General features: G+C 73.0%; 51 protein-coding genes and 1 pseudogene. 26 read left to right on the top strand and 26 right to left on the bottom strand.

Features of this window, described 5'->3' with window-relative positions:
* Window positions 1-26: 26 nt before the first annotated feature.
* Window positions 27-944: a glutaminase gene (locus tag ABZ693_RS24745; protein ID WP_359881138.1), complete on the bottom strand. Its 918-nt coding sequence runs from the start codon at window positions 942-944 to the stop codon at window positions 27-29.
* 195 nt (window positions 945-1,139) lie between these two features.
* On the opposite strand from ABZ693_RS24745, the gene ABZ693_RS24740 reads away from it, so the two are divergent.
* On the top strand, window positions 1,140-1,943 hold the full coding sequence (locus tag ABZ693_RS24740; RefSeq protein ID WP_435842524.1) for a VOC family protein: 804 nt from the start codon (window positions 1,140-1,142) through the stop codon (window positions 1,941-1,943).
* A 45-nt stretch (window positions 1,944-1,988) separates the two neighbouring features.
* On the opposite strand, the gene ABZ693_RS24735 is transcribed toward ABZ693_RS24740, so the two are convergent.
* Together ABZ693_RS24735 and ABZ693_RS24730 are read right to left on the bottom strand one after the other, a co-directional pair.
* Window positions 1,989-2,372: a hypothetical protein gene (locus ABZ693_RS24735; protein ID WP_359881132.1), complete on the bottom strand. Its 384-nt coding sequence runs from the start codon at window positions 2,370-2,372 to the stop codon at window positions 1,989-1,991.
* Window positions 2,373-2,522: 150 nt separating this feature from the next.
* Window positions 2,523-3,605: an enoyl-CoA hydratase/isomerase family protein gene (locus ABZ693_RS24730; RefSeq protein WP_359881129.1), complete on the bottom strand. Its 1,083-nt coding sequence runs from the start codon at window positions 3,603-3,605 to the stop codon at window positions 2,523-2,525.
* Between the two features lie 156 nt (window positions 3,606-3,761).
* On the opposite strand from ABZ693_RS24730, the gene ABZ693_RS24725 reads away from it, so the two are divergent.
* The 6 genes from ABZ693_RS24725 (at window position 3,762) to ABZ693_RS24700 (ending at window position 11,331) form a co-directional block, all read left to right on the top strand.
* Window positions 3,762-4,382: an SRPBCC family protein gene (locus tag ABZ693_RS24725; protein ID WP_359881126.1), complete on the top strand. Its 621-nt coding sequence runs from the start codon at window positions 3,762-3,764 to the stop codon at window positions 4,380-4,382.
* A gap of 131 nt (window positions 4,383-4,513) precedes the next feature.
* Window positions 4,514-7,420: a SpoIIE family protein phosphatase gene (locus ABZ693_RS24720; protein WP_435842523.1), complete on the top strand. Its 2,907-nt coding sequence runs from the start codon at window positions 4,514-4,516 to the stop codon at window positions 7,418-7,420.
* A 108-nt stretch (window positions 7,421-7,528) separates the two neighbouring features.
* Complete coding sequence (locus ABZ693_RS24715) at window positions 7,529-7,816, top strand: metal-sensitive transcriptional regulator (RefSeq protein ID WP_359881121.1); 288 nt, start codon at window positions 7,529-7,531, stop codon at window positions 7,814-7,816.
* Window positions 7,817-7,953: 137 nt separating this feature from the next.
* Window positions 7,954-9,312 (top strand): rhodanese-like domain-containing protein, encoded by a 1,359-nt coding sequence (locus tag ABZ693_RS24710; RefSeq protein WP_359881119.1) that lies wholly within the window; start codon window positions 7,954-7,956, stop codon window positions 9,310-9,312.
* 143 nt (window positions 9,313-9,455) lie between these two features.
* Window positions 9,456-9,818 carry a hypothetical protein gene (locus ABZ693_RS24705; RefSeq protein ID WP_359881117.1) on the top strand — a complete coding sequence of 121 codons (363 nt, stop codon included), beginning with the start codon at window positions 9,456-9,458 and terminating at the stop codon, window positions 9,816-9,818.
* A gap of 1,102 nt (window positions 9,819-10,920) precedes the next feature.
* A complete protein-coding gene (locus ABZ693_RS24700; protein ID WP_359881114.1) occupies window positions 10,921-11,331 on the top strand; it encodes a VOC family protein in 411 nt (136 codons plus the stop codon).
* Window positions 11,332-11,355: 24 nt separating this feature from the next.
* Here ABZ693_RS24700 and ABZ693_RS24695 read toward each other — a convergent pair whose 3' ends face one another.
* Entirely contained in the window at window positions 11,356-13,773 is a 2,418-nt protein-coding gene (locus ABZ693_RS24695; RefSeq protein WP_359881111.1) for a glycosyl hydrolase family 18 protein, read from the bottom strand.
* 422 nt (window positions 13,774-14,195) lie between these two features.
* Between ABZ693_RS24695 and ABZ693_RS24690 the strand changes: the two genes are divergently transcribed.
* On the top strand, window positions 14,196-14,798 hold the full coding sequence (locus ABZ693_RS24690) for a TetR/AcrR family transcriptional regulator (RefSeq protein ID WP_359881109.1): 603 nt from the start codon (window positions 14,196-14,198) through the stop codon (window positions 14,796-14,798).
* A gap of 91 nt (window positions 14,799-14,889) precedes the next feature.
* Here the strand turns inward: ABZ693_RS24690 and ABZ693_RS24685 are convergent, their stop codons facing one another.
* Together ABZ693_RS24685 and ABZ693_RS24680 are read right to left on the bottom strand one after the other, a co-directional pair.
* Window positions 14,890-16,173 (bottom strand): phosphoribosyltransferase family protein, encoded by a 1,284-nt coding sequence (locus ABZ693_RS24685; protein WP_359881107.1) that lies wholly within the window; start codon window positions 16,171-16,173, stop codon window positions 14,890-14,892.
* A gap of 136 nt (window positions 16,174-16,309) precedes the next feature.
* Complete coding sequence (locus ABZ693_RS24680) at window positions 16,310-17,443, bottom strand: CapA family protein (RefSeq protein WP_359881104.1); 1,134 nt, start codon at window positions 17,441-17,443, stop codon at window positions 16,310-16,312.
* Window positions 17,444-18,011: 568 nt separating this feature from the next.
* On the opposite strand from ABZ693_RS24680, the gene ABZ693_RS24675 reads away from it, so the two are divergent.
* From ABZ693_RS24675 to ABZ693_RS24655, 5 genes are all read left to right on the top strand, one after another.
* Window positions 18,012-19,658 carry a carbohydrate binding domain-containing protein gene (locus ABZ693_RS24675; protein ID WP_359881101.1) on the top strand — a complete coding sequence of 549 codons (1,647 nt, stop codon included), beginning with the start codon at window positions 18,012-18,014 and terminating at the stop codon, window positions 19,656-19,658.
* A gap of 621 nt (window positions 19,659-20,279) precedes the next feature.
* Window positions 20,280-21,521: an IS110 family RNA-guided transposase gene (locus ABZ693_RS24670; RefSeq protein ID WP_359881099.1), complete on the top strand. Its 1,242-nt coding sequence runs from the start codon at window positions 20,280-20,282 to the stop codon at window positions 21,519-21,521.
* Window positions 21,522-22,073: 552 nt separating this feature from the next.
* A complete protein-coding gene (locus ABZ693_RS24665) occupies window positions 22,074-23,084 on the top strand; it encodes a DUF6192 family protein (RefSeq protein ID WP_359881096.1) in 1,011 nt (336 codons plus the stop codon).
* A 3-nt stretch (window positions 23,085-23,087) separates the two neighbouring features.
* Window positions 23,088-23,501: a hypothetical protein gene (locus tag ABZ693_RS24660; protein WP_359881093.1), complete on the top strand. Its 414-nt coding sequence runs from the start codon at window positions 23,088-23,090 to the stop codon at window positions 23,499-23,501.
* A 37-nt stretch (window positions 23,502-23,538) separates the two neighbouring features.
* Window positions 23,539-24,399: an IS5 family transposase gene (locus tag ABZ693_RS24655; protein WP_359881090.1), complete on the top strand. Its 861-nt coding sequence runs from the start codon at window positions 23,539-23,541 to the stop codon at window positions 24,397-24,399.
* Window positions 24,400-24,406: 7 nt separating this feature from the next.
* Here the strand turns inward: ABZ693_RS24655 and ABZ693_RS24650 are convergent, their stop codons facing one another.
* Window positions 24,407-25,228, bottom strand: coding sequence for an AAC(3) family N-acetyltransferase (locus tag ABZ693_RS24650; RefSeq protein WP_359881087.1), 822 nt, complete (start codon window positions 25,226-25,228; stop codon window positions 24,407-24,409).
* Between the two features lie 398 nt (window positions 25,229-25,626).
* Between ABZ693_RS24650 and ABZ693_RS24645 the strand changes: the two are divergent.
* Window positions 25,627-25,764, top strand: a pseudogene (locus ABZ693_RS24645) (IS110 family transposase); the annotation flags it as partial.
* 5 nt (window positions 25,765-25,769) lie between these two features.
* Here ABZ693_RS24645 and ABZ693_RS24640 read toward each other — a convergent pair.
* The 4 genes from ABZ693_RS24640 to ABZ693_RS24625 all read right to left on the bottom strand — a co-directional run bounded on the left by ABZ693_RS24640 (window position 25,770) and on the right by ABZ693_RS24625 (window position 28,539).
* Complete coding sequence (locus ABZ693_RS24640; RefSeq protein ID WP_359881084.1) at window positions 25,770-26,003, bottom strand: hypothetical protein; 234 nt, start codon at window positions 26,001-26,003, stop codon at window positions 25,770-25,772.
* A gap of 104 nt (window positions 26,004-26,107) precedes the next feature.
* On the bottom strand, window positions 26,108-26,533 hold the full coding sequence (locus ABZ693_RS24635) for a nuclear transport factor 2 family protein (RefSeq protein WP_359881081.1): 426 nt from the start codon (window positions 26,531-26,533) through the stop codon (window positions 26,108-26,110).
* A gap of 135 nt (window positions 26,534-26,668) precedes the next feature.
* Window positions 26,669-27,346, bottom strand: coding sequence for a DUF6197 family protein (locus ABZ693_RS24630; RefSeq protein WP_359881079.1), 678 nt, complete (start codon window positions 27,344-27,346; stop codon window positions 26,669-26,671).
* 143 nt (window positions 27,347-27,489) lie between these two features.
* Window positions 27,490-28,539, bottom strand: a complete 1,050-nt coding sequence (locus tag ABZ693_RS24625) for an asparaginase (RefSeq protein WP_359881076.1) — start codon at window positions 28,537-28,539, stop codon at window positions 27,490-27,492.
* A 109-nt stretch (window positions 28,540-28,648) separates the two neighbouring features.
* Between ABZ693_RS24625 and ABZ693_RS24620 the strand changes: the two genes are divergently transcribed.
* The 3 genes from ABZ693_RS24620 (at window position 28,649) to ABZ693_RS24610 (ending at window position 31,881) form a co-directional block, all read left to right on the top strand.
* On the top strand, window positions 28,649-29,104 hold the full coding sequence (locus ABZ693_RS24620) for an Lrp/AsnC family transcriptional regulator (RefSeq protein WP_359881074.1): 456 nt from the start codon (window positions 28,649-28,651) through the stop codon (window positions 29,102-29,104).
* A gap of 306 nt (window positions 29,105-29,410) precedes the next feature.
* The gene (locus tag ABZ693_RS24615; RefSeq protein ID WP_359881071.1) at window positions 29,411-30,919 is read left to right on the top strand and encodes a hydrolase; all 1,509 of its coding nucleotides are present in this window, start codon (window positions 29,411-29,413) and stop codon (window positions 30,917-30,919) included.
* 245 nt (window positions 30,920-31,164) lie between these two features.
* Window positions 31,165-31,881: a flavodoxin family protein gene (locus ABZ693_RS24610; RefSeq protein WP_359881068.1), complete on the top strand. Its 717-nt coding sequence runs from the start codon at window positions 31,165-31,167 to the stop codon at window positions 31,879-31,881.
* Between the two features lie 37 nt (window positions 31,882-31,918).
* Here the strand turns inward: ABZ693_RS24610 and ABZ693_RS24605 are convergent, their stop codons facing one another.
* Window positions 31,919-32,653 (bottom strand): GntR family transcriptional regulator, encoded by a 735-nt coding sequence (locus ABZ693_RS24605; RefSeq protein WP_359881065.1) that lies wholly within the window; start codon window positions 32,651-32,653, stop codon window positions 31,919-31,921.
* A gap of 181 nt (window positions 32,654-32,834) precedes the next feature.
* Between ABZ693_RS24605 and ABZ693_RS24600 the strand changes: the two genes are divergently transcribed.
* Both ABZ693_RS24600 and ABZ693_RS24595 read left to right on the top strand, forming a co-directional pair.
* The gene (locus ABZ693_RS24600) at window positions 32,835-34,133 is read left to right on the top strand and encodes a VWA domain-containing protein (protein WP_359881062.1); all 1,299 of its coding nucleotides are present in this window, start codon (window positions 32,835-32,837) and stop codon (window positions 34,131-34,133) included.
* Window positions 34,133-35,011 carry a hypothetical protein gene (locus tag ABZ693_RS24595; protein ID WP_359881059.1) on the top strand — a complete coding sequence of 293 codons (879 nt, stop codon included), beginning with the start codon at window positions 34,133-34,135 and terminating at the stop codon, window positions 35,009-35,011. The genes ABZ693_RS24600 and ABZ693_RS24595 overlap by 1 nt, the downstream gene beginning before the upstream one ends.
* A 179-nt stretch (window positions 35,012-35,190) precedes the next feature.
* On the opposite strand, the gene ABZ693_RS24590 is transcribed toward ABZ693_RS24595, so the two are convergent.
* From ABZ693_RS24590 to ABZ693_RS24550, 9 genes are all read right to left on the bottom strand, one after another.
* Entirely contained in the window at window positions 35,191-35,868 is a 678-nt protein-coding gene (locus tag ABZ693_RS24590) for a response regulator (RefSeq protein WP_359881057.1), read from the bottom strand.
* Window positions 35,865-37,181, bottom strand: a complete 1,317-nt coding sequence (locus tag ABZ693_RS24585) for a sensor histidine kinase (RefSeq protein ID WP_359881054.1) — start codon at window positions 37,179-37,181, stop codon at window positions 35,865-35,867. The genes ABZ693_RS24590 and ABZ693_RS24585 overlap by 4 nt, the downstream gene beginning before the upstream one ends.
* A 57-nt stretch (window positions 37,182-37,238) precedes the next feature.
* Window positions 37,239-38,474 carry an acyltransferase family protein gene (locus ABZ693_RS24580; RefSeq protein WP_359881052.1) on the bottom strand — a complete coding sequence of 412 codons (1,236 nt, stop codon included), beginning with the start codon at window positions 38,472-38,474 and terminating at the stop codon, window positions 37,239-37,241.
* The gene (locus ABZ693_RS24575; RefSeq protein ID WP_359881050.1) at window positions 38,467-39,477 is read right to left on the bottom strand and encodes an alpha/beta hydrolase; all 1,011 of its coding nucleotides are present in this window, start codon (window positions 39,475-39,477) and stop codon (window positions 38,467-38,469) included. Before ABZ693_RS24575 ends, ABZ693_RS24580 begins: the two co-directional genes overlap by 8 nt.
* 221 nt (window positions 39,478-39,698) lie before the next feature.
* Window positions 39,699-40,289, bottom strand: coding sequence for a dihydrofolate reductase family protein (locus ABZ693_RS24570; RefSeq protein ID WP_359881048.1), 591 nt, complete (start codon window positions 40,287-40,289; stop codon window positions 39,699-39,701).
* Between the two features lie 70 nt (window positions 40,290-40,359).
* A complete protein-coding gene (locus tag ABZ693_RS24565) occupies window positions 40,360-40,839 on the bottom strand; it encodes a (2Fe-2S)-binding protein (RefSeq protein ID WP_359881045.1) in 480 nt (159 codons plus the stop codon).
* 43 nt (window positions 40,840-40,882) lie between these two features.
* On the bottom strand, window positions 40,883-43,297 hold the full coding sequence (locus ABZ693_RS24560) for a molybdopterin cofactor-binding domain-containing protein (RefSeq protein ID WP_359881043.1): 2,415 nt from the start codon (window positions 43,295-43,297) through the stop codon (window positions 40,883-40,885).
* Between the two features lie 245 nt (window positions 43,298-43,542).
* The gene (locus ABZ693_RS24555; RefSeq protein ID WP_359881040.1) at window positions 43,543-43,911 is read right to left on the bottom strand and encodes a hypothetical protein; all 369 of its coding nucleotides are present in this window, start codon (window positions 43,909-43,911) and stop codon (window positions 43,543-43,545) included.
* Window positions 43,912-44,055: 144 nt separating this feature from the next.
* The gene (locus tag ABZ693_RS24550; RefSeq protein WP_359881039.1) at window positions 44,056-44,826 is read right to left on the bottom strand and encodes a methyltransferase domain-containing protein; all 771 of its coding nucleotides are present in this window, start codon (window positions 44,824-44,826) and stop codon (window positions 44,056-44,058) included.
* A gap of 139 nt (window positions 44,827-44,965) precedes the next feature.
* Here ABZ693_RS24550 and ABZ693_RS24545 point away from each other — a divergent pair, with 139 nt between their 5' ends.
* From ABZ693_RS24545 to ABZ693_RS24535, 3 genes are all read left to right on the top strand, one after another.
* Window positions 44,966-45,412, top strand: coding sequence for an OsmC family protein (locus tag ABZ693_RS24545; protein ID WP_359881037.1), 447 nt, complete (start codon window positions 44,966-44,968; stop codon window positions 45,410-45,412).
* Window positions 45,413-45,511: 99 nt separating this feature from the next.
* On the top strand, window positions 45,512-45,883 hold the full coding sequence (locus ABZ693_RS24540) for a hypothetical protein (protein WP_359881035.1): 372 nt from the start codon (window positions 45,512-45,514) through the stop codon (window positions 45,881-45,883).
* Window positions 45,884-45,915: 32 nt separating this feature from the next.
* Window positions 45,916-46,467 carry a GNAT family N-acetyltransferase gene (locus tag ABZ693_RS24535; protein WP_359881032.1) on the top strand — a complete coding sequence of 184 codons (552 nt, stop codon included), beginning with the start codon at window positions 45,916-45,918 and terminating at the stop codon, window positions 46,465-46,467.
* Between the two features lie 24 nt (window positions 46,468-46,491).
* Here ABZ693_RS24535 and ABZ693_RS24530 read toward each other — a convergent pair whose 3' ends face one another.
* A complete protein-coding gene (locus tag ABZ693_RS24530; protein WP_359881030.1) occupies window positions 46,492-46,899 on the bottom strand; it encodes a hypothetical protein in 408 nt (135 codons plus the stop codon).
* A gap of 116 nt (window positions 46,900-47,015) precedes the next feature.
* Entirely contained in the window at window positions 47,016-47,549 is a 534-nt protein-coding gene (locus ABZ693_RS24525) for a GNAT family N-acetyltransferase (RefSeq protein ID WP_359881027.1), read from the bottom strand.
* A gap of 336 nt (window positions 47,550-47,885) precedes the next feature.
* Between ABZ693_RS24525 and ABZ693_RS24520 the strand changes: the two genes are divergently transcribed.
* Window positions 47,886-48,263 carry a VOC family protein gene (locus ABZ693_RS24520; protein ID WP_359881024.1) on the top strand — a complete coding sequence of 126 codons (378 nt, stop codon included), beginning with the start codon at window positions 47,886-47,888 and terminating at the stop codon, window positions 48,261-48,263.
* A 306-nt stretch (window positions 48,264-48,569) separates the two neighbouring features.
* On the top strand, window positions 48,570-48,929 hold the full coding sequence (locus ABZ693_RS24515) for an SPW repeat protein (protein WP_359881021.1): 360 nt from the start codon (window positions 48,570-48,572) through the stop codon (window positions 48,927-48,929).
* A gap of 76 nt (window positions 48,930-49,005) precedes the next feature.
* Here ABZ693_RS24515 and ABZ693_RS24510 read toward each other — a convergent pair whose 3' ends face one another.
* The gene (locus tag ABZ693_RS24510; RefSeq protein WP_359881019.1) at window positions 49,006-49,524 is read right to left on the bottom strand and encodes a GNAT family N-acetyltransferase; all 519 of its coding nucleotides are present in this window, start codon (window positions 49,522-49,524) and stop codon (window positions 49,006-49,008) included.
* Window positions 49,525-49,585: 61 nt separating this feature from the next.
* Window positions 49,586-51,295, bottom strand: coding sequence for a hypothetical protein (locus tag ABZ693_RS24505; protein ID WP_359881016.1), 1,710 nt, complete (start codon window positions 51,293-51,295; stop codon window positions 49,586-49,588).
* Between the two features lie 219 nt (window positions 51,296-51,514).
* Here ABZ693_RS24505 and ABZ693_RS24500 point away from each other — a divergent pair, with 219 nt between their 5' ends.
* Window positions 51,515-52,960, top strand: coding sequence for a PP2C family protein-serine/threonine phosphatase (locus tag ABZ693_RS24500; protein ID WP_359881014.1), 1,446 nt, complete (start codon window positions 51,515-51,517; stop codon window positions 52,958-52,960).
* A 121-nt stretch (window positions 52,961-53,081) separates the two neighbouring features.
* Here the strand turns inward: ABZ693_RS24500 and ABZ693_RS24495 are convergent, their stop codons facing one another.
* Window positions 53,082-54,572, bottom strand: coding sequence for a DNA-binding protein NsdB (locus tag ABZ693_RS24495; RefSeq protein WP_359881163.1), 1,491 nt, complete (start codon window positions 54,570-54,572; stop codon window positions 53,082-53,084).
* A 235-nt stretch (window positions 54,573-54,807) separates the two neighbouring features.
* Between ABZ693_RS24495 and ABZ693_RS24490 the strand changes: the two genes are divergently transcribed.
* On the top strand, window positions 54,808-55,938 hold the full coding sequence (locus ABZ693_RS24490; RefSeq protein ID WP_359881012.1) for an aminoglycoside phosphotransferase family protein: 1,131 nt from the start codon (window positions 54,808-54,810) through the stop codon (window positions 55,936-55,938).
* Window positions 55,939-56,061 lie beyond the last annotated feature (123 nt).

The raw sequence follows: 56,061 nt of genomic DNA, 5'->3' as shown, positions 1-56,061 counted from the left end.
GGGGTCCGGGGAGGTCCCGGGGGTGCTCAGAAGACGGACAGGCCGGTGAGGGTGGTGAAGCGGTCGAGGGCGGTGACGCCCGCGACCGAGTTGCCGCGGGCGTCGAGGCCGGGCCCCCAGACGCACAGGGTGCAGCGCCCGGGCACGACGGCGATGATGCCGCCGCCGACACCGCTCTTGCCGGGCAGCCCGACCCGGTGGGCGAAGTCGCCGGCCGCGTCGTACGCGCCGCAGGTGAGCATGACGGCGTTGATCTGCTTGGCCTGGCTGCTCGTGAGCAGGCGGGAGCCGTCGGCGCGCAGACCGTGCCGGGCGAGGAAGGCGGTGCCGAGGGCGAGGTCGGCGCAGGACGCCCGGATCGCGCACTGGCGGAAGTACTCGCGCAGCAGGGTGGGCACCGGGTTGGCGATGTTGTCGCAGGAGGCCATGAAGTAGGCGAGGGCCGCGTTGCGGTCGCCGTGCGCGGTCTCGGACTCCGCGACCTCCCGGTCGATGACGAGGTCCCGGTTGCCGCTCTCGGCGCGCAGGAAGTCGAGCGTCACGCCGGAGGCGTCGCCGGTGATCCGGTGGAGCTGGTCGGTGACGACGAGGGCGCCCGCGTTGATGAAGGGATTGCGCGGGATGCCGTTCTCGTACTCCAGTTGGACGAGCGAGTTGAACGGGTTGCCGGACGGCTCGCGGCCGACGTGGTCCCACAGCGCGTCGCCCTTGCGGGCCAGCGCGAGGGCGAGCGAGAAGACCTTGGTGACGGACTGGGTGGAGAACGGCTGCCGCCACTCCCCCACCCCGTACACCGTGCCGTCGAGTTCGGCGACCGCCATGCCGAAGCGGGCGGGGTCGGCGCCGGCGAGGGCCGGGATGTAGTCGGCGGGCAGGCCGCGGTCCGTGAGCCCCTCGATCTCCTCGGCGATCCGGGCGAGGACGGGTTCGAACGTGAGCAGCACGGTCCCATGATGCCGTCGCCGGGGCCGGGCGGCAGGCGCGGCACCGCCCGCCGTCCGTCGTGGGGCCGGGCGGCGGGACGGGAACGGGGACGAGTGGCGGAGGCGGACGGTCCGGGTGAGGGTGACCTTCGGGGGGTCCGTACGGGTGCCGCGGCGTGAGTCGTGTGTCGTGAGTGTGAGGAGAGCCGGGTGCCGTTGAGCGCGGATGAGCCGGGTGCGCCCTGCTGGCTGAGTCTGGCGACGCACGATCTCGGCGCGGCGGAGGACTTCTACGGGGCCGTGCTCGGCTGGACCTTCCGGCACGGACCGCTGGGCGCGGGTTTCTCGGTCGGCGAGCGGGACGGGGTCCCGGTGGCCGGGATCGGCGACGTGGCCCGGCGCATGGGGGTGCCGGTGGCGTGGATGGCGTACTGGGCGGTCGGCGACGCCGACGCGGCGGTGGCCCGGATCCGGGAACGCGGTGGCACCGTCGGGGTCGGCCCGGTGGCCTTCCCGCCGCGCGGCCGGGCGGCGCTGGCCACGGATCTGGAGGGCGCGGCCTTCGGGGTGTGGGAGGGCCGGGTGAGTTCGCGCTGGCAGCTCGGCGAGCGCCACGCGCCGGTGTGGCTGGAGCTGCACGCGCGCAACGCGTTCGACGCCGCCGTCTTCTACGGGGGTGTCTTCCAGTGGGTCGACGGGGACGCGGTCGAGCGCTTCGAGTTGTCGTACGAGGACGAGCAGGTGGTGCTGCGCCGGCACGGCGAGGCGGTGGCACGGCTGAACAGCGGGCCGGTGGAGGCGTCCTCGGCCAAACCGCAGCTGCGGCCGCGCTGGCTGGTGCACTTCCGGGTGCCGGACCTGGACCGGGCGACGGCGGCCGTCCTCGACCACGGCGGCTCGCTGGTGCCGGAGGCGGACGACGGCTGGCAGGCCCTGGCGGGGCGGTGGGCGACGGTACGCGATCCGCAGGGCGGGCTGTTCACGCTGGACGAGTGGCGGGGCGAGGGCGACGGAGGCTGAGCGGCCGGGACCGGCACGCCCCCGTGGCGCCGCCGGGGCGGCGGATCAGGGGTCGACGAGCTGTCCGACGACCTTGGCCAGGACGAAGCCCGCGGTGTTGGCGTCGACGCTGACGGTGATCACGGCGCCGCCCGCCACGTACAGGCGCACCGGCGAGCCGAACTGGTGGTTGCGCGCGACCCCGAGTCCGCCGCCGTAGTTCAGCGGCCGCGACGCGAAATGGACCGGGAGCTGCACCTGCTGCGTACCGCCGTCGGAGGCCCAGATCTCGTCCACGACGTCGTCCTGCCCGATGGCCGCGTACCCGGACAGGTGCTCGACGATCAGCAGCCTCCCGGCCGGTACGGGATCCATCACCACGGACACCCGGGTGCTGGGAGCCTCTCTGTTGTCCTGGTACTTCACCGACGACCACGGCTGGATGCCCATGCGGAGCGCCTTCCCGTCTCGGCGCGGAGCCGCCTCCGGGCCCGCTGCGCGCATGCTCGCATCCGCGGTCGCCGCGCAGCGCCGCGCCTGGTGCGCGGGGCCCGGAAACCACCCGAACGACTCCGGCGCGGCCTGATACGCGGGCCGTGCTCAGCCCTTCCCGTCGCCGTCCGGCGGGGACAGGCGCAGTTCGCGCGCGCCGAGCGGCGCGAACCAGCGGGCGACGTCCTCGTCCGTGACCCCGGCGAGGGTCTGCGGGGACCAGTGCGGGTCGCGGTCCTTGTCGACGACCTGGGCGCGGATGCCCTCGACGAGGTCGGGTGCGGCGAAGGCGGCGCAGGAGAGGCGGAACTCGATGGTGAGCGCCGCTTCGAGGGAGTCGAGGCGCCGGGCCCCTCGGACGGCCGCGAGGGTGGCCTTGAGCGCCATGGGCGAGCGGCCGAGCAGGACGGTCGCGGTCTCCTTGGCCTCGGGGATCCCGGAGTCGGTGAGCCGCTGGACGATCTCCTCGACGGTGTCACCGGAGTAGCAGGCGTCGATCCAGTCGCGCCGGGCGGCGAGCTCTCCGGGCGGGGCCGGGCGGGCGAAGCGGGCGACGGCCTCGGCGGCGGGCCGGCGGGTCAGCTCGGCGGTCAGGGCGGGCAGCTCGGCGCTGGGTACGTAGTGGTCGGCCAGGCCGGCCAGGATCGCGTCGGCGGCCCCGGCCTGGGCGCCGGTGAGGGCGAGGTGGGTGCCGAGTTCGCCGGGCGCGCGGCCGAGCAGCCAGGTGCCGCCGACATCGGGGACGAGGCCGATGCCGGTCTCGGGCATGGCGACCCGGGAGCGTTCGGTGACGACGCGGACGGAGCCGTGGCCGGAGAGGCCGACGCCGCCGCCCATGACGATGCCGTCCATCAGGGCGACGTACGGCTTGGGGTAGCGGGCGATCCGGGCGTTGAGCCGGTATTCGTCCCGCCAGAAGGCGAACGAAGCGGTGCCGCCGGCGCGCGCGTCGGCGTGGATGGCGCGGATGTCGCCGCCCGCGCACAGTCCCCGCTCCCCCGCGCCCCGTATGACGACGGTCGTCACGGCCGGGTCGTCCTCCCATGCGGTGAGCGCGTCGTCGATGCGGCGGGCCATGGCATGGGTGAGGGCGTTGATGGCCCGGGGGCGGTTGAGGGTGAGGATGCCGGCGCGTCCTTCGGTGTGGACGAGGACGTCGGGCTCGGCGGGAAGGTCGGTGGTGACCGACATGCGGGGTCCTTCCGGCGTACGGGGCGTGCGGGGGTGTGCGGGGCGGCCTGCGAAAAACGATCTTCTGTCCACCGTAGCCAACGGAAGGCCGCGCGCACAGGCCCTCCGGTCGGCTACCGTACCCGCGGGTAACCCAGTGGACCGAGGGGAGCGGACGTGGCGGGCACGGTACGGCAGCGGAGTCTGACGGAGTCGATACGGGTGCCGGGGGCCGATCCCGGCGCGCTGTACGGCCTGGTGGCCGAGGTGCGGAACATGGGCCGGTGGAGCCCCGAGTGCCGCGGGGTCTGGGCGCCGGGAGGCGCGCCGCGCGCGGGCAGCCGGTTCGTCGGCTTCAACCGGCGCGGGCCGTTCGTCTGGTTCACCACCTGCCGGGTCGTCGAGGCGGTGCCGGGTGAGGCGTTCGTCTTCGACGTCGGGGTGTTCGGGCTGCCGGTCGCACGCTGGGGGTACCGCTTCGACGCGTACGAAGAGTCCGATGGGACCGATGGGACCGATGGGACCGATGGCCGGAAGGCGGACGGCACCGGGACGGGCAGCGGCGAGCCGGGCGGCGACAAGGCGGGCGGGGCCGGAACGAGCGGCGCGGGGGCCCGGTCCGGGACTCGGGTCACGGAGACCTGGCGGGATCTGCGGACGGGCCGCGGCTCGGGCTTCGCCGTCCTGCTGGGCCGGGTCTTCACCGGCGCGTCCCCCGAGCGGCGCATCGCGCTCAACCGGGCCGGGATGCGCACCACGCTCGCCCGTCTCGCGCGCGAGGCCGCCCTCCGCGCCTGACCCGCCCGGCCCGGACCTCGTTCCGCCCCTGCTCAGGCCCCGCTCCGGTCTCCTGCGGCCGTGTCCCGCCAGGCCCGGTGCCCGCCCGCGGGCCCTCGCTGCGTTTCCCGTGCGTGCGGCGACGGGGCAGCATGGAAGGAGCCCCGGCGGGACCCGGTACGGGTCGGCAGGGCGGGAAGGAGCGCACCGTGACGCGACGCGTGGACCGGTCCGCCGGCGGAACGCGGCGGCCCACCGGGCTGCGGAGCGTGGCGGGCCAGGTCTTCCTGTTCCAGGTGCTCATCGCCCTGCTGATCGTCGTTGCGGCCGCGCTGGCGCTGGTGATCCAGGGCCAGCGCGACGCCGAGCGCGACGCCCGCAACCGCACCCTCGCCGTCGCCACGTCCCTCGCGCACGCGCCCGGGATGGCCGCCGCCCTGCGCTCGCCCGATCCGACGACGGCGCTCCAGCCGCTCGCCAAGGGGGCCCGGCACGGCTCCGGCGTCGACTTCATCGCCATTCTCGCCCCGGACGGCGTCCGCGTCGCGGACACCGATCCGACCCTGATCGGCCTGCGCGCCCCTGGCGACATCACGCGGGCCCGGGCCGGCGAGTCGTTCACCGAGAACTTCCACGGCGCGCCGCGTGACTCCGTGCGCGCGCTGGCCCCGGTGCGGGACGCGCACGGAGCGGTCATCGGGGTGGTGACCAGCGGCATCGAGGTCCAGACGGTCGGGAAGTCGGTCGAGGGCCGGATGCCGCTGCTGCTGACGGCGGCGGCGGGCGGCGTGGTCCTGGCGGTGGGCGGCGCCGGTCTGGTGAGCACCCGGCTGCGACGGCAGACCCACGGCCTCGGCCCGGCGGAGATGACCCGGCTCAAGGAGCACCACGAGGCGGTGCTGCACGCCGTGAAGGAGGGGGTGCTCATCGTCGCGGCCGACGGGCGGCTGCTGCTCGCCAACGACGAGGCGCGCCGGCTGCTGAAGCTGCCGGCGGACGCGGAGCGGCGGCACGTCCGCGAGCTGGGCCTGGAGCCCCGTACGGCCGCGCTGCTGCTGTCCGGGCGGACGGCGACGGACGAGGTGCATCCGGCCGGCGACCGGCTGATCGCCGTGAACGTCCGGCCGACCGGGGACGACGCGCCCGACGGCGGCTGTGTGATGACGATGCGCGACACCACCGAGCTGACGGCGCTGACCGGGCGGGCCGAGGTGGCGCGGGGCCGGCTGCGGCTGCTGTACGAGGCGGGCACCCGGATCGGGACCACGCTGGACGTCGTACGGACGGCGGAGGAGCTGGCGGACGTGGTGGTGCCGCGGTTCAGCGACCATGTGACGGTCGAGCTGCTGGATCCCGTGGTGCGGGGCGAGGAGCCGTCGGGCGCGTACACGCGGATGCGGCGGGTGGCGGTGAGCGGGCGGGGGCAGGGGTCGCCGTTCCAGCCGGTGGGCGACGTCATCCGGTTCGTCGTGCCCGGTACGCCGATGGCGGCGGCGCTCGACGCGGGCCGTGCGGTGCTTCGCGCGGACCTCTCCGAGACGCGCGACTGGCGGGCCCAGGACCCGGACGGCGGGGAGCTGGTGCTCTCGCAGGGCATGCACTCGCTGCTCACGGCGCCGCTGCTGGCCCGCGGGGTGGTGCTGGGGCTGGTGAACTTCTGGCGCGGGCCGGATTCCCCGGAGCCGTTCGGGGAGGAGGACCTGTCGTTCGCGGAGGAGCTGGCGGCCCGGGCGGCGCTGGCGATCGACAACGCGCGGCGGTTCACCCGGGAACACTCGATGGCGGTGTCGCTCCAGCGCAGTCTGCTGCCGCAGGTGCTGCCGGAGCAGAACGCGGTGAGCGTCTCGTACCGCTATCTGCCGGCGCAGGCGGGGGTCGGCGGCGACTGGTTCGACGTGATCCCGCTGCCCGGCGCGCGGGTGGCGCTGGTGGTCGGGGACGTGGTGGGGCACGGCGTGCACGCGGCGGCGACGATGGGGCGGCTGCGGACAGCGGTCGGGAACTTCTCCGCGCTCGATCTGCCGCCGGACGAGCTGCTGGGACATCTGGACGAGTTGCTCGACCGGCTCGGCGAGGAGAACGAGCCGGCGCCGGCCGCGCCGGAGGGCGGACCGGCGGCCGGGGGTACGGGTGAGGGGGGCGCGGGTGACGGGGGCTCGGCCGGGGCGGGGGCCGGGGGCACGCAGCGGGTGACCGGCGCGACCTGCCTCTACGTGATCTACGACCCGGCCTCCGGTGTCTGCACGATGTCGAGCGCCGGCCATCCGGGGCCCGCGCTGGTGCGGCCCGACGGGAGCGTGGAGTTCCCGTCCGTGCCGCCGGGGCTGCCCCTCGGGTACGGGCTGGGCACCCGGCCGTTCGCCTCGGTGCGGATGAAGCTGGAGCCGGGCAGCAAGCTGGTGCTGTTCACGGACGGGCTGGTGGAGGACCGGACGCGGGACTTCGACACCGGCCTCGCGCTGCTGCGCACGGCGCTGGCCCGGCCGGACCGCACGCCGGAGCAGACCTGCACGGACGTGCTGGCCGAGCTGCTGTTCCCGGTGCCGTCCGACGACATCGCGCTGCTGGTGGCCCGTACCCGCCGGATCGATCCGGAGCGGATCGCGGAGTGGGAGGTGCCCGACGATCCCGCCGAGGTGTCCCGGGTCCGCAACGCGGCAGCGGAGCGGCTGGCGGACTGGGGCTTGGAGGAGATCGGGTTCACGGCGGAACTGGTCCTCAGCGAGCTGATCACGAACGCGATCCGGTACGGGCGGCCGCCGGTGCGGGTCCGGCTGATCCACGACCGCGTGCTGATCTGCGAGGTGTCCGACGGCAGCAGCACCTCCCCGCACCTGCGGCACGCGGCGGACACCGACGAGGGTGGCCGCGGCCTGTTCCTGGTGGCCCAGTTCGCCGAGCGCTGGGGCACCCGCTACGCGCGCCGCGGGAAGACCATCTGGGCCGAGCTTCCCGTCTCCCCGGGCGGGCCCGGCGGGCCTGGGGAGACCGGCGGGATCGAGGCCTCGGGCGTCACCCCCGGCCTCGATCCCGACACCCTGGACGACCTCGCGGGGTGACTCCGTGTGACTCCCCGGAGGGCGCCACGCCGCCACTCGGTCGAATCGGGACGTACTCTAGTACCCCAGGGGGTATTTTCGAGAGACTCAGAGACTCAAGGAGTGATCGTGGAACTGGAGCTCGAGGGCACGGACCTGAAGGCCGTGCTGAACCGTCTGCGCCGGGCGCAGGGCCAGATCTCCGGCGTGATCAAGATGATCGAGGAGGGCCGCGACTGCGAGGACGTGGTCACCCAGCTGTCCGCCGCGTCGCGCGCCCTGGACCGGGCCGGCTTCGCCATCATCGCCACCGGACTGCAGCAGTGCGTGACCGACCTCGACGGCGCCCGGGCGAACGGCGAGACCGGCGAGCAGATGCGCACCCGCCTGGAACGGCTCTTCCTGTCGCTGGCCTGAGTACACGGGCACGACGCGGAAGCGACGCGAGAACGGCGCGAGAACGGCGTCGCAGGCGGGACAGGAATACCCCGGGGGGTATTAAAGTTGACCGGGGTACACACACCCGGGGGCAGCTTGCGAAAGGGAACATCACCGTGTTCTTCATCGACACCATCGAGCTCCAGGGCCTCGGCAACCGTCACTACCTGGCCGGCGGCCGGAACACGGCCGTGGCCGTCGACCCGCCGCGCGACGTGGACCAGGTCCTGGCGGCGGCCGCCCGGCGGGGCGTGCGGATCACGCATGTCGTGGAGACACACGTCCACAACGACTACATCACCGGCGGTCTGGAGCTGGCCCGGCTGACGGGCGCCGCCTACCTGGTGCCGGCCAGCGCGCACGTGTCGTTCACGCGGGTCCCGGTGGCCGACGGCGACACGGTCACCGTCGACGACGGACTGACGCTGCGGGCGGTCGCCACCCCCGGGCACACCCCGCACCACACCGCGTACGTGCTCCAGGAGAACGACGTCCCGGTGGCCGCCTTCACCGGCGGATCGCTGCTGATCGGCACGGTGGGCCGCCCCGACCTGGTGGAACCGCGGCTGACCGAGCGGCTCGCCCGCGCCCAGCACGCCTCCGCGCACCGGCTGGCGGCGGAGCTGCCCGACGAGACCTCCGTCCTGCCCACCCACGGCTTCGGCAGCTTCTGCTCCTCCGCGCAGGCCGAGGGCGACGCCACCACCATCGGCCGGGAGAAGACCGTCAACGTGGCACTGACGACGGACGTCGACTCCTTCGTGGCCGACCTGCTGGCCGGGCTCGACGACATCCCCGCCTACTACGCGCACATGGGACCGGCCAACGCGGGCGGCCCCGCCCCGGTGGACCTGACGCCCCCGGCCGTCGCCGACTCCGCCGCGATCGCCGCGCGGCTCGCGGCCGGCGAGTGGGTGGTGGACCTGCGCAACCGGGTCGCGTTCGCCGAGGGCCACGTCGCCGGCACGTTCAACTTCGAGGTGGACGGCCAGCTCGCCACGTACCTCGCCTGGATGATCCCGTGGGGCAAGCCGGTGACGCTGCTCGCCGAATCCCCCGAACAGCTGGCCGCCGCCCAGCGCGAACTGGTCCGGGTCGGCATCGACCGGCCGGCGGCCGCCGCGACCGGCACCCCCCGCGCGTGGGCGGCGGACGGCGGCGCCCTCGCCTCCTTCCCCCGGTCCACGTTCGAAGGCCTGGCCGAGAACGGTACGGACGGGGTCGTCGTGCTCGACGTGCGCCGCGCTTCCGAGCGCGCCGCCGGGTACATCGACGGCTCCGCGCACATTCCGATCCACGAGCTGCACAAGCGGATCGGCGAGGTCCCGGCGGGCCGGGTCTGGGTGCACTGCGGCGGCGGGATGCGGGCCGGCATCGGCGCGTCGCTGCTGGACGCGGCGGGCCGGGACGTGGTGGCCGTGGACGACGGCTTCGACTCCGCCGTCGCCGCCGGCCTGCCCGTCGTCACCGCCTGAGTCGGGGAGCGCTCGGGGGCGCTCAGGAGGCGCTCCCGTCGCCGGGCGGTGGCGCCTTCTCGCCATCCCGTATCGGCCGCACCGCACCGGCCGCCACACTCGTGTCCCGGGCAGAGACGCCCGTCACCAGGACAGGAGTGCGCATGAACAGGCTCAAGAAGGCGGCGATTCTGACCTCCACCGTCACGGCTCTGGCCCTCCCGCTGGGCCTGGCGTCCGCGACGGCGGCCCCCGCGACGGTCCGCGCCTGCGAACAGAACTGGGACCTGTCCGGCAGCGAGGGCTACGCCAACGGCTGCTACGAGAACGGTCTCACCAAGGTCAGCGGTACGGTCCACGACACCAAGGCCGACGGCCGCTGCCCCTTCGTCCGCGCCCACTTCACCAACGGCGGTGTCGGCGACAGCAACTGGGCCACCGGCAAGGGCACCAAGGCCAACGTCAGCATCGTCGCCCCCTCCGGGTCCTCCGTGAAGTCCTTGTCCTGGGAGTACATCAGCTGCTGACCGGACCTCGGCCCGCCGCCGCGGGCCTTGCAGGTCCCCGCACGAAGTCACAGAGGGTGACGACACTCCCCTTCCGAGGCAACCGTCATGCCAGGAAGGCGGATCACGACCGTCACAGCCAGGCCGAGCCGTCATAGTAGGCCCGCAAGGAGCTGCAGTTGAAGTCCGCACCGTCTGCGCCGTCGCGCAGACAAACCTTGATCGTGTAGTACCCCTCCAAGGGCTGGGGCAGGATACTGCTGGTGCTGTCTTCAGAGCCACCGACACAGGTGTCGGTCCCGTTTGCGGCGTGTCGCGTCACGCTCCAGGAAGTTCCGTCTTTGGACAAGCGGCCGACGGTGCGGTACCCGTCCGCCGTCCCCCTGTCACATATCTTGAACCAGTAGTCCCCACCGGTCAGAGACGCGTTTGCGGTGCCATACCCGTCTTTCGCCGACGGAACCGTGGAGACGGTCCGGCTCGCGTACGCACTCGCCGGGCCCGCGGCGAGGAGAGTCAGGGCCACTCCGGTTGCCGCAGCACCAGCAGAGACGGCCACACGTGAAGCGCGCATGATCACTCCTGGCTGATGAGGGAAATGGGCACAAAGAGCGTGGCCGATCGATACACGCCGAGGAAGGCGAGTTTCGGTCTCCATTCTGTCGGCCCTCGGCACTGAAGGCGGGGGTGTCGGGCGCCGCGGGGGCTACGTGAAGACGGTGGCCGCGGCCTCGTAGTCGTCGGCCTGGTTCGGGGTGAGGTAGTGGCTGACGCGGACGAGGACAGTACCGCTGACGTAGTCGTACTCGGCGAGCATCGGCATGCTCTTCGTGACGTTCTTGAGGTTGTGGCGACGACGGCACTATTGCACCGCCAGGTCACGGGTGGTGCGGTGATCGGCATATCCGACGGCGGGCCGTTCTTCGCGGCGGAGGGCACCTCCGGCTCCTTCACCCTCACCCCCGTCAGCCCGGCGGCGGACCACATCCGCGGCCGGCGCGGGAGCCCTCTCCGTCCGCGATCCCACTCGGCGGGGTCCGAAAGTGAAGGGCCAGGCCGGGAGGGCGGGAGAGCACGGTTAGTCTCAGGGCCGAATCGTCCCGAGCCCGTCCCGAGGAGAAGTGTGACCAACCCCGCCGGTACCGGTGTCCTGCACCATGTGGAGATCTGGGTGCCCGACATCGGGCGCGCCGCCGCGTCGTTCGGGCCGCTGCTCGACGCGCTCGGCTACACGCCGTTCCAGCGCTGGGACCAGGGGCGCAGCTGGCGGCTCGGGGCCACGTATCTGGTGTTCGAGGAGTCGCCGGCGCTCAGCACGGACAGCCATGACCGGCTGCGGCCGGGGCTCAATCATCTGGCGTTCCATGTGGCGACGCGGGCGGAGTTCGACCGGCTGGTCGAGGAAGCCGTACGGATCGGGTGGCGGCTGCTGTTCCCCGACCGGCATCCGCACGCCGGCGGGGAACAGAGCTGTGCCGCCTATCTGGAGGACGCCGACGGGTTCGAGGTCGAGCTCGTCGTGTCCGGGGAGTGAGCCGGGCCGGTCGACCGGGAACGGTCAGCCGAGGCCGGTGCGCAGGGCGTTCATCAGGGTGCCGCCGGCGGTGTCGCCTGACATCTCCCAGATGAAGACGCCGAGCAGGCCCTTGGATTTCAGGTAGTCGGTCTTGCGGCCGATGGACCAGGCGTCGTCGAAGCTCCACCACTGGCCGCCCGGTCCGGTGTAGCCGTAGGTGGCGCCGGACTGTTCGTCGTGGTGGACGGTGAGACCCGGCACCGAGGCGAGCAGGTTGGAGTAGCCGCGTACGCCCGCCTCCTCGGCGAACTGGCCGGGCGCGGCGCCGGTCGCGCTCTGCCATTCGCCGGCCGCGCCGCCGTCGGTGACGCCCTGCCAGCCCCGTCCGTAGAACGGGATGCCGATGGTGATCTTGCGCGGGCTGACCCCGGCGTCCAGGTACGGCTTGACGGCGTCGTCGACGCTGAAGTGGAAGTTGTACGGGTCCTGGGCGTCGGTGGTGAGGTTGGCCTGGTGCCCGGTGCGGTTGGGCTCCCAGGAGTTGTCACTGCCCGCGCCGTGGAAGTCGTAGCCCTGGACCATGGCGTAGTCGAGGTCGGCGCGGACGGTGCCGAGGTCCCAGCCCTGCCCGATCTTGACCGGGTCGGCGGGGGTGAAGGCGGTCAGCAGCCGGTGCTCGCCGCCGAGTTCGTCGAGCTGCTTGCGGAACTCGGCGACCAGGGCGGCGTTGTTCGCCTTGTCCTGGGCGCTGTAGTGGTTGCCGGGGTGGCCGTCGGGCGAGCCGGGCCATTCCCAGTCGAGGTCGATGCCGTCGAAGATGCCGGCGGCGACGCCCTCGCCGCCCGCGCCGTTGTAGACGGGCAGGTTGCCCTTGATCCACAGGTCGACGCAGGAGCGGACGAGCCTCTGCCGGGACGCCGGGGTGGCGGCGGCGTCGGAGAAGTACTTGGAGTAGGTCCAGCCGCCGAGGGAGACGACGACCTTCAGCTTGGGGTACTTGGCCTTGAGCTTCTTCAGCTGGTTGAGGTTGCCGCGCAGCTTGCCCCAGCCGTCGTCGGCGACCCCGTCGACGGACTGGGCGGCGCTGAACGGGCGGGCGTAGTCGGCGTCGGCGTCGCCCGCGCCGGTGCCCTGGTCGGGATCCTGCGGGTCGGTGCCGACGCCCTTGGTGACCCCGCTGAGGCAGGTGAGGTTGACCGGGTCGATGTTCTCGAAGGCGTAGTTGACGACATCGAGGGAGGCGGCGGCGCCGGAGGTGTCGAGGTTCTTGACGAAGTACTGGCGGCCGTAGATGCCCCACTGGGCGAAGTAGCCGACCTTCAGATGGCGTCCCTGGGCCAGGTCGGCGGTGGTGACGGTGAGCGCGTTCGAGGGCGGCGAGGCGTTGTCGGCGGCGTCGCGGGCACGCACGGTGAAGGTGTAGGGGTTGGCCGGGCCGAGGCCGCTGACGGTGACGCTCGTGGTGTCGCCCGGCACGGTGCGGGTCAGCGCGCCGGCCTTGTAGACGTCGTAGGCGACCACGCCCTTGTCGTCGGTGGCGGCGTTCCAGGCCAGGCTCACGCTGGAGGAGGTGACGCCGGTGGAGCGCAGATTCCCGGGCGCGGTGGGCGGGTTGGGGTCGCTGGCCGGGTCGACCGTGGTGACGGTGACGGGCGGGCTCTCGGGTCCGGTGTTGCCGCGGGTGTCCTTGGCGCGGACGGTGAAGGTGTACGCGGTGGCCGGGGCGAGTCCGGTGACGGTGCCCGAGGTCGAGGACGCGGTGCCGACGACGGCGCCCCGGGAGAGGATCTCGTACCCGGTCACGGGGTGGTCGCCGGCCGTGGCGGGCGTCCAGTCGAGAGTGGCGGTGCGCACGGTGACGGCGGTGGCGCGCGGGGTGCCGGGCGCGGTGGGCGGGACGTCGGGGCTGCCGTCGCACTTGCCGCCCTCGATGGTGCAGCCGGTGGGAGCGCCGACCGGGCCGGTGGCGAGGAACCAGTAACTGTACGGATCGGTGGAGCCGCCGGCCGCGACGGTGCCGTTGTAGTGGGCGTTGCGGACGGTGACGTGCCGGCCGGTGACGGTGGCGTCGCCGTTGTAGTGGGAGGTGACGCTGACGCCGGCGGGCAGGTCGAACTCCAGGGTCCAGCCGTTCAGCGCGGTGGCGGTGCCGTTGCGGACCACGAGGACGCCGCGCCACCAGCTGCCGTTGTCCTCGGCGTGGAACTCCGCGGTGAGTACGCCGGCGGCGCGGGCGGGGGCGGCGGCCGGGCCGGTGAGCGCGGCGAGCGGAAGGAGCAGGGCGGCGAGCAGGACGAGCAGGGCCCTGCCGCCGGGGTGCCGTCGGGGGCGGGATCCGGGGCGTGCGCGGAACCGGCTTCCGGAGAGCGGAGTTCCGGAGAGCGAGGTTCTGAGTAACGGGGATCTGTGGAGCAGGGGTCTGCGGAACGGGGATCTGCGGACGGTTCTGCCGGTGTCCATGGGGCTCCCTGGGACGCGTGTGAGGGGTACTGGACGCGTCGCGGGACCGTGTGGGGGCGGCCCGGGTCCGGAACCGCGGCTGTGGGACCGCCGAACGAGGGCCATCCGCAAGGTAGTTGGTCCAGACCTTTCCGTCAACGCCGTGCACGGCGCTTGACGCTTCCGAGTGGTCTACTCCACCGTGAGGGACGGGTCCGGACGGGGCCGGTGTGGGCCGGTACCGCGTCGGACTGAACCACCGTTCATGCAGGACCGTGTGTGCACGCCCGGCCGCCCCGTTCACCGGGGCGGCCGGTTCCGGCGCGCCCCCTTCGTCCCCCGTAATCGCCCCTCTCGCACCCCTCTCGCCCCGATCGTCCACTCCGCCCGTAGTACTCTGGGCGGGACAACGCCCGCACGTCCGGCCGACGGGAGCGATGACGATGGCGCGCAGGAATCCGGAGCGCCGGGCGGCGCTCGTCGACGCGGCGATCGAGGTGCTCGCCCGGGAGGGCGCGCGCGGCCTCACCTTCCGCGCCGTGGACACCGAGGCGGCCGTACCGCCCGGAACCGCCTCGAACTACTTCGCCAACCGCGACGACCTGCTCACCCAGGCGGGCGGGCGCGTCTACGAACGGCTGCAGCCGGACGAGGAGACCATCGCGCGGCAGCGGGCGGCGACCCCGGACCGGGAGACGTACACGGAGCTGATGCGCGAACTCGTCGACCGGGTCAGCGCTTTCCGTACCGGCTATCTGGCCCTGCTCGAACTGCGCCTGGAGGCCACCCGGCGCCCCGCGCTGCGCGCGGTCCTGACCGAGCGGGTCCGCGCGGACGTCGACGCCAACGTCGCGTACCACGAGGGCTCCGGGCTGCCCGGCGACGCGACCGCCGTCAAACTGCTGATCCTCGCCTTCAACTGGCTGATCGTCGAGCAGCTCACGCTGCCGGAGGTCTTCACGGAGGAGGAGCGGGACGCCCTGATCGCGGCGGCGGTGGACCGGATCGTCGGCGGCAGCCCCGTGCCCGATCCCGACCCGGCCTGACCCCGGCCCGCGCCCGCGCCCGCGCCCGGATGAGGGTTCGCCGGCTCCCGGCCGGGACGGTCACTTCCGGGCTGGTTCACAGCCGGGCTGTTCACAACCGGGCCGCGAACCAGTCGGCCGCCAGCTCGCCCACCCTCTCCAGGGTGCCGGGCTCCTCGAAGAGGTGTCCGGCGCCCGGCACGGTGACCAGCCGGTGCTCGCAGCGCAGCATCGCCTCGGCCCGCCGGTTGAGGTCGAGGACCTGCGGGTCGGCGCCGCCGACGATGAGCAGGGTCGGGGCGGCGACCTCGGGCAGCCGCTCCCCGGCGAGGTCGGGCCGGCCGCCCCGGGAGACCACCGCGGCCACCCGGTCCCCGGACTCGGCGGCCGCCCACAGCGCGGCGGCGGCGCCCGTACTGGCCCCGAAGTAGCCGGTGTTCAGCCCGTCGGTGCCGGGCCGGCCGGCGAGCCAGTCGGTCGCCCGGCGCAACCGCAGGGCGAGCAGCGGGGTGTCGAAGACGTTGTTCCGGTCGGCGGCCTCGTCCTCGGTCAGCAGGTCGAACAGGAGCGTGCCGAGTCCGGCCCGGTTGAGGGTGGCGGCGACGGCCCGGTTGCGCGGGCTGTGCCGGCTGCTGCCGCTGCCGTGCGCGAACAGGACGACGCCGGTGGCCCCGGCGGGCACGGTGAGGTGCCCGCCGACCTCGGGTTCGCCGGCGCCGCCGGCGCCGAGCGGGATCCGTACCTCGGTGTCCGTGTCCGGGACCCCGCGGCGCGGCCGCAACGCCGCGACGACCTCCTCGTCCGTGGTCTGCCCGAAGTCGCGGTAGAACTGGCCGATGGCGTAGAAGAGTTCCGGTTCGTGGACGCAGTACGTGTCGTCCGCCACGCCGGAGACCCGGGCGGTCCAGCCGGCCGGCGCGACGGGTACGGCCAGCACGATCCGGTCCGCGCCCCGGGCCCGTACCACCTGGCAGGCGGCGAGCGCGGTCGCGCCGGTGGCGAAGCCGTCGTCGACGACGACCGCGGTACGGCCGGTCAGGTCGGCGGGGGCCTGGTCGCCGCGGTAGCGGCGGGCCCGCTCGGCGAGGACGGTCCGCTCGCGGTCCTCGACGAGGGCGAGGTCGCGTGCGGTGATGCCGGCCTGGGCGATCACCTGGTCGTTGAGGACACGCACTCCGTTCTCGCCGATCGCGCCCATGGCCAGCTCGGGCTGGTAGGGCACACCCAGTTTCCGGACGAGACAGATGTCGAGAGGCGCGCCGAGCGCGTCGGCGACCTCGGCGGCGACGGGCACTCCCCCGCGCGGCAGTCCGAGGACCACCGCGTCCGGGGCCCGGAGGCCGGTGAGCCGTGCGGCGAGCTGCCTGCCGGCGTCGATGCGGTCGGTGAAGTACATGGTCCGCTCGCCTTCCTGTCCGTGGTCGGTGGTCTGTCGTTCGTCCTTCGCCTCCGTGATCTCTCGTCCGTGGCCCGTGGTCCGCGGCCCGCGGCCCGTGGTCCGTGGTCCGCGCGGTCAGCCCGGTTGATGCCGGTCAGCCGGCGGGCCGGGCCGTCAGGGCCGGGGGGCCGCCGTCCTCCGCGGGCGCGGGGGTGATCCGTATCCCGTAGGGGCGGCTGATCCGGCCGAGTGTGTCGTGGAGCCATCGCGTGTCGCGTTCCCCGGCCGGTTCGAGGCGCAGCCGGTGGCTGCGCAGCGGGACGAGCCGTACCTCCGCCAGGGTGCCGTCCTCGTCGTGCACGGTGACGAAGTAGAGGAGCCGCAGGTCGTCACGGTAGCCCTCCTGTCCGGTGATGCCCTCGTAGTCGTTGACGAAGTCGCCGCAGCCGTGCAAGACGAGCCGGCCGCGGTACGTCTCCAGGGGCCGCGGGTGGTGCGAGGAGTGGCCGTGGACGAGGTCGGCGCCGGCGTCGACGAGGGCGTGCCCGAAGGCGACTTCGTCGTGGGCGAGGGCGTACCCCCAGTTGGAGCCCCAGTGGACCGACACGACGACGAGATCGCCGGGGCGGCGGTCGGCCCGCAGCCGGGCCAGGAGCCGGGTCGCGGCGCCACCGTGCGGCCCCGCGCCGTAGTGGACTCCGCCGAGCCGGGCCGTGGCGGCCCAGTCGCGGGGCACTCCGCTGGACGCGAGACCGAGCGCGTGGACGACCAGGCGGCGTCCGCCGGGCAGCGGAACGGTCGCGGGCCGGCGGGCCGCCCCGGCGTCCGCGCCCGCGCCCGCGGTGCGCAGCCCGGCGGCGCCGAGCGCTGCGAGGGTGTCGTCGAGTCCGCGCCGGCCGTAGTCGAGGACGTGGTTGTTGGCGAGGCCGACCACGTCGGGGCGTACGGCGGTCAGCGCGGGCAGGTTGGCCGGATCCATGCGGTAGTGGACGGCCTTGCCGGGGAACGGCACGGCGTGGCGGGTCACCGAGGTCTCCAGGTTGACCACGCGGGCGGCGGGCCGGGCGGCGTCGATCAGGGCCAGGGCATCGCCCCAGGGGTAGCCGGGGGCGACCGGCCGGGGCACGGGGCCGGAGACCGCCTCGGCGAGGGCCACGTAGTCGCGGGCGTCGTGCACGTACCGCTCGGTGAGGACGGGGTCGAGGGGGTGGGGAAGGATCTGGTCGATCCCCCGGCCGAGCATCACGTCTCCGCACAGGAACACCCCGGTCAGACCACCGCTGCCCATACCCTCAGGCTAGTCCGGTGGCCGAAAAGGTTCTCCCCGGAATCCGCCGGACGTCGGCCGCACCCAGGCCGTGGTGATCTCGGCGTCGGGCAGGCCGGTGCGGGGCCGGCGGGGCCACTGGAGGGAATCCGATGGCGGACACGGCGGTGCCGATCACGCGATTCGACAAACCCGCGGGCCGCTTCGAGTCCACTGTCCTCATCGCCACCGTCGGCGAACGGCGGTGACCTGCCGAGACCGCCGTTTCCTCACACCGGGGCCCGCACATGGAGTCATCTCACCTCCCACCCGGACGGCATAACACGCTGCCGGACAGGCCGCGCCCTCACGCTGGGCCGGGCTCGCGTGCATGCGATTCGCCGGTCTGTGCCCGGTCTGTCACGTTCCGACAAGTGGAACACCGGGCAGTCGTTCACCTTTGGTCCAGACCTATTGACCGGTCCGGCCACCCCTTCTACGATCCCGTCGATCGCCGCACTGCATCTCTCCCGTTGCATCCGGGGCCGTGCGTCCACGCCCCCCTCACGCACGCTCACACCCACGGCACGTGGCGAGAATGGAGCACAGCATGTTCCGTCGGAGGATTCGCACTCTGCCCGAGGTGGATGACGGGCATTCGGCCGCCGTCCGGACTCGGCGCGGCTCGACCGTCCTGACCCGTACGCTCGCCGGGGTGAGCGCCGCCGGCGTCATCGGCGCCTGCGTCACCCTGGTCGGTTCCGCCCCGGCCGGCGCCGCCGGCACCAACCTGATAGCCAACTCCGGCTTCGAGAGCGGTCTTTCCGGCTGGTCCTGCGCCAATGACTCCGGCGCGGTCGTCAGCAGCCCGGCACACTCCGGCTCGTCCGCGCTGGAGGCCACACCGTCCGGCCTGGGCAACGCTCAGTGCACCCAGACGGTCAGCGTGCAGCCCAACTCGAAGTACACGCTGAGCGCCTTCGTCCAGGGCAGCTACGTCTACCTCGGCGCCAGCGGTACCGGTGCCACCAGCGAGCCGCAGACCTGGACGCCCGACTCCTCGTCGTACAGCGAGCTCAGCGTCGACTTCACCACCGGTGCGAACACCACATCGGTGACGGTCTACCTGCACGGCTGGTACGGGACGCCCGCGTACTTCGCGGACGACGTGTCGCTCACCGGCCCCGGTGGCACGACGCTCCCGCCGACCACGCCGCCACCCACGACTCCACCGCCCACCACACCCCCGCCGACCACGCCACCGCCCACCACACCTCCGCCCACCGACCCTCCGGGCGACGCCACCTGTGCCACGAAGCCCAAGCCGGCCGGCAAGGTGCTGCAGGGGTACTGGGAGAACTGGGACGGCGCCGCGAACGGCGTCCACCCCGGTATGGGCTGGGTTCCCATCACCGACAGCCGGATCGCCCAGCACGGCTACAACGTCGTCAACGCCGCCTTCCCGGTGATTCTCTCGGACGGAACCGTCCTGTGGGAGAACGGCATGGACGCGGGTGTGAAGGTGTCGACGCCGACGGAGATGTGCGAGGCCAAGGCGAAGGGCGCCACGATCCTGATGTCCATCGGCGGCGCGGCCGCGGGCATCGACCTGTCGTCGAGCAAAGTCGCCGACCGCTTCGTGGAGACGGTCGTCCCGATCCTCAAGAAGTACAACTTCGACGGGATCGACATCGACATCGAGACCGGTCTGTCCGGCAGTGGGAACATCAACACCCTGTCCGCCTCCCAGTCCAACCTGATCCGCATCATCGACGGCGTGCTCGCCAAGATGCCGGCGGGCTTCGGTCTGACGATGGCGCCCGAGACCGCGTACGTCACCGGCGGCAGCGTCACCTACGGGTCCATCTGGGGCTCGTACCTGCCGATCGTGAAGAAGTACGTGGACAACGGCCGGCTGTGGTGGCTCAACATGCAGTACTACAACGGCAGCATGTACGGCTGCTCGGGCGACTCGTACCAGGCCGGCACTGTGGAGGGCTTCGCCGCTCAGACGACCTGCCTCGACAAAGGCCTGACCATCCAGGGCACCACGATCAAGGTGCCGTACGACAAGCAGGTGCCCGGCCTGCCGGCGCAGCCCGGCGCGGGCGGCGGCTACATGGCGCCCAGCCAGGTCGGCCAGGCGTGGAACACGTTCAACGGCTCGCTCAAGGGCCTCATGACGTGGTCCATCAACTGGGACGGCTCGAAGGGCTGGTCCTTCGGCGACAACGTCAAGGCCCTGCAGAACCGTTGATCCCGACGCGTCCGGCCCGCCGGGGCCGGGCGCGTCCACCTGACGCACCCTGTCCGGAGTCGTCCGTCGCCGCGAGGCGGCCGGGCGACTCCGGACGCACGTCCGGGCCACCGCGGTCGCAGCCCTCCCCGTTACCTAATGGGGGATGAAGCCGGTGGACTGCTACCCGTTACCCGGTCCAGGAGACCTCGAAAAAGATCGCGGCCACCGGCTTCACCTCGGTGGCGATCAGCCAGCATCCGGTGAGCCATACACACCCCCGGAGCCCTTGAGCACTCGGTCAAGACTTGGCCCTGGGTGCTGGCCGATTGCCACCGAGGGCCCGCGGTAGTGAGGGCGGCGTCAAGGCCAACCCGCTCTGCTGCGCGCTTCTCTCGGCCGGAACCAATCGGATGATCAGGCCGTTGACGTTCGTGGTCCGAGCCCTCTGCCGGGTGAACCTCTCACTTCGCCGGGACGCCTTCGAGCTCCTGCACAGACCGAGGCCCCTGCGGTCAGCTGGGGTCACGAACGACCAATCGGATGACGGGCCCAGAGCCCTTCCATTGGGGAGTCGCGTGCCTCCGCACTGGCCTTGACCAGCGGATATACACATCGGACAGAAGGACGTGAGAGACACGCATGAAGGCGTTCTGCGGGATCGACTGGGCCAGCGACCACCACGACGTCGCCCTCGTCGACGGCGACGGCAAGCTCCTCGGACGGGCCCGGATCGGCGATGACGCAGCCGGCCTGCAACAGCTGCTCGACCTCCTGGCCGAACACGGCGACAACCCCGGTGATCAGATACCAGTGGCGATCGAGACCTCCCGCGGCCTGCTGGTCGCCTGTCTCAGGTCCACCGGCCGCCCCGTCTACGCCGTCAACCCGATGGCGGCCGCCCGCTATCGCGAGCGCCACACAGTTTCGCGCAAGAAGTCCGACCACCTCGACGCGATGGTGCTGGCAAACATCTTGCGCACTGACGCAGACGCGCACCGCCAGCTCCCGGCCGACAGCGAGCTCGCCCAGGCCGTCGCAGTCCTGGCCCGCGCCCAGCAGGATGCCGTCTGGGACCGCACGCGGGCCGGTAACAAGCTCCGCTCTCACCTGCGTGAGTACTTCCCCGGCTACCTCGCCGCCGTCCAGCCGATCACAGGGGGCCTCAACGTGCCGCTGGCCCGCACTCTGCTGGCCGCTGCACCGACTCCCCGGCAAGCCGCCCGGCTCAGCCGAATCCAGCTGAAGGCGGTACTCAAGCGTGCCGGCCGCCAGCGCGGCATCGAGGCCGAGGTCGAGCGCCTGCACGCCATGCTGCGTGTTCCGCAGATGCGCCAGCTCCCGCTCGTCGAGACCGCGATGGGCCGCCAGGCCCTGGCCCTGCTGGGGAAGTTCGAGGCCGCCTGCGCCGCTGCGGACAGCCTCGCCGAAGCCTCGGTCGAGCTGTTCGAGCAGCACCCGGACGCGGCGGTCATCACCAGCTTCCCGGGCCTCGGCGCGCTCAGCGGAGCCCGGGTCCTGGCCGAGATCGGCGACGAGCGCAGCCGCTTCGCCGATGCCAAGGCGCTCAAGGCCTATGCCGGATCAGCACCCGTCACTCGCGCCTCAGGCAAGAGCCACACGGTGATGGTCCGCCGGGTCAAGAACCAGCGCCTGGCCGCGGTCGGCTACGTCTGGGCCTTCGCCTCCCTCACCGCCTCACCTGGCGCCAGAGCTCACTACGATCGCCGACGCAAGACCGGCGACCGCCACACCTCGGCCCAGCGCAACCTCTACAACCGGCTCCTGGGCTGCCTCCACCACTGCCTCGCCAACGGCACGCCCTACAGCGAGACCACCGCCTTCCCCACGGCACCGAAGCTCGAACTAAGTAGGTGTTTTTGATCCCTGGCGGTAAGGTGCGTGCGCCTGGATGATCTGAGTTGTGGGGGCTGGCGGGACGGCTCGGCGGTACTGCCGGGAGTGCGGTGATCCGCTGCCGCAGACGATGGTGGCGGAGGCGGTGTTCTGCTCGGGTCGGTGCAGGTCACGGCGGTGGCGGAGGCTTCAGCAGACACGGCAGCGGGTGGCTGCGATGCAGCGGGGAGAGCAAGTTGAGTGCCCGGTCTGCGGGCGGTCGTGGACGGTGGGAGTGGAGCGGTCGAAGGCGGCGGTGTACTGCTCGGACCGTTGCCGGGTGCGGGCCTGCCGTCAGCGGCGGGCGTCACGGAACGGCGTTACGGACACGCCGTAGCCGAACGCCTCGCGAACACCTTGAACAACCCTTGTTTTACAGGGTAGTTGGGAGCGACTACCGAGCGCTTCGAGCGCCCCTGGTTCACGCCCTGCCCCGGCGTGTCGCGCGCGCGTCACGGTGGACGGTGACCGGGGCCGGCGCCCCTTTGACCGGTCCCGTCGTGGTGACCGGGCCTGACCCGGGCGAGGACGGTGGTCATCATGACCGACGTGACCGACCGGATCGGGAACGTCACCCGGCAGCGTTATGAACAGCTCGTCAGCCAGGCGAAGGAACTGATCGCGCAGGTCGCCCGCGCGCAGTTCGCCCTGGGTGACATGGCGTTGGAGATCGAGCCGATGAGGGCGGTGGGCGGGTCGATGCCGAACGGCACGGACGACCTGTTCACCGTGACGGAGTCGTTGCAGATGTTCGCGGACGACATCGGGGTGGAGCGCCGGACGGTGGAGGACTGGCGTTACACCGCCAACCGCTGGCCGGAAAAGCGCCGCAAGGAGGGCGTGTCGTTCACGGTTCACCGCATCCTCGCGTCGGTCGTGGACGATGACGAGCGGTGGGCGGCGATCGAGGACGCGCCGTTCAATCCGCGCACTGGCGCTCGGCAGTGGACACCGGACGGCGCGAAGCGGGTCGTCGGCCAGCGGGTCGACCGGCCGGTCACGGTCGATGAGAAGGTCCAGGCCGTGGCCGACCTGACCCGGGACGACGAGGTTGCCGCCCAGGTCGCCACCGGCCTGCTGAAGCGGCCGACGGTGACCGAGCACGTCACCCCGGCCGAACGGGTGCGGGTCGTCACGGAGCTGACCAGGGACGACACCGTCGCCCAGCAGGTGACCACGGACCTGCTGCGCCGCCCGGCCGTCGCCCGGAAGGCGATGCGCGACGACACCACCCGGATGCTCGTCAACCGTGCCCAGTTCGACAACTCCAACGAGACGCGGGACCGGATCCGGGAGCGCACCCCGGCCGTTCGCGCGATCGAGCACACCATCGAGTACCTCGACCTGGTCGGCTCCTGCCACAGCTTCGTGGCCACCCTGGGACGGCTGGTCCCGCAGCTGCGCGGGCAGGAGTTCACCGAGGACGAGCGCGAGACCGTGAGGCGTCAGAGCGGCCGGGTCCGCGCGGCGGCGGACTGGCTCGAAGGGGCGCTCGACAACGGCGAGTTCACCCTGGACGAGCAGCTGGTCCAGCTCCTCAAGGGCGAGTAGGCCATGCCACGTCGCAGGGAGGCGCTGCCGCTGGCCGAGCACTACGGCGACCTAGTCCGCGTCGCCCTGATGGAAGCACGCCCTGCGGGTCTGCACACCTACCAGCTCATGTCCGCCACCCGTCTGACCCGCTCGCAGGTCGGCCGCGGCATCCGGCACGTCCGCGACGTCGTCGCCGCGGAGAACCCGACACCGATCACATGGACCCGCCGGGACGGGTTCATGTTCTCCGACGACCCCGCGGACTGGATCGAGTACGACAAGCGGCAGTTCCGGCAGATCCTCGGCCGCCTCACCCGGGTGATCACGGGCACGCTCGACCCCCACCTGGCCCGCTACCCAGACGACGAATGGGCCCAGCTCGCCACCGCCCAGCTCACCGGCGTCCGCGCCACCCTCGCCCAGCTCTCCAAATAGCCCCCGTCCACAGCCGATCGCCTCTGCCGAGCCCGCCATGCCCGCTGCTTCCCGTCGCCGCCGCTACCCGTCCGACACCTCCGTTGCCGAATGGGCTCTTCTGGAACCCCTGCTGCCCATCCCTGCCTGCCAGACCATGACCGGCGGGCATCCGGAGAAGTGGCCGCGGCGGGAGATCGTCGACGGCATCCGCTACATCGTCGACAACGGTGCGAAGTGGCGGGCTCTGCCTGCGGATTTCCCCCCGTGGGAGACGGTTTACGGGTTTTTCTGGAGGTGGAACCGGGCCGGGGTTGTCACCTACATCCGTGATCAGCTCCGCCGGAGGATCCGTACCGGCAAGAACCGCTGCCCGCACCCGGTGACGCTGATCGTGGACTCCCAGTCGGTCAAGGGCGCCTCCACCGTGGGCCGCAACAGCCGGGGCTATGACGCCGCGAAGAAGATCAACGGTCGCAAGCGACATATCACGGTGGACACGCTCGGCCTGCCGGTGATGATCACGGTGACGCCCGCCGACATCCAGGACCGTGACGCCGCCCGCGACGTGTTCTGGCGGCTCCGTCTCACCCAACCGCAGATCACCCAGGTCTGGGCAGATCGCGGCTATGCCGGCGAACTCGTGGACTGGGCCCGCGAACGCCTCTGGCTCACCTTGCGCATCGTCTCCAGGCCCAAGGGCACCAAGGGCTTCGTCGTCCTTCCTCGCCGTTGGAAAGTCGAGCGGACGATCGGCTGGTGCATGAACGCCCGCCGCAACGCACGCGACTACGAACGCCTGCCCCAGCACTCCGAAGCACACCTGAACTGGGCACTCATCACCATGATGACCCGACGCCTGACCCGCAAGAGCCCCCGCACCGACAACTGGACGAGGAAAGCCAAGCGCACCAGCTGATCTACTCTCAGGACAGCATTGGGATCGATGCCGCGCTTGGGCGGTGCTCGGCCAACCAGACCTGGGCATATGCGACGGCGTCAGTCAGGGAGAACAGCCGAGCTTCGGCTGCGGCCACCGTACCTCGTGTTATGGGGCGTTCCTGCTCGAAGGCCGCGCCCAGGTCATCGAAGCCGTCATCGGTGATCGCCGTATCTCGCACGGTGCTCCAGCGGCGGCCCTGTGGGGTCATGATGGCGAAGGAGTTGTCGACCTGCGGTGCGGGAATCCGGTACTCGGCCAGGTGAAACGCCGTGCAGGATTCGAAGCCCGCGCCCAGCAGGAGGATCCGCGCCCGGACGTCTTCCAAACGGGCAAGCGGACTGCGTTCGCCAAGCCGGCAGTCCAGAGCGTGGCCGTCCAGGATCGTGGAGGCGCGCGGGCCTATGGCCGCGAATGAGGTCTGCGGATGCGCACTGCGGGCAGCCCCTGGCCAGTTACGGACGGTCTCGGGGATCGCGCCCACACCGCGCGTGGGCGTGGTGCGCGGGTCGTAAGGCAGCATCGATGCCCTGATGTCCGCCCACCATGCCTCAGGCACGGACGGACTGTTCCAGTTCGCCGGATCCGAGTTGTCCCCGGAATGCGTCGGCACCACCAACGTCCCGTCGTCGCCGAGGACGTCGAGCAGTGCCAACACAACAGCGCCGGGGCCGCCGCAGACCCAGCCGAGCGAGCTGAGGGAGGAGTGCACGAGGAGGGTCTCACCAGGGCGTAGGCCGATGTCACGCAGCTCCGAGGCGAGTGAATCACGCGTACACAGCGGGCCGGGCGGTGGCGTCGTCGACATAGCTGGTGAGTGTCTCCCGTCCGAGGACCGCGTACCACCGGTTTTTCGGCACCTACCTCCAGCCTCGATAGCCCCACGGTCGTGGCAATCCCTGCCAGGGCCTGCTGCAGGATCAAAAACACCTACTAAGCATCGCGGCTTGACCTACTAACCCCATCGGATGTCTTTTTCGTGGCTCCGCATGGGGCCTCCGGCCTTCGGGTCCGGCATGACTTCCCCCCTTGTTGCGGTTGATGATCCGGGGGGTGGTGTCACCGGGCCCGAAGGCATCGACGGACCGCTGATGAGGGGCTTGAGCACCGGCTTCACCCAAGGCCGGAAGAGCTCTCCGTAACGTGGATGTGGCAGCTCGGTGCCGAGGCAAGGCCGGACGAAGGCATAACCGGAGGGGCCTGCACGTGATCGACACCGGCGACATCGACGTCTTCCTCGGCCTGGACGTCGGCAAGGGCGAACACCACGCCACCGCCGTCACCCCGGTCGGGAAGACTTCTACGAGCCCCAACCCGCTGCGGCCGGGTGAGGAGTCCAGACTGCTCGATCAGCCCTCCGGCCGAAGCCGCTGACGAGCCGCCTCAAGCCGCTGGTCATAGTCAGGCGCGAACAGCTCAGGAAGCGCCTTGTCGAGCGTTCCGGCGATCCGATGGATCGGCGCCCAGACCGCCGGATCGTCGACAACGCGGCTGAGGTCCGTCATCTGGAGCTTCTCCAGCCAGTGCGACAGCACCAGTGCCTCGTCACTCGTGAGCTTGATCGTCACCTGTCTATCACTCATGCACACCCCTACAGCCCGGCCCGCCCTTGACCGCACGAACCTACTGGCCTTCGGCCTTGACCAAACACATAGGGGGCCCCGGCGCCTGATCCGGACGAAAGGCCCTAGTCGAAGGCCTGGGCGACGGCGAGGCTGTCCTCGTAGACGTGGTGCCGGGTGACGAGGCCGTCCTCGACCGTGACGTGCAGAGCGAATCGCGCACGGTAGGCGCGCCCGGTGGAACGGGCGGTCTGGCGGATCTCGCCCATCACGACCGCGTCGGGGCCGTCGACCAGGACGCGCTCGATCGCGGTGGCGGCCTGTCCGGGCACATGGTGCGCGGCGAGTTCGCGGTAGTGGGCGACGACATCGGCGCGGGTGGAACGGTGCCGGATCCAGGGGGTCGCGGCGCGGCCGTGCTCGGCCTCGGGCCAGTTCAGCTTCCAGTCGCTCCGCTCGGCGTACAGCGCGGCGATCTCCTCCGGGTCGCCCGCACCGATCCGGCGCAGCAACTCCTCCACGACAGCGCGGGTGGTCGCGGTGGCGGCCATGGACACGACGCATCACTCCGATCCGGCATCCGCGTCGTCCGTTCGACGCGGCGGGATCGACATTCTCACCGACACCGGCCGGTGCGATTACCTCCCGGGTAATCGCACCACAGCACGCACCCTGTCGCCGCGGGTTCAGCGCCCGGCGCGGGCCGCCCGCCGGATGGTGGCGTCGACGAGGGCGAGGGCGTCGGCGGCGGTGCGGCCAGGGGCGCGGTTCCAGGGGCCGACCAGTCCGTTCCAGCCACGGGAGCGCAGTTCTTCGAGCATCCAGGACCCGGCCTCGTCGAGGGTGGCGGCGCTGCCGTAGCCGAGCCGGTGGGCGGTGACCATGGCGCCGCAGACGCAGCGCGCGCCGCGGGCGTCGCGGAGTCTGTACGGGGTGTTCTGCCAGCCCCACTCGGTCAGGACGCACCGGGCGTGCGCCAGGTGGACCGAGGGGAGCACGTCGGGGCTGCCGATGCGGCGCCAGAGGTGGAGCCGGTCGGGGAGGATCGCGCCGAGGCGGCCCGGGAGGGGCCGTGCGGCGGGCTGGGGCGCGGGCCGGGCCACGGACGGTTCGTCGACGGCGGCGAGGGCGTCGGCCACCAGGCGGTCGACGGGGACGGACAGCAGCCGGCGCCAGTCGGGGGCCGGGGGCTCGTCCCGTACGGGGGCGGGCGGCGCGGGCGGTTCGGCCCAGCGGGTCACCGTCTCCTGCCAGGCCGCCGCGTCGAACAGGGCGGCCGCCTCCCGGTCCAGCGTGTCGGGCGCGTCAGGGGTGACGGGGGTGGCGGGTGCGGGGGCCGTGGGGGCGAGGGCGGTCGGCGTCATGAGGGTGGCTCCGTAATCGATTCATCCCACTTTCGGAATGAATATCGGATTAACCCACCGCAGCCTTGAGCCCGAACGGCCCCGCACCCCCGACACGCCCCTGAGGGACGGGCAAGGGGTGCGGGACCGCCCGGACTCGGCGCCTACGCGGCGGCGGCTGCCACCGCGACCGCCGGATCAGGGTTCTCAGGGCCCCCGAGGAGGGTCCGGAGCAGAGCCGTCCGGTGTTCCGTCGACGGCATGTCGGCGAGCAGGGCCGCCAGCAGGGCGATCCGGGCCTGGCCGGGCCGCAGCGTGCCGGCCAGGACCGCTCCGGCGGCGGCCAGGTCGACGGCGCCGCCGCCCGTGTAGACCTCGGCGACGGGACCGGCGGAGACCCGGGTGGACAGGACGACATGGACGCCCTGATCGACGGCACGGGCGACGGCCGCGGCGATCTCCGGGGTGGCGTTGCCCGCGCCGGTGCCGACGAGGACGACGCCGCGCGCGCCGGCGGCGACGGCCGCGTCGAAGAGGACCGGATCGCCGTCGGAGTGGTGCATGACGATGTCGACGCGCGGAGCGGGGCGGCCGTCGGCGGGCAGCGGGATCGACGCGGGCCGCACGGGCTCGCGGTCGATGTCGACCCGCCCGAAGCCGAGGCGGCCGACGCGCTCGCCGGACGGGTCGGCGAAGGGGTCGGAGGCGAGCGTCTTGGTCTTGACGGTGCCGCGCGCCGCGTGCACGAGTCCGTCGAAGACGACGAGGACGCCGAGGCCGCGCACGGTGGCGGCGACCTGGAGGGCGTCGTAGAGGTTGGCCGGACCGTCGCCGTCCCCCGCGCCGAAGGGGCGCTGGGCGCCGGTGAAGACCACCGGGCGGGGGTCCGTGTGGTGCAGGTCCACGAAGAAGGCCGACTCCTCCAGGGTGTCGGTGCCGTGGGTGACGACGACGCCGTCGACGCCCGGGTCGGCCAGCGTCTCGTGGACGGCGCGCAGCAGGGCCAGCTGGCGGTCGGTGGTCATCCGCGAGCTGTTGACGTTGAAGAGGTCGACGACCTCGACGGTCACGTGGTCGGGGACGGCGGCGGTGGCCACGACGTCGTCGCCGGAGGCGTCGGCGGCGTACCCGCTGCCGGTCCAGCGGCTGGCGATGGTGCCGCCGGTGCTGATGACCACGACGCGGCGCGGCCGGTCGTCGCGCGACCACTTCATGGGGATACGTCCTTCCGTGGGGGGTGCGCGGCAACGATAGGTCAAGAGGCGCACAATGCGATTGCGATCTCACCCCGGATGCCTGCCGTCCGTGGTGGACAATTGCGTCATGGACCGGATTGATCTCCACATCTTGCGCGAACTCCAGCAGGACGGCCGGCTGAGCAACCAGGAGCTGGCCCAGCGCGTGGGCCTCAGCGCCTCCCCCTGTCTGCGCCGGGTGCGCCAGCTGGAACAGGACGGCGTGATCCAGGGCTATCGCGCGGTCATCGACCCGGAGGCGGTGGGCCGGGGCTTCGAGGTGCTGGTGTCCGTCGAGGTGCGGCGGGACCGGGAGACGGTGGAGGCGTTCGAGGAGGCGCTCCAGGACATCCCGGACGTGATCGAGGCGTACCGCCTCTTCGGCAGCCCCGGGTGTCTGCTGCGGATCGCGGTCGCCGATCTCGCGGCGTACGAGCGGCTGTGGATCGAGCGGCTGACCACGCTGGCGGGAGTCACCGAGGTCAACTCGCAGATCATCATGAAGCGCGTCAAGGAGCCGCGGGGCCTGCCGGTCGACCGCTGAGCCCCGGCGCGCCGGCTCCGCACCGCCGGCGCGCCTCCGTACGCCCGCCCGGCGTCGCGTGCGCCGTGCGCGCCGGGGCCGTACGAGAGGGCGGGGCTCACCGCCGTACGCCACCCCCGCCCGCCATGCCAGCAGCACACAAGAATCCCCCAACCTCCCCACGGAGTATGGCGTTCCACCAAACCCTTCTGGTCATGTACCGTTCAATCGCGCGAGTGCGGGGCGTCCTGGAATCGATGTTCTACGCGCGAAGAATGGCCGTCCGCACCGCTGTTGCCCCTCACCCCCCTCACGGAGGTCTGACGGATGCCCGGACTCGGAAGGTCCACCCGCCGCTTCGCCACCCTGACCGCCTGCGGCGCCCTGCTCGCCGCCGCCGCGGCGCCCGCGCTCGGCTCGTCCGCCGTCGCCGCGCCGCGCGCCACCACACCCGGCGCCTCGGCCGGTGCCTCGGCCGGTGCCGCGGTCGCCGCCGCGGCGCCGCGGCGCGTCCTCTTCGACAACTCCAAGGCGGAAACCGCCGGAAACGCCGACTGGATCATCGGCACCGGCCAGCCCGATCCGCTCACCCAGAACCCCTCGCCGCAGACCGAGAAGGACTGGACCGGAGCCCTGTCCGCCTGGGGCGTGGCGCTCCAGAAGACCGGGCGCTACGCGCTCAAGACCCTGCCGTCGGGCGGCACCATCACCTACGGCACCTCCGCCGCGACCGACCTCGCGAACTTCGACACCTTCGTGCTGCCCGAGCCCAACATCCGGCTCAGCGCGAGCGAGAAGACCGCGGTCATGAAGTTCGTGCAGAACGGCGGCGGACTCTTCCTCGTCTCCGACCACACCAACGCCGACCGCAACAACGACGGCTGGGACGCGCTGGCGATCATCAACGACCTGATGACGGACAACGGGGTCGACAACACCGACCCGTTCGGCTTCAGCGTCGATGTCGCCAACATCCAGACCGACAACCCGCGCGCCATCGCCGACACCACCGACCCGGTACTGAACGGCGCGTTCGGCAAGGTCACCGGCAGCATCATCCGCAGCGGCACCACGGCCACCCTCAAGCCGGCCGACAACCCGTCCGTCAAGGGCCTCGTCTACCGCACCGGCTCCTCCGGAAACACCGGGGCCTTCTTCGCCACCAGCTCCTTCGGCGGCGGCCGGGTCGCGTTCTGGGGCGACAGCTCGCCGATCGACGACGGCACCGGCCAGAGCGGCAACACGCTGTACGACGGCTGGAACGACCCCGCCGGCACCAACGCGGCGCTCGCCCTGAACGCCACCGAGTGGCTCTCCCAGGGCACCACGGGTGGCGGCGGTGGCGGAGGCGGCGGCACGACCTGCACCGCCGGCCAGCTGCTCGCCAACCCGGGCTTCGAGTCCGGCGCCACCGGCTGGACCGGCTCGACCGACGTCGTCACCAACGACGCCACGCGCCCGGCGCGCACCGGCTCGTACAAGGCATGGCTGAGCGGCTACGGCGCCGCCCACACCGACACGCTCTCCCAGAACGTGACGATCCCGGCCGGCTGCACCAAGGCCACCTTCGGCTTCTACACCCGGATCGACACCGCCGAGACCACCACGACCACCGCGTACGACACCCTCAAGGTCGAGGTCGTGAACAGCGCCGGCACGGTCCTGTCCACCCTTGCCACGTACTCCAACCTCAACGCGTCGAGCGGCTACGTGCAGCGCGGCTTCAGCCTCGCCGCCTACGCGGGGCAGACGGTGACGGTGCGGTTCACCGGCACGGAGGGGTCCAAGCTCCAGACCTCCTTCGTCGTCGACGACACCTCGCTGACCGTCGGCTGACCGTCGGCTGGCCCTCGCCGCACCGGCTCGGACCGGTCCGCGCCACCGCACCACCGCGCCGGCCCGCCGGGACCCTCGGGTCCGGGCGGGCCGGCGTCCGTGTGCGGCCCGCCTCCCCGTCTCGCCCATCCCGGGCCGGCCCTCTCCCCCGCGGTCTCACGCGTTCGGGCGCGCCGCGCTGGCCCGCCCGGCGCGCGCCTCGCAGGCTGGGAGGGTCCCCCTGCCAGCCCGCGAGGAGTCGGCCGATGCCCACCAGCCCGTACCGCTACGACGACCTCAGCGCGCTGTACGTCAACTGCACCCTCAAACGCTCCCCCGAGGTGAGCAACACCGACGGCCTGATCGAACGCAGCCGGGCGGTGATGACCGAGCAGGGCGTCGTGACCTCGCTCGTCCGGGCGGCGGACCACGGCATCGCGACCGGGGTCTGGCCCGACATGACCGAGCACGGCTGGGCGTCGGACGCCTGGCCGGGACTGTACGAGCGGGTGATGGCCGCCGACATCCTGGTGCTGTGCGGGCCGATCTGGCTCGGTGACAACAGCTCGGTGATGAAGCGGGTGATCGAGCGACTGTACGCCTGCTCCGGAATCCTCAACGAGGAGGGGCAGTACGCGTATTACGGCCGGGTCGCGGGCTGTCTGATCACCGGCAACGAGGACGGCGTCAAGCACTGCGCGATGAACGTGCTCTACAGCCTCCAGCACCTCGGGTTCGCGATCCCGCCGCAGGCCGACGCGGGCTGGATCGGCGAGGCCGGCCCCGGGCCCTCCTACCTCGACCCGGGCTCCGGCGGCCCGGAGAACGACTTCACCAACCGCAACACCTCCTTCATGGCATGGAACCTGATGCATCTGGGCGCCCTGATCAAGCGGGCCGGCGGAATCCCCGCGCACGGCAACCAGCGCGCCCAGTGGGACGCGGGCTGCCGGCCGGACTTCGCCAACCCCGAGCACCGCTGAGCCCCGGTCCCTGTCCGTCGCATGAATCGGGGAGCCCTCAGGCGTCGAACAGCACCCGGAGGGCCACCCGCCGACTGGCCCGCACCCGCGCCAGAGTGATCCGGGCGGCACCCTCCGCGTCACCCGCGCCGATCGCCTCGTAGAGCAGGCGCTGTCCCTCTCCTCGCGGCCCCGGCTCCTCGACCTGCCGGAACAACCAGCGCAGCCGTCCCTCCAGCGTGTCCAGGGTGTCCACCAGCAGCTCGTTGCGCGACATGCGCACGATCCGGGCGTGGAAGGCGGCGTCGGCGCGGGCGAGGCGTTCGGGGTCGCCCGCCGCCGCGGCGGTGCGGGAGGCGACGAGCAGCCGGGAGAGGGTACGCAGTTCGATGTCCGTGCGGTGTTCGGCGGCGCGGCGGACGGCCAGCACCTCCAGGGCCTCGCGCATGTCGAAGAGGTTCTCGACGTCCCGCCGGGTCAGCTCGCGGACGACGATCCGGCGCGGGGAGACCGCTTGGAGGAGGCCCTCGCCGAGGAGCATGCGGATGGCCTCACGGACCGGGACGCGGGAGACGCCGAATTCCGCGGCGAGTTCGCGTTCGACCAGCCGGTCCCCCGGCCGGAGCCGGCCCGTGACGATCCGTTCGCGCAGTCCGTCGCACACCAGGTCGCACAGCCGGCCACCCCCGGGTTCACCGGCCGCCGCGCCGGCCGGCACCGGCGGCCGGGTTCCCGTACGCCCGCTCCCCGCCGCGCCCGGAGCCGTCTCCGCACCGGGTCCCGCCCCCGCCATGCGTCCTCCCCCTGTCGCTCACCGCACGGTATCCATCCGGGCGGGCGGACCGGCCGGCGGGGCAGGGCGCGAGGACAGGGGTGACGAGCCCGCTTCCGGGCGAGCGGGGTCTGACCGGCATTCAAGAGACGGAGATCACCCCCGTTTTGGATTGTCGGACGATCCTCCCTACGATCCTCCGATGATCACGAGAAAACGGCTGGCGACCGGGGCCTGCGCGCTGCTCGCCGCCCTGACCGTCGGACTCCTCCCGACCGGAGCGGCCGCCGACGACGGCCCGGCGGGCTCGGACGCCGACTCCCCCAAGGAATCACCCAAGGTCGAGCTGGTGCTCGATGTCAGCGGCTCGATGCGTACGCGCGACATCGACGGACAGTCCCGGATGAGCGCGGCCAAGCAGGCGTTCAACGACGTCCTGGACGCGGTCCCGCAGGAGGTGCGGCTCGGCATCCGCACCCTCGGGGCCGACTACCCCGGCCAGGACCGCCAGCGCGGCTGCAAGGACACCCGGCAGCTCTACCCGGTCGGCCCGCTCGACCGGACCGAGGCCAAGACCGCCGTCGCCACCCTCGCCCCCACCGGCTGGACCCCCATCGGCCCGGCGCTCCTCGGCGCGGCCGAGGACCTCAAGGGCGGCGAGGCGACCAAGCGAATCGTGCTCATCACGGACGGCGAGGACACCTGCGCCCCGCTCGACCCGTGCGAGGTGGCGCGCGACATCGCCGCCCAGGGCATCCACCTGGTCATCGACACCCTCGGCCTGGTCCCGGACGCCAAGACCCGCCGTCAGCTGACCTGCATCGCCGAGGCCACCGGCGGCACGTACACCTCCGTGCACCGCACCGAGGAACTGTCCGGCCGTGTGCAGCAGTTGGTGGACCGTGCGGCCGACCCGGTCGTCACGCCGGTCGCCACCGAGGGCTCCGGGCGCTGCATGGACGCGCCCCAGCTCAAGCCGGGCCTGTACACCGACCGCCAGGAGTTCGGGAAGCACCGCTGGTACCGGGTGGACGTGCTGCCGGGCCAGGAGCTGCGCGCCTCGGTGAGCATCTCCGCCGACCGCGCGGTGAACAACGACTACGGCGTGCTGCTGCGGGCCGTCACCGCGCACGGCCGGGAGATCGTCCGCGGCGCCGAGGCGGGCGACGGGCGCACGGACGTGATCTCGACGGGCCTGCGCTACCCGAAGAAGGACGACCAGGACGCGCTCGACGACGACAGCAAGCCGGCCGCCGAGACGGTCTGCCTCCAGGTCAGCAACTCGTTCTCCGCTCCCGCGTCGGTCAAGACCACCCCGGGCATGCCGGTGGAGCTGGCCATCGACGTCGTCGACGGTCCCGACGCGGCCTCCGACGTCGCCTCCTTCGGCCTGGGCCGCGGCTGGTGGCTGCTCGGCACGCTCGTGCTCGCCGGCTTCCTCGGCGGCCTGATCTGGGGCTGGCTGTCCCGCTGGCGCTTCGCCGTCTGGAGGACGAACTGATGCGCACCACGTACGGCAGGAATCCCCGCGCGCGGATCCGCGAGGACCGTCGCACCCATGCCTCCACCGCACTGCGCCGGCTGACGGCCGGTCTGGTGCTCGCGGGCGCCGCCCTGCTCGGCCCGGCCGCCCCGGCGGGCCTCGCCGACAGCGCGACCCCGACCCCCGTCCCGAGCGGCAGCGCGAGCGGCGCGGCGGCGGAGGGCGGGCCGACCGAGGCCGGCACCTCGTTCCGTACCGCGGCCTTCTTCCGGCAGGGACAGCAGGCCACGGCGCAGGGGTCCACGGGTGACTACCTGTACTGGTCGTTCCCCGCCGACACCGGCGAGCGGCCCACCGTCGCCGCCACCGTCACGCTGCCCGGCGCCGCGCTGCGGCACGGCGCGTCCACCTGGCGCATCGACGTGTACGACGGACTGCGCCGGCGCCAGCCGTGCATGTACGGCACCCAGGCCCGGTCCGCGGCCAAGGACGCCGGGACGGTGGAGCTGGCCTGCACCCTGCGCCCGGTACGGGCCGCGGCCGACACCTGGTCCAACGACCCGCTGCCCGGCAGCTACTTCGTCCGGCTGACCGTGACCGGCCTGCCCGAGGACGACCTCGGCCAGCCGTTCTCGGCGCGGGTCGGCGCGGCCTCGCACTCCACGGGCGGGGCGTACGCCACGGACGGCGCGCTCGCCGTACCGCTGGTGCCCGGTGCCGCCACGCCGGAGGCGGCCGAGGCCCGGGGGCCGGAGGGCGGCTGGGCCTCCACCTGGTGGTCCGACCGCTGGATCTGGACCGCGGTGGGCGGTGTGCTCGCGGCCCTCGCGGGCGTCGGCGGCTACGTCCTGACGCGCGGCTCGGGCCGCCCGTCCCGGGTCCCGCCGGGCGTCTGACGCCCGCGCCCCGCGCTCTCCCTCTCGCGACGGTCCCCGTCGCCGTGCCCGGTCCGCCGGGTCACGGTGACGGGGACCGTCCCGTTTTCCGGAGCGTGGGTCCGGATTCGGCGGGCCGAATTCCGGTGGTCCGGGTTCCGGCGGTCCGGGTTCTTCGAAGCGGTTCTTCGCGATCCGGGTCAGATTCCGCCCGGTCGGACGAGGCCGGTCTCGTACGCGTGGACGGCGGCCTGGGTGCGGTCGCGCAGCGACAGCTTGGCGAGGATCCGGCTCACGAAGGTCTTCACGGTCTGCTCGGCGAGGACGAGCCGGACGGCGATCTCGGCGTTGGACAGGCCCTGCGCGATCAGGGTCAGGACCTCGGTCTCCCGCTCGGTGAGCGCGCCGAGGCGGTCCTTCAGCGGGGCGCGCGGAACGGGGCTGAGCCGGGAGAACTCGGCGATGAGCCGCTTGGTGACGTTGGGGGCGAGCAGCGCGTCGCCGCGCGCCACGACCCGTACGGCCTGGGCGAGTTCCTCGGCCGACGCGTCCTTGAGGAGGAAGCCGGAGGCGCCGGCGCGCAGCGCCTCGTACACGTACTCGTCCAGGTCGAAGGTGGTGAGGATCAGCACCTTCACCGTGGCGTCGGCGGGCTCGGTGAGCAGCCGGGTGGCCTCGATGCCGCCGGTGCCGGGCATCCGGACGTCCATGAGGACGACGTCGGGGGTGAGCGCGCCGGCCTGGGCGACGGCGTCGGCGCCGTCGACGGCCTGGCCGACGACCTCGATGCCGGGCTCGGCGTTCAACAGGACGGTGAAGCCCTGCCGGACCATGCTCTGGTCGTCGGCGATCAGGACCCTGATGTCGTCGCTGCTCATGAACCGTCCTTCAGGCGGGGTGGGGCGGCCGGGTGCGGCCCGGCGAGCGGGGCGGGGAGGACGGCGGTGACCTCCCAGCCGCCGTCGGGGGTGGGGCCGGCGGCGAGTTCGCCACCCAGCATGGCCGTGCGCTCGCGCATGCCGAGCAGCCCGTGCCCGGGTTCCCGCCCCCGGTCCGCCGAGGGCGGGCCGGCCGGGGCGGTGTTGGCGACCCGTACGGTCAGGCCCTCGCGGTGGTAGTGGGTCTCCACGGTGGCGCGCGCTCCGGGGGCGTGCCGCATCACGTTGCTGAGAGCTTCCTGCACGATGCGGTACGCGGAGAGTTCGGTGCCCGGGGACAGCGGCCTCGGCTCGCCGTGTGACCGTACGGTCGCGTCGAGGCCGGCGGCGCGGACGCCCGCGAGGAGTTCGCCGAGCCGGTCGAGGGTGGGCTGCGGGGCGTGCCGTACGCCCGCTGCGGCGTCGCCCGGGTCGCCGTCGCCCCGCAACACCCCGAGGACGCGCCGGAGTTCGGTGAGGGCGTCGACGGCGTTCTGCCGGATGCCGGCCAGGTTCTCGCGCAGCTCCGGGGACGGGTCGATGACCAGATGCGGGGCGACCTGGGCCTGGATGGAGATGACGGACATGTGGTGGGCGACCACGTCGTGCAGCTCGCGGGCGATCCGGCCGCGCTCCTCCAGGAGGGCGCGCCGGGCGCGTTCCTCGGCGGTGAGCACCTCCTGTTCGACGAGGCGGGTGCGGGAGAGGCGGACGGCGCGCAGGGAGGAGCCGATGACGGTCGCCGCGGTGGTGACGAGGACACCGGCGGACAGGAGCGACTGATGCCCCATGGCAGGCGCGTGGCCGGCGGCCCCGCCCATGGTGACGAGGACCGTGAGGACGAGGGCCGTGGCGGCGGTGAACGGCCGTACGCGCAGGGCGAGCAGCAGCTGGACGAGCGTGTGGAGGACGACGGCGGGAGCGCTCCAGGGCCAGGGGGTGCCCCAGAAGGGTGCCGCGGCGAAGCCGGTGAGCACGAGCGAGGCGGTGGAGAGCCACCAGGCGGCGGCGGGCCGGGTGAGGGCGAGGACGGGGGCGACGGCCTGGAGCCCGATGAGCAGGGTGAGGATGCTGGACATCGGGAACGGGTCACGCTCGTACAGGTTGAGCTGCCACACGCCCATGATGGCGCTGAGCAGGATCAGATGGCCGTGCGGCAGGCGGCCGAGATGGGCGTGCCGGGGCAACGGGTCGCGGCGGCCGAAGGCGAGGTCGGCTCTCAGCACGCCGGGTGCGGCACGGAGCGCGGCCCGCCACCGTGTCGAGTCCTCCATCATGCCTTCCTCGCTTGCGTGTTCGGTATTCGGGGACAGCCTAGTGCGGCCGCGGTACTAAGCATTCCGGGCCGCCGCAGGGGTGTCGGAGTGCCGCCTGGGAGCGGGCACGGTGGGGGCGGATCCGGTGGGGGCGGACACGGCGGGGGCGGGCTTGCGGCCGGCGCCGCGGGTGGCGCGTTCGTACGTGTGGAAGGCGGCGAGACAGAGCAGCAGCGCGCCCGCGAAGAGGGGCAGCCAGCCGAGCCGGGCGAGGATCCAGGTGGGGTCGTCGGGCACGGTGTGCAGCCCGGTGAGCGGGCCGTGGCCGAGGAGACCGGCGACGAACAGGCCGCCGGTGGTGACGGCGATCATGGCCGTCTGGTGCCAGAGGAAGACGGTCAGGGCGCAGAGGTTGAGCAGGGCGACGGCCGCCCAGGCGGCCGGCCGGCGCAGGACGCGGCGCAGCGGCCCGAGGAGCAGCAGGGCGCCTCCGCACTGGGCGAGGCCGAAGGTGACGGCGGCGAGGGTGGGCGGGTTGAGGTTGGAGACCGGGGCGCCAGGCACGCCGACCATGGAGCCGGGGTAGCCGGCGAAGGCGACGAGGAGGCCGGTCGCGGTGGCGCCGCCGAGGAGCAGGGTCCAGGAGGCGGCCGGGGCGAGCGGGCCGCGGCGGGCGACGAGGGCGCCCAGGCAGTACGGGACGAGCCAGCCGGCGGGCAGGTTGAGCCAGCCGAGCGTGTCGGAGCCGTCGAATCCGAAGCGTATGAGGTCGACGTGGACGACGACGGCGAGCGGCCACAGCGGATGGATGCGGGCGACGAGCGGGGTGGCGGCGGTGAGGGCGGCGAGCATCAGCAGGAACCACAGCGGGGACAGGACGAGCTTGCCGAGGGTGTGCACGGTCTGCCAGGGCACTCCGGCGGCGAGCATGCCGGCCGTGGCGACCAGCCAGACCGCGAGCAGCGGGACGACGGGCCGGAACAGCCGGCGGAGCCGGGCGGCGATCCAGCGGCTGTCGCGCTCGCCCCGGGCCCGGGCGGCGGCGTGACCGCGGGCGGCGACGTATCCGCCGACCAGGAAGAACACGGCAAGGGTCTGGAACACCCAGGAGACCGGGGTGAGTTCGGGCAGATGGCCGAGGGGACTCTCGACGTGCAGGGTGCCGCTGTCGGCGACGAGCGCGGTGACCAGCCAGTGGCCGAGGATCACGCCGAGGATGGCGAGGGCGCGCAGCGCGTCGAGGGCGCGGTCGCGGTCGGGCGGGGTGGCGGCATCGATGCGGTGGGCGAGGCGGCGCAGGGTGTCAGGCACGGTCGGGCTCCTGTCCGTCGACGATCCGGGCGAGGTTGCGCAGGGGTACGGAGCCGGGGGCGAGGTAGTCGCTGTGGCCGCCGTCGCCGGCGGCGAAGCGGCGGGCGCCGAAGGCGGGGTCCACCGGGTCGGTGCCGAAGCCGAGGCGGCTGCCGGCCGGCAGCGGGACGCTGACGTGCGGGACCTCGGCGACCCAGTCGCCACTGGCCCGGCCGGCCCAGACGGTGGCGCGGGTGCGCAGGTCGGCGGCGCGGTCGAGGCTGGTGCCGGGGCTGCCGTAGAGGACGATGCCGGCGACGGGCAGGCCGGGGGCGGCGAGCGCGCAGACGACGGAGCCGTAGGAGTGGCCGAGGAGGGTGAGCCGGGCGTCGGGCCGGACGCGGTGCAGTTCGTCGACGAAGGAGTGCAGGGTGCGGGCGGCCTGGTCGGCGCGGCCGGGGGTGACGGAGGCGGCGCTGCCGGTGGCGGGGGTGCGGTAGTCGAGCCAGGCGACGACGGCGGCGCGCGGGCCCAGCTCCTTCTGGAGGGCCACCGCACCGCGCTGGAGACGGCCGTAGCTGTCGATCGTCGTGTCGACACCGGGCACGAGCACGGCGATCCGGTCGGCGCGGGCCAGGTCGCCGACGACCTCGATCCCGCGCCCGCCGTCCCGTCCGTCGAAGGAGAGGAAGCTGCGTTCGGCCGTCGCCATCGCGGTCAGGGCCTCGGCCCGGTGCCGGGCCCCGTGGGCGCGGGCCGTCCGCGCCGCGTCCCGCAGGGCCGCCCGCTCGGCGCCGTACCGCTCGGCCAGCTCCGCGGCCAGCTCCGTCGTCCCGGCCGGGGTCAGCGGTGCGACCGCGGGCGGCACGGGCGCGGGTACGTCCACGGGCCGGGCGGCTCCCACCACCGACGCCGCCACGGCGGCGCTGACGAGCCCGGCGAGCACGGTGCGGCGCAGCCGCCCGGGCAGTCGGCCGGACGGTCGGGCGGGTGCGCGGCGCTCGCCGCGCGGGTGGGTGGCCATGGGAGTCCTTCCGTAACCGGGTGGTGTTACGGAAGGTAGGAATCGCGCGCTGTGGTCGGCGTCCCACCGGAGAGCCAACCTGGCGGGTAGCTCTCAGGTATGACGGGGAGACAAAGGTGGGATCCCGGTGTGAGGCCGCCTCCGGTCTCCCGTGGCGGCGGCCGGGGACGCACTCGTCCGGCGTCGGCCGTGCTCGGGTGCTCCGGGGTGCTCCGGGGTGATCAGTCGGTGCGGGGCGCGGCCGGGGTGGCGACGCGCTCGTAGCGCAGCATGACGACGCCGTTCGAGAAGGCGCGGGTCCGGTCGAGGCGCAGATCGGAGGTGGTGTCGGTGGGCGGGAAGAGGCGGGTGCCGCGGCCGATGAGGGTCGGGTGGACGTACAGCTGGTAGACGTCGACGAGGTCGCGTGCGCGGAAGGCGGCGGCGAGGGTGGGGCCGCCGAGGGCGAGGTCGCCGGTGGCGGTCGCGGCGAGCGCGCGTACCTCCGTGGTATCCACCCTGGGGACCACGGTGGTGTTCCAGTCGGCCCGCCACAGGGTGGTGGAGTAGACCGTCTTGGGGGCGTCGCGCCAGATTCCGGCGAACTCGCGCATCGCGGGAGTGCTGTCCGGGTCGGTATCGGCGGTCGGCCAGAACTCCGCCATCATCTGATGGGTGCGGCGCCCGCTGAGGAAGCCGCCCATGGCGGCCAGTTCCTCGTTGAAGTGCCGGTGCAGTTCCTCGTCGACCCGGTGCCAGCTCAGGTCGTGGTCCACTCCCTCGGCGTAGCCGTCGAGGGAGACGGAGAGGAACAGGACGATCTTTCCCGGCATCGGCGGCGCTCCTGTCGTCGGTGCGGAGGGCCGCCGGGCCGGCGGGGTCACGGGGTCGGGGACCTCGGGATCACGGCATGCGGCGGGCGCCCTCCTTGATGGCCTCGCGAATACGGTTATAGGTGCCGCAGCGGCAGATGTTGCGGATCTGGTCGAGGTCGGCCTCGTCGACCTCCCGGCCGGCCTCGCGGGCGCGCCGGACGGCGTCGACGGCGGCCATGATCTGGCCGGGCTGGCAGTAGCCGCACTGGGCGACGTCGATGTCGAGCCAGGCCTCCTGCATGGGGTGCAGGTCCTGGCCGACGGTGGCGGGCAGGCCCTCGATGGTGGTGACCTCGTCGGTGGCCTCGAGGTCCTTCACCGGGACGGTGCAGGGGTTGAACGCCTTGCCGTTGAGGTGGCTGGTGCAGGCCTGGCAGACGCCGAGGCCGCAGCCGTACTTGGGGCCGGTGACGCCGAGGACGTCCCGGAGCACCCAGAGCAGGCGGACGTCGTCCTCGACCTCGGCGGTGACGGCCTTGCCGTTGAGGATGAAGGTGTGCTGGGGCACGAAGGCTCCTGGTGGTGGTGTGCCGGTCGGATATACGCGGAGCTCAGCGGGTGCGGGAGCGGCCGTCGGTCGGGGAGGGGGGGATGGGCGGGGTGGTGGGCAGCGGGGTGAAGGCGAGCGGCTCGCCGTGGTTGACCGGGAAGGTGGTCGGCATGGTGCCGGTGACCCGGCCGTACGCGCAGGCGACGGCGGCCATGGAGGCGCCGACGGCGAGTTCGCCGGCGCCGCCGGGCTTGCCGGTGGTCGGCGGCATGACGATGATCTGCAGCTCGGGCGGGGTGTTCCACTGCCGGGAGTAGAAGTAGTTGTCCCAGCTGCCCTCCAGGAAGTGCCCGTCCTTCAAATGCAGGCTGGAGGTGAGGGTGGTGGCGATGCCGTCGATGATGCCGCCCATCATCTGGGCTTCCAGGCCGCGCGGGTTGACGGCGAGGCCGACGTCGACGGCGCACACGATCTTGGTGACGCGCGGGCCGGTGTAGGCGTCGGGGATCTCGCGCCCGGTGGTCTCCGGGCGGCAGTCGATCTCGGCGAGGACGGCGACGAAGGCGTGGTACTCGGGATGGAGGGCGATGCCCTGCGCGGTGCCGGGGGCCATCTTCCGTCCCCAGTTCCCCGCTTCGGCGACCTTGTCGAGGACGGCGCGGGCCCGCTCGTCCTTGAGGTGGCGGCGGCGGAACGCGAGCGGGTCCTCGCCCATCTTGCCGGCGAGCGCGTCGACGACGAGTTCCTGGGCGCAGCGCACGTTCGGCGAGTAGATGCCGCGCATGGAGCCGGTGTTGAAGCCGTGGTCGACCTCGTTGAGCAGCTGGGTGGTCAGCCCGAAGTGGTAGGGGGTCGACTGGGTGAGCTGGTACATCGTCTCGGAGAACGTCAGGTCCGCGACCGGGAGTCGAGCGACCTCGGAGGTGATGATCTCGCCGAGGCCGTGCCCGAAGTCGGTGGCGACGGAGGTGTGCCGCTGCTCGTAGCTGAGGACCTGGCCGAGGGCGTACGTGGCGCGGACCCGGGAGGTGGCCATCGGGTGCGTACGGCCCTGGCGGAAGTCGTCGGTGCGGTGCCACATGAGGCGGACCGGCTTGCCCATGGCACGGGAGATCGCGGCGGCCTCGCCGGCCGCGTCGTGGAACAGCTTGCGGCCGAACGAGCCGCCGCCCTCGGTGACATGGACCTTCACGGCACCGACCGGCAGGCCGAGCTGGAGGGCGATCTTCTCCTGGGCGACGATCGGCGACTTCAGACTGGCCCAGATCTCGGCGGATCCGGGGCGGACGTCGGCGACGGCGCAGTTGGTCTCCAAGGCGCTGTTGCTGGCGAAGTGGAAGGTGAAGCGGGTGTCGACGGCCTTGGTGATCAGGTCCAGCGGCGGCACGACGAGCGGAAGTTCGGCCTTGCGGAGTTCGGCGAGCACGGTGGCGTCCGAGGCGCCTTCGGCGGTGCCGGGGCCCCAGGTGACCCGCAGGGCCCGCACGGCGTCGATGCACTGGCCGAAGGTGCGGCCGCGGACGGCGACGCCGGTGGGAACGGTGACGACGTCGGTGATGCCGGGCATGGCCCGTACCTCGGCGAGGTTCGCGACGGAGCGGACCGTGCCGTTGATCGTGGGCGGCCGGCAGACCATCGTGGGCAGGGCGTCGGGGACCTGGACGTCCATGGCGAACTTCTTGCGTCCGGTGACGGCTTCGAGGGCGTCGAGGCGGCGCTGGGCGGTGCCGATGACCCGGAACTGCTCGGGCTCCTTCAGCGCGACCGAGACCTGGGTGTCCGTCAAGGCGGCCGCCTTGACGGCCAGTTCGCCGTAGGTGAGGCGGACACCGGCCGCCGAGGTGATCACCCCGGCCTTGGCGGTCAGGGTTCCGACGGCCGCGCCCAGTTCCAGCGCGGCGGCGCGCAGCAGCCGGCCGCGGGCGACGGCGGCGGCGACGCGGACCGGGGTGTAGGTGGAGATGGTGCTGTTGGAGCCGCCGGTGAGCTGGTTGAACAGCAGCTCCGGGCGGGCGTCGGCCAGGGTGACCTTGATCCGGTCGAGCGGCAGGTCCATCTCCTCGGCGATCAGCATCGCGGTGGAGGTGGTGATGCCCTGTCCGACCTCGGCGCGCGGCAGCGCGAAGTGGGCGGTGCCGTCCGGGTCGAGGCGGATGGTGATGAGGTTCGCGGTGGGCAGCGCGGCATGCGTGAGCATGTCGTTGAGGTCGTAGATGTCGGCGGGGCCGGGCAGCGACGGCACCACGGCGGGCACGACGGCCGTCTCGGCGGCGGCCGCGGGGGTGGGGGCCAGGACCTGCTCGCCGAGTTCCGCGGCGACGGTGAGGGTCGGCGCGGCGAGGACGTAGCCGAGGAACCGGCGCCGGCCGATGCCGCGCGACGACGGGGCGCCGTCGTCCCCTTCCCCTCGCCGCTGTCGCTCCGGCCGCTGTCGCGGTCCCTCTTCGTGGTGCGCGGCGCGGTCCTGCGCGTCCATCGGCGCTGCCCTTTCGACGTGTGCGGCGGTGGCCCGGAAGTGTGCCCCGTGAGTGTGACCAGTGGATCATCACTCGAACGGGCGGTTCATGGGGCCGGAACGCGGCAGCTTTTCACGGCGGGAACGCCAAGCCCTCACGTTCGAAGCCGGTCGCGCGGCCGGGCAGCGGTCGGCCCACCTCGCGCGCGGTGTACGGGCACGAGGTGGGCCGGGACGGGGAGTTCAGCGCCGGGTCGTGTGCGGGGTCACGCCTGAGGCGTCCGCCGGGTGCGCGGAGCCCGGTCGTCCCAGGCGCCGCGGGCCCGGGCGACGGCCCGGCCGCCGCAGCCGCGCAGAGGGACGCGGGACAGCCGGGCGCGCTGGCCGCCGCCCGCGATCAGCGCGTTGACGGAAGCCATCGGGTCGCCGCCGGCGGAGCGGGTGAGGAGGGCGCCGATCACGACCGGCAGCAGGGCCACGGCGAGTGCCGAACCGGTCGCGGTGGCGGTCGCGGTGACCGTGGCGGCCGCCGCCCGGCGCCGGGGGTGCGTACCCGGGCGCGGGCGGGGCCGGGTGTCCGGGCGCCGGAGCGGACGACGGCGGACCGGACGGGTGCGGGGGGACTCGAAGCTCATGGGGACAAGTCCAGCAGCGTGGCCGGGGGCGGGACATGGGACCACGTACTCAGCCGTGCGTGCCCCGGGTACTCAGTCGAGGGGTCGGCGTACCCGGGTCCGCCCTGGGTTCCCTGGGTGCGTACAGGGGATCGGGGGGATCGTTCAGCGCCGGGCCAGCACGGTGAACAGGGTGAAGGACGCCTGGAACGGCCCTTCCGACAGCCCGGCGAACCAGCGCCGGGCCCGCTCCGCCTCGATATGGCCCGCGGCGACGGCCCGTTCCAGGTTGCGGCCGAGGCCGAGCGTGTAGTCGGCGGTCTCGGCGTCGCGCAGGACGGGCGTGGTGGCGTGCACCGTGTCCACGGTGAAGCCCGCCTGAGCGGCGAGCCGCCCGAGGGCGCGGCCGACGGTGGGGTTGCGGACCGTGTCCTCGACGACGAAGCGGGTGAACGCGCGGCTCGTGCCGATGTCCGGCGCGTCGACGATCAGCGTCTCCCAGTCGGGTTCGACGAGGCCGACGACGGCGCCCGGCCGGGTCGCGGTGTGCAGGGAGGCGAGGGCGGCCGCCGGGTCGTCGACGTGCAGGAGGACACGGTCGGTCTTGGCGAGGTCGACCGAGCCGGGCGTCACGGGCAGAGCGTGCGCGTCGCCCCGCCGTACCTCCACCCGGGGCAGTCCCTCGGCGCGCCGGCGGGCCTCGGCCAGCATCGCGGGGTCGCGGTCGACCCCGATCACCAGCCCCTCGGGGCCCACGCGTTCGGCGAGCGCGGGCAGATCGGTGCCGGGGCCGCAGCCGACGTCGAGGACGGTCTGGCCGGGCCGTGGATCGAGCAGCCGGAGCAGTTCCTCCTTGTACGCGCGTCCCGCGTCCATCGCCGCGGTCCGCAGCAGGTAGGCACCCTGGTCGGGGCGGGCCACGCCCATCGTCGTCATGCCCGCAGTCAACACCCCGCCGCCAGGGACCGGCTGCGCGCACGGGGCGTGCCCGATCGCGTCGACGGCCCCGGGAATGATGGGATGGCTCGGGCACGCGCGCGCGTGCCCGAGCCGATCGCGAGGAGTGCATGCCGTCATGGCCGACGAGTACCGGATCGAGACCGTCCGTACCGGATACCGCACCTGGACCGCCCGCAACGACCGGGGCGCGGAGGTGCGGATCGCCGCCGACGACGACGCGGCAGCGCAGCCGTCGTTCACGCCGGTCGAGCTGCTGCTCGCGGCGATGGGCGGCTGCGGCGGGCTGGTGATCGACCGTACGGCGCGGGCCGTCGAGCACGACGGGCTGCGGATCGTGGTGGAGGGCACGTCGGGGCCCGAGGACGACGGCCGGATCGGGCGGATCAAGGTGAGCTACGAGTTCGAGCTGCCGGACAGCAACCCGCGGGCGGCGGAGGTGTTCGCGCGGGGCGTGCGGCTCACGCACGAGAAGTACTGCACGGTGAGCCGCACCGTGGAGCACGGCGCGGAGGTCGAGGCGTTCCTCCCGGACGGCAGCACCGGCTTCCGGTCCGACGACTGACGGCCGGACGGACGTGGGGATGGCGAAGGAACTTGAATTCCGGTGCGTGCCGCCCGGGTTCGGCGTGGCGCGGGCGAGGGAAGGGGAGGCGGTGTGAACGTGAGCGCCGACACCGTACTGGGTGCCCTGGTCGTCCTGGCCGGCACCGGCCTCATCGCGGCGGGCGCCCGCTGGACGGGGCGGGCGACCCGCCCGATCGCGCCGCGACGGGCCCGGGCCCACGCCTGGCGGGCGTACGTCCGGGCGGTGAACCGCTCCGCCGAACTGGCCCTGACCACCGCGCGGCACACGGCGGGGCGGGGCGAGCCGGCGATCGTGACCGTCGAGGACGTCGTCCGGCTCGCGGAGGAACGGTTCGGTTACGAGGAGGTCGACCGCGCGCACGCGGCGGCGGCCCTGAGGGCGGTGTACGAGCGCGAGGGCTGCGCGGCGGACACCGTGACGGACGCCTGGGAGTGCGGGTGCCCCTGACGAGGAACCCGCGGGTGATCCAGAATGGCGGGATGGTCACTCTGGAGACTCCCCGGCTGATCCTGCGCCGCTGGCGCGAGGAGGACGTCGCGCCCCTGGCCGCCATCCATGCCGACCCCGAGGTCATGCGGTGGATCCGGGACGGCGGCGTCCGTGACGAGCGGCAGACCCGCGACGGGATCCGGGCGTGGGAGGGCGAGTGGGAGTCGCGGGGCTTCGGCCTGTTCGCCGTGGAGGTCCGGGCCACCGGCGAACTGGCCGGGTTCACCGGCCTCTCGGTGCCCCACTTCCTGCCGGAGGTGCTGCCGGCGGTCGAGGTCGGCTGGCGGCTCGGGCGTGCCCACTGGGGGCAGGGTCTGGCCACCGAGGCCGCCGCGGCCGCCGTCCGGTTCGGGTTCGAGGAGCGAGGTCTTGAGCGGATCGTCAGCATCGCCCAGGTGGGCAATGACGCCTCGGAACGGATCATGACCAAGCTCGGGATGCGGCCGGTCCGGGAGACCGTCAATCCCACCTGCGATCGGCGCGTGCGGGTGTTCGCGTTGCGGGCGGACGAGTACGAGCCGTCCCCACGCAGGCCCTCGTAGGGCCGGGGCACGGCGGACGGGTGGTCACACGCTCCACGGTTCCAGGACACTCCATGTGCCCTCGACCGCCTCGAAGACCCACTCCGAGCCCTCGAAGACCTCCTGTCCGCTGCGGGGACGGAGGCTGCCGAAACGCTCGGCGCACAGGTCGACCTGTATCAGCCCGTCGAACCGGGTGAACCGCGGGGCGTCGACGAGCACCCCCGCGGGAGCCCCCGGGCTCTCGTCGATCCGGAAGCGCCGCACGCCGGCCAGGTCCAGGCACACAGGCTCCCACCGATGGCCCTCGTCCCTCACCCGAGCGTCGATCACCAGCCTCACGACCCGCCCCCGCGGTTCCCACCCGAACTCCTGGTCGATGATCACCCGGCGGATGCCGGCATCGTGAAACTCGTAGTGGGCCAGCAGCACCGCGATCCCGTCATCGGTCAACGCGTACGGCCCAAGCCTCCGCGACGGTACGGGTGCTCTGAGATCCACGGTGCTCCTTTTGCCGGGTGCTCATCGTAGAAGGAGCACCCGACCGAGCCTCCCGTAGGCCTCCATGCCTACAGGTCTATCCAGTAACGGTTCTTCACGCCGTGTCGGGTCGTACGGACGTCCTCCAGGACTCCCCCGTTGCGGACGATGACGCGCGCCGAGGCGGTGTTCGCGGCGTCGCAGACGAGCAGCAGGCGGTCGAGGCCGAGGAGGCGAGCCTCGGGGAGGACGGTGCCGAGGGCCCAGGTGGCGAGGCCACGGCGGCGGGCGGAGGGACGGACGCTGTAGCCGACATGTCCGCCGGCTTCGCTCAGGAAGGCGTCGAGCGCGTGGCGCAGGTCGATGGCGCCGAGGACGATGCCGTGCTCGGCGATCCACCAGTGGGCGGTGGGGACCCGGCCGCCGGGCAGGGGCCGGGCGTGGCCGGCCTGGTCGCGCAGCAGCGCGACCCAGGCGGCGAAGACCTCAGGGTCGGTGAAGTCGTCGCCTTCGGCGGCGAGCCAGAGGCCGGCGCGGCCGGGGTCGCCGCCGGGCGCCCATTCGGCATGGGCCGCCAGCCAGGAGGCGTGCAGGCGCGGGGTCGGGGCGATCAGCTGCGGCATGCGTCGACGGTAACGGGGGCCTCGTTCCAGGGGGTTGGAATTCTTTTCGGGGAGGCCGCCCGGATCCGGGCGCGTGCGCACCGACCAGGCGCGCTCCCTTGTCGATCCCGGCCGGAACCGTGTTGCCGGGGGCGTTCGGCGCGGGCTAGCGTGACGGTATGACTGCCGGGTCGGCCTTGCGCCGTGATCGAGAGAGGCGCCCGGCCGTGGCGTGAGCGCCGCGCGCCCTCGGGCGCGGGAGCCGCCTGGGTCGGCTGTCCCGCCGTCGCGTTCACGCGGCCGGCGGGGGGCCTTCCGTACGCGCGGCTTCCTCGATTTCCCGTGAAAGGACCTTTCATGGCCGTCCAGCTCGACCACACCATCGTCCACGCGCACGACCGGCGCGTCTCCGCCGAATTCCTCGCCGAGGTACTCGGCTTGGCGGTCGGCTCGCCCATGGGCCCGTTCCTGCCCGTCGACACCGGCAACGGCGTCACGCTCGACTACTACCAGACGGACGGGGACTTCACCCCCGGCCACTACGCGTTCCTCGTGCCGGACGAGGAGTTCGACACGATGATCGGCCGTCTGGAGCGGATGCGCGTCACGTACTTCGCCGATCCCGGCCACACCGAGCCGGGGCGGATCAACACCCTCTTCGGCGGCCGGGGCGCCTACTTCGACGACCCGTCCGGGCACAACATGGAGATCATCACCCGCCCGTACACCCGCTGACGCCCCGGGCGGCGGACTCCCGGAGACGACGGCCGTACCGCGCCGTCGCGCACAGTGACCTGTGCGCGGCGGTGCGGCACGTCGCGCGTCCCCGTCCTTCCTCACTCCCCCGCCGATTCCTTTCCACCCAGAACTACACATAAAGGTCAGATAAGAGCACAATGGAATCGCGGTATCCCTCGCCGCACGCTCGGTCGGACACGCACGACGCCGAAGGAGGCGAGTCACATGGCCGACGTCCATCACCGTCCAGGTGACCTCAGGGGACATCCGGACGCTCCGGAAATGCGGGAACGCTACGCCCGCATGCTCGAGACAAGAGGCGTGGCGGCCGTCGAGGAACTGGTGATCGTCGGCGGGATCTACGCCGCGGTCTCCGCCTGGACGGTGCACTTCGCGGCCACGAGGCCGGAACTCGCCATCAGCAACCTGATCGCGGGCATCGCCATCGCGGTCCTCGGCCTGTGCATGTCGATGGCCCCCGAGCGGGCGCAGGACCTCAACTTCGTGGTGCTGCTCCTCGGCGCCTGGCTGATCGTCTCGCCGTGGGTGGTCGCCCGGACCCCGGACACCGGCGTGGTCCTCAGCAATGTGCTCACCGGTGCCTGTGTCTGTCTGTTCGCCCTCGTCGCGGGCGGCATGCTCATGAGCAAGCGGAGGACGTGACGGATCCGGCCCCGGCCGGTCCCCCTTCGGCGGCGTCCGCTCCCCGTGCTTTTCCGGTACGGGAAGCGGACGCCGCTCACCGCTTTCCGGGCGCGGTGCGGCGGTACAGCACCTGGTGGGCGTCCCACTCCACGAAGGACTCGGCATGCGCCATCCCGACCGCCTCCAGCAGGCGCCGGGAGCGGACGTTGGCCTCCTGGGTGACGGCGACGACGCTCGGCACGTCCTCCAGGGCCCGGGCGACGGCCGCCGCGACGGCCTCGCGCGCGTAGCCCTGCCCCCAGTACTCGGGGAGGAACTGGTACGAGACCTCGGTCTCGCCCCCGCGCCCGTCCGGCTCCACCGTGACGAGACCGATGACGGCGCCGTCCCGGGTCCGCTCGACAGCGCGGCACTGCGACGCGCCGACGATCCGGCGCTGTCGGATGCGGACCACGGCGTCCGCCACCGGCCCGCCCAGGTGGCGCCGTACCTCCGGGTCGGTCCACAGCCGGGTCACCGCCGGCACGTCCCGGGTCCGTACGGGACGCAGGACCAGCCGCTCCGTGACGAGCGGGGCGGGGACGGGGACCGAGGGGGCCGGCGGGGTGGGCATACACCGATGATGTCAGGCCCCGGGACCGTACGGCCGGGGCCATCACCTGAGGCCGGGGACCTCAGGTCATCTTGCGCTGGAGCGCGGCCAGCGCGCCCGCGCGGCGGCCCGGGACGCGGCGGCGCAGCTCGATGAGGGCGGGCCCGAGGGCGCGGGCCCGTACGGGGTCCGTGATCTGTTCCCACTGGTGGTGCGCGCGGTCGACCGCGCCCTCGACGTCCGGCTCGTCCGGGCCCTGGCACAGCCCCAGGCGGGCCTGCGCCGCGGCGATCCACAGCTCGCAGCTCCGGGCCGGCTCGTCCGCGAGCCGCGCCAGGTCGGCCCGTACCTCCACCCAGTGCACGGCCTCGCCCGACCGCGGTCCGTGGCGCCGCAGGGCGTCGCTCTCCCAGGCGGCGGCCATGCCGGCCGCCTCGCCGTGCCGGCCGGCCCGCGCGGCGGCCAGGATCGCGGGGTGCGGATCGATCCCGCTCCCGGGCCGGGGCGGGCCGTCCACCGGCGGGGCGGCGGGCACGGGCGGCCGGGGCGGCACGACGCCCTGGCCTGGAGCAGGGACGGCTGCTGGGGGCTGCGGCGCCGGGGCCGCCGCGCCGGGCTCCGGCGGTGCCGCCGGGCTCGCGCTCTCGGCATTCTGCGGCTGCTCGGGGGCCTGCGCGCGCGGTCCGTTCACCGGCGCGCTCGTACGGCCGGGAGCGGAAGGAGCCTCCGCCGCCCCCGCCTGAGAAGGGAGGGCCACCGGAGCCGGGGCGGCCGGCGGTGAGGTGGGCGCGGTCCGCGCGCCGGGGGCCGAAGGATGCGACACGCCGGACGGGCCCGCGGCTTCCGCCGGAGCGCGGGTGTGGGTGGCCTCGGCGGGTTCCGCCGCCGGCTCAGGGGTAGGGGGCTCGGCTCCGGCAGGCATCGGGGCGGGTCCGGCCACCGGCTCCGCGGCCCGGCCGTGGGCGTCGCCCTTCGCGGGCGACACGCCGGGCACGCCGCCCGGGCTTCCGGCACTCGCACCCGCACCCGACACGCCGGGCCCGGCGGGGGGCCGTACCTCCGGCGCTCCCTGCACGTACCCGCCGCCTATCGCCCCGGCCGTGCCCGTCCCCGCCACCGTCGGCGCGGCGCCGAACGCTCCGCCCGGCGTCCCCGGGCTCAGCAGGATCGCGTCCTCCCGCCCCGCCTCCCGGGCGGCGGCCGCCGCCTCCTCGTGGAGCTGCGGCAGCGGGGGCCGCGCGCCCGAGCGCCAGATCGTGGCGAAGTGGCGGAGGTAGTCGGGGGTCGCGAGGACGCCACGCCGGGGAAAAGGCGTGAGATGGGCGAAAAGGGCGACGGACGGACCGAGTTGGAGCGCGTCGGGCGTGTCCGTGAGGCGCTGCCACAGTTCGGGGTCGGCGGCCAGGTCGGCGACGACCGTGGTCGTTCCCGGCCTGCGCGGGGCGAGTTCGCCGGCGAGCCAGTGCCAGGGCAGACCTGTGTAGCGCAGGGTGGCCGGCGTGCTGCGGGCCAGGGCCAGGTGCGCCAGCCGCTGGCGGCGGTCGAGTTGGAGCTGGCCCGCGAGGTAGAGGGCGAGCGGCCCCGGCGTGGCGGCTGCGGCGCGCAGCCGGGTGAGGACGCTCTGCGGGTCGAGCGGGTCCGCCAGTTCGACGACCGTCGCCATGTGCGTTCCGGCCAGCACTCCCGTCGGTACCGCCGCGAGGACGGGCAGTACCGACGCCGCGTCCATCGCCCGACCCCGCCCGGCGGGTGCCGCCGCGAGCAGCACCGCCGTACCCACTGTGTTCGTCACGTCGTTCCTCGCCACCCCTGCACCGTAACCCGTGTCGGTGTGGCCGAAATGCCGTCGGCGCATGTCCGGAACCCCCCTGGGCCCTTGGCATATGCCATAAGCACCACCGTATCGAGTGTTGCCAAATCACTTACGGGGGCTACCGGGCTGTGCGAAAGTCGTCTTCGGGCCTCCCCCACCAGACTTGGCCGAGCCACGTCGCCTGCATCGGAGTACGACATGCCCTCCCCTCTGTTCGCGGACCGTTCCGCCCAGCCGCCCGAGCCGGGCGCGGTGGACGCTCTCATCACGCAGACACGCCGTCTGCGCGGAGGCGTGGACGCGGTTCGCCGGGACGCCGTCGTGAACGAGGACGACCCGCAGATCCGGTGGCAGCGCGCCCTGTTCGATCTGGCCGTCCATCAACTCGACGATCTGCGCGAGCACTTGGATCAGATCAAGGAAGGGCTCCCGGATCAGCGGGCGGTCGACTCCCCCGCCGCCTACGCCCCCTCCCCCGGACCCGACACGCCCCGCCTCCCCGGCTCGCTTCTGTCCCGGGTCGGCAGTGCCGAGTGGGATCTGCTCACCGACGACGTGCACTGGTCCCAGGAACTGTTCCAGATCTTCGGCCGCCCCCGGGAGACCGGGGCGATGTCCCTCGACGAACTGCCGTCCCTGGTCTTCGCCGAGGACCAGGGCGCCCTTCAGGCGATGGTGACGGACTGTCTCATCGACGGACGGCCGATCGACGGCGAGTTCCGCATCGTCCGCGGCGACGGCCGGGTCCGCACCGTGCACATGAGCGGCGAGCCGGTGCTCGACGAGAGCGGCTGCACCGCGTCGATGTGGGCGGTGTTACGGGACGTCAGCGAGCTGCGCCGCAGCGAGCGGGCGGTCCGCGAGAGCCGCGACAGTCTGCGGCAGCACCAGCAGATCGCGCACACCGAGCGGCGGGTCGCCGTCGAACTGCAGGAAGCCGTGCTGCCGCCGTGGCGCGGCTCGCTGCGATTCGCCCACGAGGGCCCGGCCCCCCTGGACGTGGCCGGGCTCTACCTGCCGGCCGCGTCGACCGGGCTCATCGGCGGCGACTGGTACGACGCCCTGACACTCCCGGACGGGGACGCGCTGCTCACCGTCGGCGATCTGACCGGCCACGGTGTCGCCGCCACCTCCTCCATGGCGATGCTCCTGGGCGCGCTGCGCGGCATGGCGGTCGCCGGGATCCGGCCCGGTGCCCTCATGGGGCATCTCGACCAGCTCCTGGAGACCGCCGCCCAGCCCGCCCTCGGCAGCGCGCTCTGCTGCCGCTACGACCCCGCCGCCCGCACCCTCGTCTGGGCGCAGGCGGGCCACCCCGCCCCGCTGCTGTTCCGCGCCGGGGAAGGACGTGCCCTGAGCCGCCCGGAGGGGGCGCTGCTCGGCGCCACCAGCGGCACCGCGTACGGGGAAGCGAAGACGCCACTGCTCCCCGGCGACCTGCTCCTGCTGCACACCGACGGGCTGGCCCGGTCCGGTGACCCGCGGGACGACGACGGGCAGGACCGTCTGCTGGCCCTGGCCCCACGGCTGGCCGCCGCACGGGACGCGCAGGAGTGCGTCAGGGAGGTGGTGGCGGAGTTCGGCGAGGGTCCGCGCGCGGACGACGCCTGTGTGATGGCCGTACGCGTGGGAGCCGGCAGCTGAATTCCGGGCCGGCCGACGGCCCGGCGGGAACACCGTCTCCGTACCCGTGTCTCCTGAGGTGTGCCGCGGCAGGCGGCCGCGTCACCCGGCACCCTTGTCCCCGTACGGCGGGTCCGCGCGGTCACACGTCCCCGGTCCGGAGCGTGTCCGAGGGCGCCTTCGGCAGCGCGACCTCGATCTCCTCCCGCAGCTCGGCGATCTTGCTGTAGCTCGCGTACTGGCCGGTCAGCCGGTACATCTCGTGCAGCCGCTGCCAGGTCCGGTGCGAGGAGGTGTCGCCCATCGAGAGCAGGGCGAGACGCGCGTAGCTGTCCGCCTGGTCGGGGTCGTCACCGATGAAATAGGCCGAGGCCAGCGAGATGTTGTCGAAGAGCCGCGACCGGTCGTGACCCTTGCTGCGCAGTTCGAGCGCCTTCCGGGCATGCCGCTGCGCCGGCACCGCGGCCGCGGGATCGTGGTCCGCGAGGGTGCGGTACGCGAGCGCCTGCATGCCGTGCAGGTCGGCCGCGTCGAAGTTCTGCATCCAGCCCGGCTTCTCGTCGCCGCGGTCGGAGACGAAGAGTTCCTCGGCCTCGCCGAGGGTACGGCGCATCTCCTGTCCCTGGCCCATGGCCGCCTGCGCCCACGCCTCGATGGTGTGGAACATGGCGCGGGTGCGCGGCAGCAGCCGCTCCCCCGCGCCCGAGGTGGCGAGCTTCATGAGGTCCAGCGCCTCGTCGGGCCGGCCGAGATGGACCATCTGGCGGGCGGCCCGGGACAGTGCCTCGCCCGCGCGCGGCCGGTCGCCTCCCTCGCGTGCCGCATGCGCGGCGATCACGAAGTACTTCTGGGCGGTGGGTTCGAGCCCGACGTCGTGGGACATCCAGCCGGCCAGGACGGCCAGGTTGGCGGCGACGCCCCACAGCCGGCGCTGGAGCGCGTCGGGATGGTGGTACGCAAGCATGCCGCCCACTTCGTTGAGCTGACCCACCACGGCCTTGCGCTGGAGGCCGCCGCCGCGTGAGGCGTCCCAGGCACGGAAGACCTGGACCGAGTGTTCCAGCGCCTCGATCTCCTCCGATCCGATGGGAGCGGCCTCGTAGCGGTCGTATCCGGCGGAATCGGCGTGCAGGGGGTCGACGGCGCGGGGGACGGCGCCGGGTCGGGCAGGATTGCTGTGGAGCCAGTCGTGCATGGCGTGGGTAAGCGTGGAGCCGGCCACAAGCGCGGCGCCCGCGCCCACCAGGCCGCGTCGGTTGAGCATGAGGTCCATTCCCGTGAATTCGGTGAGGACCGCCGCCGTACGCTCGGGCGCCCAGGGCAGCCCGTCGGGGTTGTCGTTGCTCTTGACGTCCCGCCGGGTTCCGGCGCGCCCGCGTCGTACCAGACCGAGGTCCTCGATGGTCACGACACGGCCGAGTCGCTCGGTGAACAGCGCCGCCAGCACCCGCGGTACGGGATCACGGGGGATCTCCCCCTTGTCGATCCAGCGCCGCACTCGCGAGGTGTCGGTCGCCAGCTGCGGGTGGCCCATGGCCGCCGACTGCCGGTTCACGAGTCGCGCGAGTTCGCCCTTGGACCAGCCGGCCAGGCCGAAGAGGTCCGCCAGGCGGGTGTTGGTCTGCCCTGTCACGTCCAAGCCCCCAGGTTCTCGGCTGAGTTGACATTAGCCCTCCGGTTTGGGCCTGGCGAACATTCGCCAGGGTTCGCCAGGGTCCGCCCGATGTTCCGCCACCCGCGCCCGGGTGTCGGGTAGGAACGCGCCACCCCGTCCCGTCGCCCGGCCCTCATTCCCCAGGGTGCGGTCCGGTCGGGCGGGCGGGGCGACGCACGCAACTCGTCGGCGCACGAAGGGATCTGTCTCCTCCATGTTCACAGCATCGTCCTCCGTGACCGCCCCGCCCCGGCCGCTCGTGCGCACCGTCGCGGCGGCCGGTTCCGGACCGTATCCCGTTCCGGTGCAGGGATCCGCGCGGCCGCCGAGGCGCTGGGCGGGGAGCACCATCCAGGCACCGAGCGGGAGGATCGATCTGTCCGGCCCCCACGGCGCCCAACTGCGCAAGGCGATCGGTTCCGTCCAGCGGATCTGCCCGGATTTCAACGCGGTGCAGGTGCTGCGCCGCAGCGGCCGCTCCGCCCTGATCGTGGGCACCACGGGCCGGGCGACCGCCGTAGCCAAGTGCTTATTGGACCATTCACCGTCCTGGGTCGAACGGTTCCGGCACGAGATAGCGTCCTACCGCTCGTTCGTCCGGCACCGCCCTCCGGTCCGCGCGCCGCGGCTGCTCGCGGCGGACCCGGAGAGCTGCGCGCTGGTCATCGAGCGAATGCCCGGGCGGGCCGCGGCGCTGACCCGTCACCCGGTCGAGGCGCCACCCCGCGCGGATCTGCGGGCCGCGCTCAGCGCCGTGGTCCGGCTGAACGCCTGGCGTCCGCCGGCCGGCACGTTCGACGCGCCGCTCGACTACGGGGCGCGCATCGCCCGCTATCACGAGCTGGGGTTCTTCACCGACCGGGACCGGGACGACCTGCAGAAGCTGCTGCTCGGCCTGGCGCAGGCGGGCGGCCGGCAAGGCATGGGCCAGTTCTGCCACGGTGACGCCCTGCTCTCCAACATTCTTCTGTCCCCCGCCGGTCCGGTGTTCGTGGACTGGGAGCACGCGGGCTGGTACCTGCCGGGCTACGACCTGGCGACGCTGTGGTCGGTACTCGGGGACGCGCCGCTCGCCCGGCGGCAGATCAGCCAGCTGGCGCAGCAGGCGGGGACGGCCTCCCGGGACGCGTTCCTGGTGAACCTGATGATCGTGCTGACCCGTGAGATCCGTACGTACGAGACGGCGGTGCAGCGCACGATCCGGGACGCGCCGCCGGCCGGGTCGGTCCCGATGCCCGCGGGCGAGCTGTCCCCCGGCGAGGAACAGCGGCTGCTGCTGCGGCGGCTCCACGACGACTGCGCGATGGCACGGCGGGCCGTGCGCGCGGCGGTCGGCACGCGCTGAGCGGGCCGACGGGAGCGGTCCGGATCTCGTACACCCGATCGTGCTCGACCCCTTCGTCACCGACCTCGACGGCGAGTCCGCGGCCCTGCGCGCGGCCGGACCGCTTGTCGACGTCGAACTGCC

Source organism: Streptomyces laurentii, assembly GCF_040635425.1.
Classification (GTDB): domain Bacteria; phylum Actinomycetota; class Actinomycetes; order Streptomycetales; family Streptomycetaceae; genus Streptomyces; species Streptomyces laurentii.
This window is presented reverse-complemented; position numbering and strand designations above follow the sequence as displayed.

Bases quoted from the DNA above. Each gene is read 5' to 3' on its own strand.
- ABZ693_RS24605 (WP_359881065.1), bottom strand. From the start codon at position 32,653: ATGGCGGGGGCGGGACCCGGTGCGGAGACGGCTCCGGGCGCGGCGGGG.
- ABZ693_RS24595 (WP_359881059.1), top strand. From the start codon at position 34,133: ATGCGCACCACGTACGGCAGGAATCCCCGCGCGCGGATCCGCGAGGAC.
- ABZ693_RS24515 (WP_359881021.1), top strand. From the start codon at position 48,570: ATGCTCGAGACAAGAGGCGTGGCGGCCGTCGAGGAACTGGTGATCGTC.
- ABZ693_RS24570 (WP_359881048.1), bottom strand. From the start codon at position 40,289: ATGCCGGGAAAGATCGTCCTGTTCCTCTCCGTCTCCCTCGACGGCTAC.
- ABZ693_RS24610 (WP_359881068.1), top strand. From the start codon at position 31,165: ATGCCCACCAGCCCGTACCGCTACGACGACCTCAGCGCGCTGTACGTC.
- ABZ693_RS24720 (WP_435842523.1), top strand. From the start codon at position 4,514: ATGGAAGGAGCCCCGGCGGGACCCGGTACGGGTCGGCAGGGCGGGAAG.
- ABZ693_RS24685 (WP_359881107.1), bottom strand. From the start codon at position 16,173: ATGTACTTCACCGACCGCATCGACGCCGGCAGGCAGCTCGCCGCACGG.
- ABZ693_RS24600 (WP_359881062.1), top strand. From the start codon at position 32,835: ATGATCACGAGAAAACGGCTGGCGACCGGGGCCTGCGCGCTGCTCGCC.
- ABZ693_RS24695 (WP_359881111.1), bottom strand. From the start codon at position 13,773: ATGGACACCGGCAGAACCGTCCGCAGATCCCCGTTCCGCAGACCCCTG.
- ABZ693_RS24500 (WP_359881014.1), top strand. From the start codon at position 51,515: ATGCCCTCCCCTCTGTTCGCGGACCGTTCCGCCCAGCCGCCCGAGCCG.
- ABZ693_RS24490 (WP_359881012.1), top strand. From the start codon at position 54,808: ATGTTCACAGCATCGTCCTCCGTGACCGCCCCGCCCCGGCCGCTCGTG.
- ABZ693_RS24640 (WP_359881084.1), bottom strand. From the start codon at position 26,003: ATGAGTGATAGACAGGTGACGATCAAGCTCACGAGTGACGAGGCACTG.
- ABZ693_RS24650 (WP_359881087.1), bottom strand. From the start codon at position 25,228: ATGTCGACGACGCCACCGCCCGGCCCGCTGTGTACGCGTGATTCACTC.
- ABZ693_RS24690 (WP_359881109.1), top strand. From the start codon at position 14,196: ATGGCGCGCAGGAATCCGGAGCGCCGGGCGGCGCTCGTCGACGCGGCG.
- ABZ693_RS24520 (WP_359881024.1), top strand. From the start codon at position 47,886: ATGGCCGTCCAGCTCGACCACACCATCGTCCACGCGCACGACCGGCGC.
- ABZ693_RS24705 (WP_359881117.1), top strand. From the start codon at position 9,456: ATGAACAGGCTCAAGAAGGCGGCGATTCTGACCTCCACCGTCACGGCT.
- ABZ693_RS24525 (WP_359881027.1), bottom strand. From the start codon at position 47,549: ATGCCGCAGCTGATCGCCCCGACCCCGCGCCTGCACGCCTCCTGGCTG.
- ABZ693_RS24535 (WP_359881032.1), top strand. From the start codon at position 45,916: ATGGTCACTCTGGAGACTCCCCGGCTGATCCTGCGCCGCTGGCGCGAG.
- ABZ693_RS24625 (WP_359881076.1), bottom strand. From the start codon at position 28,539: ATGAAGTGGTCGCGCGACGACCGGCCGCGCCGCGTCGTGGTCATCAGC.
- ABZ693_RS24615 (WP_359881071.1), top strand. From the start codon at position 29,411: ATGCCCGGACTCGGAAGGTCCACCCGCCGCTTCGCCACCCTGACCGCC.
- ABZ693_RS24620 (WP_359881074.1), top strand. From the start codon at position 28,649: ATGGACCGGATTGATCTCCACATCTTGCGCGAACTCCAGCAGGACGGC.
- ABZ693_RS24670 (WP_359881099.1), top strand. From the start codon at position 20,280: ATGAAGGCGTTCTGCGGGATCGACTGGGCCAGCGACCACCACGACGTC.
- ABZ693_RS24590 (WP_359881057.1), bottom strand. From the start codon at position 35,868: ATGAGCAGCGACGACATCAGGGTCCTGATCGCCGACGACCAGAGCATG.
- ABZ693_RS24550 (WP_359881039.1), bottom strand. From the start codon at position 44,826: ATGACGACGATGGGCGTGGCCCGCCCCGACCAGGGTGCCTACCTGCTG.
- ABZ693_RS24585 (WP_359881054.1), bottom strand. From the start codon at position 37,181: ATGGAGGACTCGACACGGTGGCGGGCCGCGCTCCGTGCCGCACCCGGC.
- ABZ693_RS24675 (WP_359881101.1), top strand. From the start codon at position 18,012: ATGTTCCGTCGGAGGATTCGCACTCTGCCCGAGGTGGATGACGGGCAT.
- ABZ693_RS24735 (WP_359881132.1), bottom strand. From the start codon at position 2,372: ATGGGCATCCAGCCGTGGTCGTCGGTGAAGTACCAGGACAACAGAGAG.
- ABZ693_RS24555 (WP_359881040.1), bottom strand. From the start codon at position 43,911: ATGAGCTTCGAGTCCCCCCGCACCCGTCCGGTCCGCCGTCGTCCGCTC.
- ABZ693_RS24575 (WP_359881050.1), bottom strand. From the start codon at position 39,477: ATGGCCACCCACCCGCGCGGCGAGCGCCGCGCACCCGCCCGACCGTCC.
- ABZ693_RS24730 (WP_359881129.1), bottom strand. From the start codon at position 3,605: ATGTCGGTCACCACCGACCTTCCCGCCGAGCCCGACGTCCTCGTCCAC.
- ABZ693_RS24510 (WP_359881019.1), bottom strand. From the start codon at position 49,524: ATGCCCACCCCGCCGGCCCCCTCGGTCCCCGTCCCCGCCCCGCTCGTC.
- ABZ693_RS24635 (WP_359881081.1), bottom strand. From the start codon at position 26,533: ATGGCCGCCACCGCGACCACCCGCGCTGTCGTGGAGGAGTTGCTGCGC.
- ABZ693_RS24680 (WP_359881104.1), bottom strand. From the start codon at position 17,443: ATGGGCAGCGGTGGTCTGACCGGGGTGTTCCTGTGCGGAGACGTGATG.
- ABZ693_RS24545 (WP_359881037.1), top strand. From the start codon at position 44,966: ATGGCCGACGAGTACCGGATCGAGACCGTCCGTACCGGATACCGCACC.
- ABZ693_RS24630 (WP_359881079.1), bottom strand. From the start codon at position 27,346: ATGACGCCGACCGCCCTCGCCCCCACGGCCCCCGCACCCGCCACCCCC.
- ABZ693_RS24560 (WP_359881043.1), bottom strand. From the start codon at position 43,297: ATGGACGCGCAGGACCGCGCCGCGCACCACGAAGAGGGACCGCGACAG.
- ABZ693_RS24655 (WP_359881090.1), top strand. From the start codon at position 23,539: ATGCCCGCTGCTTCCCGTCGCCGCCGCTACCCGTCCGACACCTCCGTT.
- ABZ693_RS24665 (WP_359881096.1), top strand. From the start codon at position 22,074: ATGACCGACGTGACCGACCGGATCGGGAACGTCACCCGGCAGCGTTAT.
- ABZ693_RS24660 (WP_359881093.1), top strand. From the start codon at position 23,088: ATGCCACGTCGCAGGGAGGCGCTGCCGCTGGCCGAGCACTACGGCGAC.